At 67.8% G+C, this 57348-nt stretch carries 52 protein-coding genes and 1 pseudogene (1 of these 53 only partly in view); 26 read left to right on the top strand and 27 right to left on the bottom strand.

Annotation, left to right across the window (positions count from 1 at the left end):
- Positions 1-468 carry the 5' portion of a nitroreductase gene (locus A5790_RS16620; protein ID WP_066846403.1) on the bottom strand. 198 nt of this gene lie to the left of the window's left edge, so only the first 468 of its 666 coding nucleotides appear in the window; it begins with the start codon at positions 466-468; its stop codon lies off the left edge, out of view.
- Positions 469-630: 162 nt separating this feature from the next.
- Here A5790_RS16620 and A5790_RS16615 point away from each other — a divergent pair, with 162 nt between their 5' ends.
- On the top strand, positions 631-2361 hold the full coding sequence (locus A5790_RS16615) for an FAD-dependent oxidoreductase (protein WP_066846401.1): 1731 nt from the start codon (positions 631-633) through the stop codon (positions 2359-2361).
- Here the strand turns inward: A5790_RS16615 and A5790_RS16610 are convergent, their stop codons facing one another.
- The 6 genes and pseudogenes from A5790_RS16610 to A5790_RS16585 all read right to left on the bottom strand — a co-directional run bounded on the left by A5790_RS16610 (position 2362) and on the right by A5790_RS16585 (position 10807).
- Positions 2362-5160 (bottom strand): LuxR family transcriptional regulator, encoded by a 2799-nt coding sequence (locus A5790_RS16610; protein WP_066846398.1) that lies wholly within the window; start codon positions 5158-5160, stop codon positions 2362-2364.
- A gap of 162 nt (positions 5161-5322) precedes the next feature.
- A complete protein-coding gene (locus tag A5790_RS16605; RefSeq protein ID WP_066846395.1) occupies positions 5323-6078 on the bottom strand; it encodes an SDR family oxidoreductase in 756 nt (251 codons plus the stop codon).
- Positions 6079-6247: 169 nt separating this feature from the next.
- Positions 6248-7360, bottom strand: coding sequence for a spore photoproduct lyase family protein (locus A5790_RS16600; protein ID WP_066846392.1), 1113 nt, complete (start codon positions 7358-7360; stop codon positions 6248-6250).
- On the bottom strand, positions 7357-8565 hold the full coding sequence (locus tag A5790_RS16595; protein WP_082961758.1) for an NAD(P)/FAD-dependent oxidoreductase: 1209 nt from the start codon (positions 8563-8565) through the stop codon (positions 7357-7359). The genes A5790_RS16600 and A5790_RS16595 overlap by 4 nt, the downstream gene beginning before the upstream one ends.
- Positions 8566-9641: pseudogene (locus A5790_RS16590) on the bottom strand (NAD-dependent epimerase/dehydratase family protein).
- Positions 9642-9679: 38 nt separating this feature from the next.
- Positions 9680-10807 carry an alpha/beta hydrolase gene (locus A5790_RS16585; protein WP_082961757.1) on the bottom strand — a complete coding sequence of 376 codons (1128 nt, stop codon included), beginning with the start codon at positions 10805-10807 and terminating at the stop codon, positions 9680-9682.
- A 222-nt stretch (positions 10808-11029) separates the two neighbouring features.
- Here A5790_RS16585 and A5790_RS16580 point away from each other — a divergent pair, with 222 nt between their 5' ends.
- A complete protein-coding gene (locus A5790_RS16580; RefSeq protein WP_066846517.1) occupies positions 11030-12001 on the top strand; it encodes an aldo/keto reductase in 972 nt (323 codons plus the stop codon).
- Here A5790_RS16580 and A5790_RS16575 read toward each other — a convergent pair.
- The 5 genes from A5790_RS16575 to A5790_RS16555 all read right to left on the bottom strand — a co-directional run bounded on the left by A5790_RS16575 (position 11998) and on the right by A5790_RS16555 (position 18177).
- Positions 11998-13809 (bottom strand): fatty acyl-AMP ligase, encoded by a 1812-nt coding sequence (locus A5790_RS16575; RefSeq protein ID WP_066846390.1) that lies wholly within the window; start codon positions 13807-13809, stop codon positions 11998-12000. The genes A5790_RS16580 and A5790_RS16575 overlap by 4 nt on opposite strands.
- Before the next feature lie 55 nt (positions 13810-13864).
- Positions 13865-15022 carry a metallophosphoesterase gene (locus A5790_RS16570; protein ID WP_066846384.1) on the bottom strand — a complete coding sequence of 386 codons (1158 nt, stop codon included), beginning with the start codon at positions 15020-15022 and terminating at the stop codon, positions 13865-13867.
- Positions 15023-15091: 69 nt separating this feature from the next.
- Positions 15092-16183, bottom strand: coding sequence for an acyl-CoA dehydrogenase family protein (locus A5790_RS16565; protein WP_066846379.1), 1092 nt, complete (start codon positions 16181-16183; stop codon positions 15092-15094).
- A 7-nt stretch (positions 16184-16190) separates the two neighbouring features.
- Positions 16191-17363: an acyl-CoA dehydrogenase family protein gene (locus A5790_RS16560; protein ID WP_066846376.1), complete on the bottom strand. Its 1173-nt coding sequence runs from the start codon at positions 17361-17363 to the stop codon at positions 16191-16193.
- Positions 17364-17457: 94 nt separating this feature from the next.
- Positions 17458-18177: a CoA pyrophosphatase gene (locus A5790_RS16555; RefSeq protein ID WP_066846373.1), complete on the bottom strand. Its 720-nt coding sequence runs from the start codon at positions 18175-18177 to the stop codon at positions 17458-17460.
- 84 nt (positions 18178-18261) lie between these two features.
- Here A5790_RS16555 and A5790_RS16550 point away from each other — a divergent pair, with 84 nt between their 5' ends.
- The 4 genes from A5790_RS16550 to A5790_RS16535 are packed head-to-tail and all read left to right on the top strand — an operon-like array spanning position 18262 to position 21176.
- Positions 18262-18510: a BatC protein gene (locus A5790_RS16550; protein WP_066846371.1), complete on the top strand. Its 249-nt coding sequence runs from the start codon at positions 18262-18264 to the stop codon at positions 18508-18510.
- A gap of 13 nt (positions 18511-18523) precedes the next feature.
- Positions 18524-19768 (top strand): cupin domain-containing protein, encoded by a 1245-nt coding sequence (locus A5790_RS16545; RefSeq protein WP_066846514.1) that lies wholly within the window; start codon positions 18524-18526, stop codon positions 19766-19768.
- Positions 19765-20658, top strand: a complete 894-nt coding sequence (locus tag A5790_RS16540; RefSeq protein ID WP_066846368.1) for a sucrase ferredoxin — start codon at positions 19765-19767, stop codon at positions 20656-20658. The genes A5790_RS16545 and A5790_RS16540 overlap by 4 nt, the downstream gene beginning before the upstream one ends.
- A gap of 32 nt (positions 20659-20690) precedes the next feature.
- Positions 20691-21176, top strand: a complete 486-nt coding sequence (locus A5790_RS16535; RefSeq protein WP_066846365.1) for a DinB family protein — start codon at positions 20691-20693, stop codon at positions 21174-21176.
- A 3-nt stretch (positions 21177-21179) separates the two neighbouring features.
- Here A5790_RS16535 and A5790_RS16530 read toward each other — a convergent pair whose 3' ends face one another.
- Both A5790_RS16530 and A5790_RS16525 read right to left on the bottom strand, forming a co-directional pair.
- Positions 21180-22037: an acyl-CoA thioesterase II gene (locus tag A5790_RS16530; RefSeq protein WP_066846362.1), complete on the bottom strand. Its 858-nt coding sequence runs from the start codon at positions 22035-22037 to the stop codon at positions 21180-21182.
- Between the two features lie 66 nt (positions 22038-22103).
- Positions 22104-23168 carry a low specificity L-threonine aldolase gene (locus A5790_RS16525; RefSeq protein WP_066846359.1) on the bottom strand — a complete coding sequence of 355 codons (1065 nt, stop codon included), beginning with the start codon at positions 23166-23168 and terminating at the stop codon, positions 22104-22106.
- 104 nt (positions 23169-23272) lie between these two features.
- Between A5790_RS16525 and A5790_RS16520 the strand changes: the two genes are divergently transcribed.
- Both A5790_RS16520 and A5790_RS16515 read left to right on the top strand, forming a co-directional pair.
- Positions 23273-23755 carry a MarR family winged helix-turn-helix transcriptional regulator gene (locus tag A5790_RS16520; protein ID WP_066846356.1) on the top strand — a complete coding sequence of 161 codons (483 nt, stop codon included), beginning with the start codon at positions 23273-23275 and terminating at the stop codon, positions 23753-23755.
- Complete coding sequence (locus A5790_RS16515; RefSeq protein ID WP_066846353.1) at positions 23752-25002, top strand: MFS transporter; 1251 nt, start codon at positions 23752-23754, stop codon at positions 25000-25002. The genes A5790_RS16520 and A5790_RS16515 overlap by 4 nt, the downstream gene beginning before the upstream one ends.
- A gap of 9 nt (positions 25003-25011) precedes the next feature.
- Here A5790_RS16515 and A5790_RS16510 read toward each other — a convergent pair whose 3' ends face one another.
- The 5 genes from A5790_RS16510 to A5790_RS16490 all read right to left on the bottom strand — a co-directional run bounded on the left by A5790_RS16510 (position 25012) and on the right by A5790_RS16490 (position 30724).
- Positions 25012-25851: an SDR family oxidoreductase gene (locus A5790_RS16510; RefSeq protein ID WP_066846352.1), complete on the bottom strand. Its 840-nt coding sequence runs from the start codon at positions 25849-25851 to the stop codon at positions 25012-25014.
- 54 nt (positions 25852-25905) lie between these two features.
- Entirely contained in the window at positions 25906-27264 is a 1359-nt protein-coding gene (locus A5790_RS16505; protein WP_066846349.1) for a wax ester/triacylglycerol synthase family O-acyltransferase, read from the bottom strand.
- 137 nt (positions 27265-27401) lie between these two features.
- Positions 27402-28979, bottom strand: a complete 1578-nt coding sequence (locus A5790_RS16500) for an FMN-binding glutamate synthase family protein (protein ID WP_066846345.1) — start codon at positions 28977-28979, stop codon at positions 27402-27404.
- Between the two features lie 42 nt (positions 28980-29021).
- Positions 29022-29780, bottom strand: a complete 759-nt coding sequence (locus A5790_RS16495) for a class I SAM-dependent methyltransferase (protein WP_231987817.1) — start codon at positions 29778-29780, stop codon at positions 29022-29024.
- A complete protein-coding gene (locus A5790_RS16490; RefSeq protein ID WP_066846342.1) occupies positions 29777-30724 on the bottom strand; it encodes a methylenetetrahydrofolate reductase in 948 nt (315 codons plus the stop codon). The genes A5790_RS16495 and A5790_RS16490 overlap by 4 nt, the downstream gene beginning before the upstream one ends.
- Before the next feature lie 73 nt (positions 30725-30797).
- On the opposite strand from A5790_RS16490, the gene A5790_RS16485 reads away from it, so the two are divergent.
- The 4 genes from A5790_RS16485 (at position 30798) to A5790_RS16470 (ending at position 34651) form a co-directional block, all read left to right on the top strand.
- Complete coding sequence (locus A5790_RS16485) at positions 30798-31598, top strand: ZIP family metal transporter (RefSeq protein WP_231987816.1); 801 nt, start codon at positions 30798-30800, stop codon at positions 31596-31598.
- A gap of 37 nt (positions 31599-31635) precedes the next feature.
- Positions 31636-32475: a class I SAM-dependent methyltransferase gene (locus A5790_RS16480; RefSeq protein ID WP_369829789.1), complete on the top strand. Its 840-nt coding sequence runs from the start codon at positions 31636-31638 to the stop codon at positions 32473-32475.
- A gap of 187 nt (positions 32476-32662) precedes the next feature.
- The gene (locus A5790_RS16475) at positions 32663-33127 is read left to right on the top strand and encodes a hypothetical protein (RefSeq protein ID WP_066846501.1); all 465 of its coding nucleotides are present in this window, start codon (positions 32663-32665) and stop codon (positions 33125-33127) included.
- 54 nt (positions 33128-33181) lie between these two features.
- Positions 33182-34651, top strand: a complete 1470-nt coding sequence (locus A5790_RS16470; protein ID WP_066846339.1) for an amidase — start codon at positions 33182-33184, stop codon at positions 34649-34651.
- Here A5790_RS16470 and A5790_RS16465 read toward each other — a convergent pair.
- A complete protein-coding gene (locus A5790_RS16465; RefSeq protein ID WP_066846336.1) occupies positions 34648-35796 on the bottom strand; it encodes an RNA polymerase sigma factor in 1149 nt (382 codons plus the stop codon). The two genes, A5790_RS16470 and A5790_RS16465, sit on opposite strands and share 4 nt — an antisense overlap.
- Positions 35797-35807: 11 nt before the next feature.
- A complete protein-coding gene (locus A5790_RS16460) occupies positions 35808-36215 on the bottom strand; it encodes a YciI family protein (RefSeq protein ID WP_066846334.1) in 408 nt (135 codons plus the stop codon).
- Positions 36216-36337: 122 nt separating this feature from the next.
- On the opposite strand from A5790_RS16460, the gene A5790_RS16455 reads away from it, so the two are divergent.
- A complete protein-coding gene (locus tag A5790_RS16455; protein ID WP_066846332.1) occupies positions 36338-37111 on the top strand; it encodes an enoyl-CoA hydratase/isomerase family protein in 774 nt (257 codons plus the stop codon).
- Between the two features lie 54 nt (positions 37112-37165).
- Here A5790_RS16455 and A5790_RS16450 read toward each other — a convergent pair whose 3' ends face one another.
- Together A5790_RS16450 and A5790_RS16445 are read right to left on the bottom strand one after the other, a co-directional pair.
- Complete coding sequence (locus A5790_RS16450; RefSeq protein WP_066846329.1) at positions 37166-38353, bottom strand: metallophosphoesterase; 1188 nt, start codon at positions 38351-38353, stop codon at positions 37166-37168.
- 64 nt (positions 38354-38417) lie between these two features.
- Positions 38418-39245: a formate/nitrite transporter family protein gene (locus A5790_RS16445; RefSeq protein WP_066846326.1), complete on the bottom strand. Its 828-nt coding sequence runs from the start codon at positions 39243-39245 to the stop codon at positions 38418-38420.
- A gap of 201 nt (positions 39246-39446) precedes the next feature.
- On the opposite strand from A5790_RS16445, the gene A5790_RS16440 reads away from it, so the two are divergent.
- The 8 genes from A5790_RS16440 (at position 39447) to A5790_RS16405 (ending at position 49560) form a co-directional block, all read left to right on the top strand.
- Positions 39447-39881, top strand: a complete 435-nt coding sequence (locus A5790_RS16440) for a hypothetical protein (RefSeq protein WP_231987815.1) — start codon at positions 39447-39449, stop codon at positions 39879-39881.
- A 135-nt stretch (positions 39882-40016) separates the two neighbouring features.
- Positions 40017-41111, top strand: a complete 1095-nt coding sequence (locus tag A5790_RS16435; RefSeq protein WP_066846323.1) for an acyl-CoA dehydrogenase family protein — start codon at positions 40017-40019, stop codon at positions 41109-41111.
- A 1-nt stretch (position 41112) separates the two neighbouring features.
- The gene (locus A5790_RS16430) at positions 41113-42300 is read left to right on the top strand and encodes an acyl-CoA dehydrogenase family protein (protein ID WP_066846320.1); all 1188 of its coding nucleotides are present in this window, start codon (positions 41113-41115) and stop codon (positions 42298-42300) included.
- 33 nt (positions 42301-42333) lie between these two features.
- Entirely contained in the window at positions 42334-44646 is a 2313-nt protein-coding gene (locus A5790_RS16425) for a CoA transferase (protein WP_255361628.1), read from the top strand.
- Positions 44647-44711: 65 nt separating this feature from the next.
- Positions 44712-45644 carry a LysR family transcriptional regulator gene (locus A5790_RS16420; RefSeq protein WP_066846316.1) on the top strand — a complete coding sequence of 311 codons (933 nt, stop codon included), beginning with the start codon at positions 44712-44714 and terminating at the stop codon, positions 45642-45644.
- Complete coding sequence (locus A5790_RS16415) at positions 45637-48156, top strand: RNA helicase (RefSeq protein WP_197696810.1); 2520 nt, start codon at positions 45637-45639, stop codon at positions 48154-48156. Before A5790_RS16420 ends, A5790_RS16415 begins: the two co-directional genes overlap by 8 nt.
- A 118-nt stretch (positions 48157-48274) precedes the next feature.
- A complete protein-coding gene (locus A5790_RS26400; RefSeq protein ID WP_255361627.1) occupies positions 48275-48406 on the top strand; it encodes a hypothetical protein in 132 nt (43 codons plus the stop codon).
- A 59-nt stretch (positions 48407-48465) separates the two neighbouring features.
- Entirely contained in the window at positions 48466-49560 is a 1095-nt protein-coding gene (locus tag A5790_RS16405) for an NADH:flavin oxidoreductase (protein ID WP_066846307.1), read from the top strand.
- 19 nt (positions 49561-49579) lie between these two features.
- Here the strand turns inward: A5790_RS16405 and A5790_RS16400 are convergent, their stop codons facing one another.
- Entirely contained in the window at positions 49580-49978 is a 399-nt protein-coding gene (locus tag A5790_RS16400; protein ID WP_066846303.1) for a DUF302 domain-containing protein, read from the bottom strand.
- 28 nt (positions 49979-50006) lie between these two features.
- Positions 50007-50276, bottom strand: a complete 270-nt coding sequence (locus tag A5790_RS16395) for a metal-sensitive transcriptional regulator (protein ID WP_064396248.1) — start codon at positions 50274-50276, stop codon at positions 50007-50009.
- A 131-nt stretch (positions 50277-50407) separates the two neighbouring features.
- On the opposite strand from A5790_RS16395, the gene A5790_RS16390 reads away from it, so the two are divergent.
- The 5 genes from A5790_RS16390 (at position 50408) to A5790_RS16370 (ending at position 56316) form a co-directional block, all read left to right on the top strand.
- Positions 50408-51787 (top strand): rhodanese-like domain-containing protein, encoded by a 1380-nt coding sequence (locus A5790_RS16390; protein WP_066846301.1) that lies wholly within the window; start codon positions 50408-50410, stop codon positions 51785-51787.
- Positions 51788-52001: 214 nt separating this feature from the next.
- Positions 52002-52775: a sulfite exporter TauE/SafE family protein gene (locus A5790_RS16385; RefSeq protein ID WP_066846299.1), complete on the top strand. Its 774-nt coding sequence runs from the start codon at positions 52002-52004 to the stop codon at positions 52773-52775.
- Between the two features lie 19 nt (positions 52776-52794).
- Positions 52795-54153, top strand: coding sequence for a rhodanese-like domain-containing protein (locus tag A5790_RS16380; protein ID WP_066846297.1), 1359 nt, complete (start codon positions 52795-52797; stop codon positions 54151-54153).
- Between the two features lie 61 nt (positions 54154-54214).
- Positions 54215-55039, top strand: coding sequence for a tryptophan-rich sensory protein (locus A5790_RS16375; RefSeq protein ID WP_066846295.1), 825 nt, complete (start codon positions 54215-54217; stop codon positions 55037-55039).
- 17 nt (positions 55040-55056) lie between these two features.
- Entirely contained in the window at positions 55057-56316 is a 1260-nt protein-coding gene (locus A5790_RS16370; RefSeq protein ID WP_066846293.1) for an oxygenase MpaB family protein, read from the top strand.
- Positions 56317-56361: 45 nt separating this feature from the next.
- On the opposite strand, the gene A5790_RS16365 is transcribed toward A5790_RS16370, so the two are convergent.
- Together A5790_RS16365 and A5790_RS26260 are read right to left on the bottom strand one after the other, a co-directional pair.
- The gene (locus A5790_RS16365; RefSeq protein WP_156656430.1) at positions 56362-57033 is read right to left on the bottom strand and encodes a L,D-transpeptidase family protein; all 672 of its coding nucleotides are present in this window, start codon (positions 57031-57033) and stop codon (positions 56362-56364) included.
- A 225-nt stretch (positions 57034-57258) separates the two neighbouring features.
- A partial coding sequence (locus A5790_RS26260) for a hypothetical protein (RefSeq protein ID WP_231987819.1) occupies positions 57259-57348 on the bottom strand: 90 nt, incomplete at its 5' end.

Here is a 57348-nt window from a genome sequence, read left to right as displayed (position 1 = left end):
CAGCAGCATGACGGTCTGCAGGTACATCCCCAGATCGGCCCATTGCGGGCGACCGAGATCCCGGTCGATGTAGCAGAACAGGGCCGCGGGGGCGCCGAAGCAATCCCAGTTCGCGATCGCCGCCCGCTGCCGGGCCTCCCAGTCCTCGCGCTCGATGCCCAACGCGCTGTAGCGCTCCCTGCCGAACTCCGATCGGCGTTCGCCGTATGGCGATTTCAGCTCGCGCGGATACAGCTGGTACTCCCGCTCATCCCACGGGTCTCCCGCCGCCACCCGCTCCGTTGCGAGCTTCTTGAGCCGCTCCAGCGGTTCGCCGGTCACGACGTAGATCCGCCACGGCTGCAGGTTGGATCCCGACGGCGCCCACCTGGCGGCGTCGAGCACCCGCTCGAGCACCTCCACGGGGACGGGTTCGTCGGTGAATCCCCGCACCGCCCGTCTGCTCTTGACTGCGTCGTAGACGTCCATAGCTCCTCCGCTTTTTGACGATCACGCCTTTCGTGACCAGCCTTTTCGGCTGTGCTTTCAGCCTCGTCCGATCCGCGATCGGGCGAACCCTTGAACACCCGTGGTCGCCGGGATCTACGAACTCCGCGGATGATTCGTCACCGGCCATCCGTTCTTATTGACATGACCGGTGCAGAGCGGCAGATCGCGACCTCAGTCCTGGTGATCGGAACCGGTGGTGCTGGTCTGCGTGCCGCGATCGAATTGGCAGAGCAAGGTCGAGACGTTCTCCTTGTCGGCAAGCGGCCCATGGGCGACGCCCACACCACGTTGGCCGCGGGAGGCATCAACGCGGCGTTGGGCACCATGGATCCCGAGGACAGCTGGCAGCAGCACGCGGCCGACACACTGACCGAGAGCTATCTGCTCGCCGATCCGGCCACCGTGCAGATCGTGACCGAGGGTGCCGCCGAGTCGATTCGGGACCTGGAGCGCTTCGGGATGACGTTCGCCCGCGAGCAGGACGGCCGGATCTCCCAGCGGTTCTTCGGCGCCCACACGTTCCGCCGCACCGCGTTCGCCGGTGACTACACCGGGCTGGAACTGCAACGCACACTGGTCAAAAGGGCGACGCAGCTGGCGATTCCGATCCTCGACTCCGCCTACATCACCCGCCTCCTCGTCCAGGACAACACAATCTTCGGCGCATACGGCTTCGACCTTCGAGACGGCACCCGCTACACCATCCACTGCGACGCGGTCATCCTCGCCGCAGGCGGTCACACCCGGATCTGGCGGCGAACCTCATCGCGACGGGACGAGAACACCGGGGACTCTTTCCGATTGGCGCTCGAAGCCGGTGGGCGGATCCGCGACCCCGAACTCTTGCAGTTCCATCCGTCCGGGCTGATCGAACCCGAAGACTCGGCCGGGACGCTGGTGTCGGAGGCCGCTCGCGGAGAGGGTGGGATTCTGCGCAACGACCTCGGCGAGCGCTTCATGAAGCGCTACGACCCCGACCGCATGGAGCTGTCCACCCGCGACCGCGTCGCGCTCGCCGCCTACACGGAGATCAAGCAGGGGCGCGGTACGCCCCGCGGCGGGGTGTGGCTGGATGTCTCGCACTTGCCGCGGACACAGATCATGGAGCGACTCCCGCGGGTCTACCAGACTCTGATGGATCTGCAGTTGCTCGACATCACCACCACACCGATAGAAATCGCCCCGACCGCACACTATTCGATGGGCGGGGTGTGGGTTCGCCCCGACGACCACAGCACCGACGTCGCGGGGCTGTACGCCATCGGTGAGGCGTCCAGCGGCCTGCACGGAGCCAACCGCCTCGGCGGCAACTCGCTCATCGAACTCCTGGTCTACGGCAGAATCGTCGGACGGGCCGCCGCCGCCTACTCATCCGGACTGGACGCCCAGATCCGCTCCAAGGCAGCCACTTCCGCGGCCCGCGACGAGGTCGACGAGGTGCTGTTCTGCAACGGTAAGGAGAACGTCCGGTCCCTGCAGCGCGCGCTGCGCAACGCGATGACCGAGCATGCCGGCGTGGTGCGGGACGAAACCGGGCTGCGCACAGGTTTGACCGAACTCGACGACATCGAGCGGCGGCTTTCCGATGTCGGCGTACACCCCGACATCGCGGGCTTCCACGACCTCGCCCACGCCTTCGACCTCAAGGCGAGCGTCATCGCGGCGCGCGCCACGCTCGAGACCGCACTGGAACGACGTGAGACCCGCGGCTGCCACAACCGCTCGGACTATCCGGATTTGGACGATCGACTCACCGTCAACCTGGTGTGGTCCGGGCCCGGACAGATCGAACACGAAGCTATCGCGGGCATTCCCGCCGAGATCGCCAGCAGGATGCGTGCGGTGTCGGCGGACGGCAAGCTGGTCGAGTGACTAGCTCGCCCACGACACGGTGCGAAGTTGTCTGCGCGAGGTGATCCCGAGCTTGACGAACACCTTGCGCAGATGCCACTCGACGGTGTGCGTGCTGATGAACAGCTGGGCGCCGATCTCCTGATTCGTCAGGCCGTCAGCGGCGAGCCGGGCGATCTGGGCCTCCTGGGCGGTCAGCTCACTGCCGCCCGCCCGCGACTGCTGTTTGCGGACCTTCTCCCCGGTGGCCACCAGTTCGCGGCGCGCACGTTCGGCGAAGGCCTGTGCGCCGATTCGCGTGAATGTCTCGTGGGCTTCGGTGAGTTCGCGGCGCGCGTCGATCCGCCGGTTGGCCCGCCGCAGCCATTCGCCGTAGAGCAGCCGGGCGCGCGCGACGTGTACGACGATGCCTGCGCGGTCCAGACGTTCGATGGACTCGCCGAACAGTCGATCCGCGTCGTCGTCGTCGGCCAACAGGGCCTGCGCGTTGGCCACCGCGCCGAGTCCCCAGTCGGTGCCGCTGGCGCCCGCCCGCTCCTCGAGCCGGCCAAGGGCCCACCTGGCCGCGTCGTCGGCTCCGGCGCGCGTCGCCGCCTCGACCAGTTCGAAAAGACACCACCCGTGGATTCCGAAGTCGTCGTAGTCACAAGCCTCCCGCGCAACGGCGAGCGCCTCCTCGTAGCGGCCGAGGCCGTTGTACAACAACGCGGTCGCATAGCCGGTCAACCCGAGCACACGGCCTTCGCCCCTGGCGATCCCGTCGGCCGCGGCGCCTTCAAGCAGCGATCCCGCCTGCTCCACGTCACCGCGCCATGCCATCAGCAACAGCCAGTGATACCGAACAGCGGAGTTGTGGTCGGTGGCCGCGGTGATCGAGGCCGCCTCTTCGAGAAGCTGTTCGGCCGCGGCGAATTCACCGGCCAAGGTGTGAACTCCGGCCCGGTAGATGAGGGCGCGCGGCAGTCCGGCGAGCGCCCCGGACGAACGGGCGTAGCGCACCGCGGCGGTCGACAACTTACGAAGGATCTGTTCATCCCACAGTTCGTGGGCCGAAGACTCCTGCAGGATCGGGAATCCGGGAACCTTCAGCCAGCGCCCGACCGCGGTCTCGTCGGACTCTGCTTGATCGCACATCGCGTCCAGCCCCGCCCGCAACGCCGCCCAGCCCTGTCCGACCCCGCCGGTGATCCGTTCGGCCACCCCCTTGAGCAGGTGGTCGATCGCGCGGGGCAGTTCCGAGACGTCCTGCAGCGCGACTCGTGCATCCTCGGCGGCTCGTACCAGCGCACCGGGCTCCCCGAGGCGGCCCGCGTACATCAACGCCGCGATCGCCTCGAGATAACTCTCTCGAGACGAATACCCGTCGACACCATGGAGGCGGCGAGCAGCGTCCAGAAGTGGTGGTGTGGTCTCTGACAGTCGCGGTGCACCGGCTTCACCGGCGCGGCTTCGGACGAAGTCCATCTGCGCCCGTAGCCGCGCTACCTGAGCCCGCTGCAGGTCGGTCAGCGGGCCGAGTTCGGCGATCGCCAGGAGTTCGTGCGCAGCTCCCGACGCCGCGGCATCCCGTTTGGCGTAAGCGGCGGCCAGCGCTCTGGCCCCGCGCAGAAGCGGGTCGGAGGTCAACGCGGTGGCGCGCTCCAAAAACGTTGCCGCCGCCGCCATCCCGCCCCTGCTCTGCGCGCGGGCAGCGGAGTGCTCCAACTCGGCGGCAATCGCCTCGTCGGGGCCGGCCGCGGCGTTGGCCGCATGCCACGCGCGACGGTCCGGATCGACGGCGGGGTCGGTGGCGTCGGCGAGGGCGCGGTGGACGGCACGGCGGTCTGCCAACTCCGCGGCACGGTAGGCGGCCGAGCGGATCAACGGGTGGTGGAACCGCATCCGTGGGCCGAACTCGATGAGGCCGTCGGCCTCCGCCGGTGCGAGATCGTCGACGGGGATGCCCAATTGTGCTGCGGCGCCGAGAAACAACGCGGCGTCGCCGATCGGTTCGGCGGCGGCGATGAGCAGTAGCTGCCGGGTAGGCGGCGGCAGCGCCTCGATGCGGCGGATGAAACCCTGTTCGACCGCTGCCGCCGACGAGCGTTTACCCGAGATCCAGAAACCGCCGGACAGTTCGGTCGCCGACACGCTGCGCGGCACCTCGAGGATGGCAAGCGGAATGCCGCGGGTCTCGGCGACGATGCGGTCGCGCACCCGGGGGTCGATGCCGCCGAACATGACCGACTCCAGCAGTTCTCGCGCATCGGTGTCGGACAGCCCGTGGATCGGCAGCTCGGGCAGGCCGGCCAGCAGTTCGGGCTGGTCCCGGATGGCGAACACCAACGCGACGGGTTCGGCGAGCAGGCGGCGTGCGATGAAGCCGAGCGTCTGCACCGAAACCTGGTCCAGCCATTGCGCATCGTCGATGACGCAGAGAACCGGTTGTTCGTCGGCGGCGGCGGCCAGCATGCTCAACACGGCGAGGCCGACGAGGAACCGGTCCGGTGTCTCCCCGATGCCGCGGCCGAACGCGACGTTGAGGGCTTCGCGCTGCGGTTCGGGCATCGCGTCGAGGTGCGTCATCAGTGGAGCGCACAGCTGCTGTAGGCCCGCGAAGGCGAGTTCCATATCGGACTCCACACCGGCGACGTGCACGATCTGGAATCCCGATGCGGTTTGGCAGACGTAGTCGAGCAGGGCCGTCTTACCGACGCCCGCCTCGCCGCGCAGGACAAGCACCTGGCAGCTGCCCGATCGCACGGTCGCGACGAGGTTCTTCAGCGTTTCGCATTCGTGGGTACGGCCACGGAGGGCTTGTGCTCCACCCTGGCCAGACATAGACACCACCCGCGCTCTGGGTGGACCCGCGACGGTCGCCGGCTTACCCGATCTGATCTTGGATCGTACGAGGCACGCCCCGACGGGTCCACACCGCGGTTTGTGCACATCCAGGAGCGGTCAGCGCTCCCGTACGTGCACAAATCGCCGCAGGGGTGGGGGTCAGGCCCTGGCGGCGGCCGCCAGAATCCAGTCCTCGAAGCGCGTGCCGAACAACGTCGCGCGCTCACCGGGCACCAGGGTGCGTTCGGCCAGGTCGATGCCCCAGTACTTCGCCGAGGGATCGGCGACAACCTGGCGGGTGTCGCCGCGGGCGGTCAGCGCGGTCCGGGTCAGGTCGGGCAGCAGGAACTCCACCGGTCCACCGATCTCGACGATGCGGTTCACCGGCTCGTTCACCGCGGCGATGGCGAGGCCTTCGGCGACGTCGGCGGCGGCCATCGGCTGAAAGTACACCGGTGGCATCCGCACCGTGTCTCCCTCGGTCGCCGAGTCGGCGAGCGTCTGCAGGAACTCGAAGAACTGCGTGGCGTGCACGATCGTGAACGGGATCGGGCCGTCGCTGATCAGCCGTTCCTGGTCGAGTTTGGCCTGGAAGTAGCCGCTCTGCGGGGCCATCTGGTCGGTGCCCACCACCGACAACGCGACGTGGTGGCCGACGTCGGCGGCTTCTTCGGCGTCGAGCAGGTTCTTCGTCGCGGTCCGGAAGAACTCTTGGGCCGAGTCGTCGAGCTGCGGCGAGTTCGACACGTCGACAACCACGTCGGCGCCTTCGAGCACATCGCGCAGGCCCTCGCCGGTGAACGTGTTGACGCCGGTCGACGGCGCCGCGGCCACCGTGTCGTGGCCCTGCCGGTCCAGTATCTGCACCAGTTTCGAACCGATGAGGCCGGTTCCGCCGATGACCACGATCTTCATGATGAGCCTTCCGTTTGTTCGACAGCTTCCTGTCCGCCAGAACGGATGACGGCTCACGAACTCATCCCCTGCCCCCGACCAAATCCCCCCGCGAGCGACCGTGTCTGTACGCGACATGCCGCGCACATCTGGCAGCGCGCGGTCGCTCGCGGCAGTTGAGGAACCAAAATCAGAACGCGTAGCGCACCCGGCACGCCGGCAGCTTGGCGGCGATCAGGTCGGTCAGCTCGGCGACCCAGCGGCCCTTCCACGGCGACTTGTATCGCACGTTCCACTGCCCGCTCTGGCTGCGCTTGACCTGTTGAAGATCTGGACGCCACAGCAGGTCCTCCCCTTTGGGATGCCAGCCGAGGTTGACGTCGTGAAGGCCCTCGTTGTGGGTCAGGAAGATGATCTCGGCGGCCAGCTGCTGCTTTGCACGATCCGACGTCCCGTCGGCGACCTGCTCGAGCAGCTCCGCCCAGTCGGCGAGCCAATTCTCGTGGACGACAACGGGACTGAAGTTCAAGTGAACTTCGTAACCGGCGTCGACGAAGGCGTCGATCGCGGCGATCCGCTCAGCGCTCTTCGACGTGCGCACATCGAGCACCCGCGACGTCTCAGCCGGCATCAAGCTGAACCGCACGCGGGTTCCGCCACGCGGGTCGTAGTCGAGCAGGTCGCGGTTGACGAATTTGGTCGCGAAGCTGGCCTTGGCGTTGGGGATTCGCGCGAACAACTCGACGAGATCGCGCACGTTGTCGGAGACCATCGCGTCTACCGAACAGTCGCTGTTCTCGCCGATGTCGTAGACCCAGTCGACGGGATCGCATTGGTTCGGTTGCGGCTTCACACCTTGCCGCGCGGCGTGACGTTCGAGGTATCGGGTGATTTTCTCGATGTTGGTGAACACCGTGATCGGGTTGGCGTAGCCCTTACGGCGCGGGACGTAGCAGTAGGAGCACGCCATCGCGCAGCCGTTCGCGGTCGACGGTGCGATCCAGTCGCTGGACCGCTCGTTACGCCGCGCACTCAAGCTCTTCTTCTCGCCCAGCACCAGGATTTCCCGCTTGTTGCGGACCCAGTCCTCGACGTTGCCCTCGTTTCCGTACAGACCCGGTATCGCCTGATGTGACAGCACCTCGATGCGCTCGGCATCCGGGTAGCGCTCGAGCACCTGACGTGCGCGGGGGAACTGTTCGATGTCGGGCTCGTGATAGATCCGCTTGATGTCGAGCAGCCTGTCGGCGAGGGCGGTCGGTGTGCATCGCTGCACGACGTCGGAGTTCTCCGTCGAGGTCATGGTTCGTTCAACGAACGACGGACACACTCCGATGCAGTTGATCTTGTTGACGGGCAATGATGTTCGTCACTTCCCGAGAGATGGCCCGCGATGTCGCGCGCGATCGGCGAGGCCTGCATCCGGAAGGACCGCAGCGGCCCGATCAGCGGCTCGTCGTATCCGGCGAACCACAGCCCCGGCACGGCACAAGGAAGCCCGTTGACCTTCGGCCGGCCCGCCTCGTCCAGCACGCCGTGGTGGCCGACGAGCGGTTCCAGTCCTCGCCGATAGCCGGTCGCGGCGATCACCACGTCGGGAGCCAGCGCGCTGCCGTCGGACAGCATCACACTGTCACCGTCGAACGAGTCCACTGCTGCGACGATCTCGATGTGCCCGGCTTTGACATGCGGGACGAGCTCGTCGCCGATCGTCGGGATCTGCTCGTCGGTCAACAGCGCCGTGTAGATGCCGCTGCGGGGTGCCGGGAGGCCCTGGCGGCGAAGGTCTCCGAACCACACCCTGCGCATCAATGCGGCCGCCTGATCCAACACCGGCACCGGCAGGCGCTCGAACGCCGCACTGAACGCGTCGACCGGTATCCCGGCGGCCGACCGCGGGACGAGATGCGGGGGCGTGCGCACCGCCATCCACACGCGGCGGGCCACTCCGTCGCTGAGCTGCAGCGCGATGTCGGTCGCCGAGTTCCCCGCGCCGGCCACCAGGACGTCGCGGCCGGCGAACGGCGCGGCGTTGCGGTAGTGCTCGGAGTGCAGCACCTCACCGGTGAACCCCTCGATTCCCGTCCACTCGGGCAGCGCAGGCGTGTGGTAGTTGCCGGTCGCGACGACGACGGCGGCCGCGGTGATTGGCGTACCGTCGGTATCCAGCCGCCAACCGTGCGGCTCGCGGTCGACCCGAACCACGTTGCGGCCCAAGGACACTCGGATGTGCTGCCGGCGCACATAGTCGTCGAAGTAGTCGACCATGTCGTCGCGGGTCGGCCAGCGCCCGTAGCGCAGTGGGATCCGCTGCCCGGGCAGATGCGACCACCACCCGCAGGTGTTGAGCCGGAACCCGTCGTAGCGGTTGCGCCACGCCGATGCGACGGCGTCGGCGCGGTCGACGACGAGCGCATCAACATCGCACTCGTGGCGGAGCTGACGTGCGATCGCCAGCCCGCAGGGACCCGCGCCGACGATGACGACGGACTCGTGGTGCTCGGCCATCTAGGGCAGGTGTCTTGTCGTCAGCAAGCCCTTGGTGAGGTCGCGTTGGAACTGTTCGATCAGCGACCGGCGCCGCAGGGGCGGGCTCTCGGTGTGCGCCTCCTGAGACACCCCGCCGATGACGTCGGCGAGCGCGTCGACCGCATTCCACCGTGGGGTCCACTCGAGTTCGGCCTGGGCGCGGCCGCAGTCCAGCAGCGGAACGCTGAACGCCATGTCGATCCAGCCCCGGTCGATGGGCTGCAGCCGCGCCCGCCAGCTGACGTCGACTAGAGCCCCGAGCACCCCCGACGGCACGTGGACCGGTTTGGCGTTCAGCACCTCGGCGACCTGCTCGCGGCCCACCGGCGGTTCGGCCGCCAGGTTGAACGGCCCGCTGGCACCACGCTCAACCACCCTGGCCAGCGCGTCGGCGACATCGTCTGCATGGACCAGCGGGATGCACAAGCGGCGGTCGAGCGGCAACACGGGCAGCAGCGGAACCGCGAGCATCGGCACGTAGCCAGGCAGCGCGTAACGCATCAGGCCGCTGGCCGCGGCGCGCTGCACGATGAAGCCGGGGCGCGTCCGCGCGATCGGGACGCCCGCCTCGCCGTTCTCGCGTTCGTAGTCGTCGAGCAGTGCTTCCGCGTCCGACTTGTCGCGGCTGTAGGGCGATGTCCGGATGCCGGTGGTCGGCCATGACTCGTCGACGTACTGGCCGTAGCGCCCCGGCGCGTACGCGCCCACCGACGACTGGTGCACAAGCCGGCCGACCCGCGCGTCATGGGCCGCCTCGAGGACGGACGTGGTGCCGCCGACGCCGACGCTGTTCAGGTATTCGGTGTTGCGGGTCGGCTGAAACCCCCACGCGAGGTGGACGACGGCATCAGAGCCGTCGAAGACCCCGCGCAGCTGGGTCGCCGCATCCGGGTCGGCGAGGTCGAGTTTGTGCCAGCGGATGCGCCCGTAGACGCCGGTCGGCTCGGGCGGCCTCCGCACCACCCCGACGATGTCGTGCCCGGTGTCGCTTTCGGTCAGCCGCCCAGCAGCGCGGTCCCGACGTTGCCGGAGGCCCCGGTGATGACGATGCGCATGCCGAAAGACTTCCCGCATCGCGCCCGATCAGCACGGGTTAGACGGCCGCGGCGGTCTCGCCCTCGAGTTGGCGGGCGCGGGCGTCGTTGAGGAATCTGCCGACCTCGACCGCCAGCCGTCGCGCGTGAGACGAGTCGACGAGGTCGAATGCGTGCCCTGCACGCCGAATCTCGCTGTACTCCACCCGGTTTCGTGACACCGCGCTCAGCTTGTCCGCGAACACGCGGGCCTCACCGACCGGGATGATGGTGTCCTGCTCCCCGTGGATGAGGAAGAACGGCGGCGCGTCCGCGTGGATGCGGGCCAGCGGTGAGGCGGCCTCGAACACGTCGGGGTGCCTGGCCTGCGAGCGGCCGACGACAACGCGCTCCAGGAAGTTCTGGAAGTTCTTGCGGGTGGGCGTCGACCGGTCCTGCCAGTCGTAGCGCCCGTAGATCCCGACCACCGCGTCCACGGTGGTGTCGGCGTCCTCGGTGAGCTCGCCGCGGAACCTCGGGTCGCCGGGAGTGAGGGCCGCCAGGGAGGCCAGGTGCCCGCCCGCGGAGCAGCCGGCGACCGCGACGAAGTTCCGGTCGCCGCCGAACTTGTCGACGTTGGCCCGCGCCCACGCGATCGCGGCGTTGACGTCGGCGATATGGCGGGGCCAGCGGTTCACCGGGGACACCCGGTAGTCCATGGTCAGACAGACCCAGCCCTGCTTGACCAGGTGGTGCAACATCGTGTGGCCCTGCATGACGCGGGAGCCATGCACCCACGCGCCGCCGGGGACGAACAGCAGCACCGGCGCATCGGGCGGCAGGTCGGGCAGCCGCCAGACGTCGAGCAGCTGTGCGGGATGGTCGCCGTAGCGCACCGAGCTGCGGTAGAGGCACCGCTGGCGCTGAGCGCGGAACCGCAAGTAGGGCGGCGTCCGCCTCCCGCGCGAAGGCGAGATGGCCTCACCGGGCAAATCGGCGGGCGCGGCCTCCGCGGCGTCGGAGCTCAGTCGGCGCGAGGCCATGCCGCGTAGCGCTGCCGGAGCGTAGTGGTGGCCGTACATCATCATCGCGGTCAGGCCGGCAAACGGCTCGAGGTGCTTGCCGACTACGGGCAGCGACGCGTACATCCGCGTCGAGGCCATGACGAGATCGAGCGGATGCAGCGAGCGGTAAAGAGACATGGTCATCCGGCCATCGCCAGGTCGGGCTCACCGGCCCAGCCGCTGCAGGACTCGCAAACGACCTCTTCGAGGCTGAAATGCCCGCATGTGGGGCAGATGAACTCGAGCATGCGCTACGCCTTTCGAGACTTGTGTCATGCCGACTTTCTGCAGCGCGCCTCACATACCCCGGCCCCGGAGCGCCAAAACCCATCGTTATCGATTTGCAGCGTCAGTACTGTGGCCTCCGTGAAGTACTTGGAGGTCGAGGGAGTGGGCCGGGTAAGCCGCATTGGGCTTGGGACCTGGCAGTTCGGGTCTCGGGAGTGGGGCTACGGCGACAGTTACGCCGCCGGTCCGGCGCGAGAAATCGTGCAGCGTTCGCTGGCGCTGGGCGTCACGTTGTTCGACACGGCCGAGATCTATGGTTTCGGCAAGAGCGAGCGGATCCTCGGCGAGGCGCTGGGCGACCAGCGCTCCGACGTGGCGGTGGCCAGCAAGGTCTTCCCGGTCGCCCCGTTCCCGGCGGTGGTCAAGCAGCGCGCGCACGCCAGCGCGCGGCGGCTGGGGCTGCAAAAGATCCCGCTGTATCAGATCCACCAGTCCAACCCGGTGGTGCCCGATTCGGTGATCATGCCGGGGATGCGCGACCTGATCGACGACGGCGTGATCGGTGCGGCGGGTGTGTCGAACTACTCGCTGTCGCGCTGGCAGAGGGCCGACACCGCGCTCGGACGACCGGTGATCAGCAATCAGGTGCACTTCTCGCTGGCGCATCCCCAGGCGCTCGAGCGTCTGGTGCCGTTCGCCGAGCGTGAGAACCGCATCGTGATCGCCTACAGTCCGCTGGCCCAGGGCCTGCTCGGCGGCAAGTACGGCCCCGACAACCGGCCCGGCGGCGTGCGCGCGACGAACCCGCTGTTCGGCACCGAGAACCTGCGGCGGGCCGAACCGCTGCTGCAGACGCTGCGCGACGTCGCCGCCGATGTCGGCGCGAAACCCGCGCAGGTGGCGCTGGCGTGGCTGATTCACCTGCCGAGCGTCGTCGCGATCCCCGGCGCGTCCAGCGTCGAACAACTCGAGTTCAACGTGGCAGCCGCCGACATCGAGCTCAGCGCCGAGGCACAGGAGGCGCTCACCGCGGCCGCCCGCGCTTTCCGCCCGGTGTCCGCGGCCCGCTCCCTGGCGGACATGGTGCGTGAGAAGCTCGGCGTTCGCTAGTCTTTCAGCTTGCCATCGAGGTACTCGCGGCGGCAGGCACCGCGGGCCAGCTTGCCGCTGGTCGTGCGCGGAATGACGCCGGCCGCGACGAACCGGATGTCGGCGACCGGGATACCGTGCCGCGCAAGCACATCGGAGCGGATCGCGTCGATCTCCCGTGCGGGATCGTTGCGAGCGGTTCCTGTCGCGCGTTCGGCGACGATCACGAGGGCTGCACCGTGGGGTGCGGGGACGGTGAACGCGGTGACGTGTCCGGCTCGTGTCATCGCCGAGGCGCCTTCGGCGGTCGACTCGATGTCCTGCGGATAGTGGTGTCTGCCGTCGATGACGATCAGATCGGCGCGCCGTCCAGTGACGAACAGCTCACCGTCGTGGTAGACGCCGAGATCGCCGGTACGCAGCCAGTTCGCTTCCTCGGCAACGCCTTCCGCGTGGCTGGCGGGTATGATCCGGGACGCGAGCCGGGCCTCGAAGGCGTGGCGCGACTCGTCCGGTCGACCCCAGTAGCCGCGCCCGAGGTTGGCCCCGTGCAGCCAGATCTCACCGACACTTCCGTCGGGCAGTTCGGCGCCGGTGTCGGGATCGACGATGACGGCCCACTGACTGCGCGCCACCTTCCCGCACGACACATGGGCCACCGCGTCGGGCGAGTCGGCGGCGACGGGCACCGCGCGGCCCGCGCTGAGCTGCGCACGGTCGAGGTGTACCGCGGCGGCGTGGGCGTCGGGTTCGATGGTCGCGACGAACAGTGTGGCCTCGGCGATTCCGTAGGACGGCCGGAACGCGTTCGGCGGCAACCCGTATGGCGTGAACGCGTCGTTGAAGGCGGTGATCGCGTCGATGCTGACGGGCTCCGAGCCGATGATCAGCACCGCCTTGCTCAGGTCGAGGGCGTCGCCTTCTGCGGGTCGGCCGCGTTGGGCGGCGTATTCGTAAGCGAAATTCGGTGCCGCCGTGACCACGCGGCCTTCGCGCGACCCGTCCGACAATGCCCTGAGCCAGCGTTGCGGGCGTCGGATGAAGGCGGTGGGCGACATCAGCGTCGAATGTCCGCCGTACACGGCGGGGAACCCGATCATCGAAAGACCCATGTCGTGAAACAGCGGTAACCAGCTGACCCCGTGAACTTTTCGGTCGAGGAGGTCGATGGACAGGATCATCTGGATCAGGTTCGTGCCGACCGCCCGGTGCGTGATCTCGACTCCGGCCGGGGATCGCGTCGCGCCCGAGGTGTACTGCAGATGGGATACGGCGTCGAGCGGCAGCTCCACCGGCTCGAAATCGCCTGTCACGCCGATGTCGTCGAGAACGACGACGCGCGGAGTCGGCACGCCGTCGAGACCGGACAGGAAGCTGCGCACGTTCGCGGCCGCGGCCGCCGTAGTCACCACGACCGACGGTTCGCAATCGCGCAGCGCGGTCTCCAGTCGTTGTGCGTGGCCCTGTAGTTCGGGCGCGAACAGCGGGACCGCGATCGCGCCCGCTTTGATCGCACCGAAGAAGGCGACGACGTAGTCGAGTCCCTGCGGCGCCAGGATTGCGACGCGGTCACCCCTCTGGGTCACGCGTTGCAGGCTCGCGGCGACGGCTCGCAGGCGTACGCCGAGTTGTTTCCAGGTGAGCTCGACGACCCGCCCGTCTCCGGTGTGGTCGAGGTAGCGGTAGGCAGGTGCCTCGCCGACGTTGGCGATGTTGCGGTCGATCAGCGAGATCAGGTTCACCCCGGCGGGCACCGCAACCTGGTCGTCGGCGTCCAGGCAGTCCTCGATCCGCAGCAGTCCGTCGTGCGGTACGGGACGCGACGTCATGGGAGCAGTCTAGGTACCTGCCGCGCTGCTTCCTGGTACGGCCGTACCAGAGGGGTTACTGCTCCAGCGTCAGCACCGTGATGTCCGGCGGGGCTCCGATGCGCACTGGCGGACCCCAGTAGCCGGCGCCGCGGGTCACGTACAACTGGGTGTCCTCGACGGTCGACAGGCCCGCGAGCGCGGGTTGCACGGCGCGCACGACGTAGTGGAACGGCCACATCTGCCCGCCGTGGGTGTGCCCGGACAGCTGAAGGTCGACCCCGCGCGCGGCGGCCTCCTCGACGAGCACCGGCTGGTGCGCAAGCAGCATCGTCGGCCCGTCAGCGGATACCCCTGCCAACGCGCGGTCGAAATCCGGTCCGTCCGAGACTCGTTCGCCGGCAACGTCGTTGACCCCCGCCAGGTTGAGAACCGCACCGCCACGGCGGATCGGGGTGTTCTCGTTGCGCAGCGGTTGAATGCCCAATCGCTCCATCTCGCGGAGCCATTCCAATGTGTCGTCGACGAAGTATTCGTGGTTCCCGGTGACGAAGAAGGAGCCCTCGCGGGCGGTCAGATCGCCCAAAGGAGCTGCGGCCGGGCCGAGTTCGGCGACGGAACCATCGACGACGTCACCGACGATCGCGACGAGGTCGGGGGCGGTCTCGTTGATCATGTCGACGATCCGCGCGGTGTGCGCCCTGCCTGCCAGGGGTCCGAGGTGGATGTCGGACACCACCGCGACGCGAAACCCACGAAACGCCGGGTCCAGGTTGCGCAGCCGCACCGGCACCCGCAGCACGTCCGGCGGTCCCAGCGCGGTGGCCGTACCGACGCCGACCAGACCCACCGACGCGGCACCCGCGGCCACGGCGCTCGCGCGGGCCAGGAACAACCGGCGGCTCAACCCGTTCGGGTCCTCGGGTGTCGCCGCCGGCGCCTGGCGGACCCACCGCCGCAGCGCGAGCCGCACGGGTTCAAGCACCAGCAGCATCAGCAGCAGGTATGCGGCCAGCCCGAACCACACATAGCCGGGCCAGGTGTACCAGCCCGCGTCGACCGGACCGGTCAGCCGGGGTAGGAACAGCGCCGCGAGCAGCAGCCCCGCCAACCCGGCGAAGACGGCGCTCAGTATCCAGCGGACCCTGCCCGGCCGGGTGGTGTCCTTGATCAGGCGCTTCCACAAGTAGGCGTGCATGAGAGCGAGCACCGTGCCCAAGATGACGATGAACATGGCGCCTTTCAGTGGCTTTCGTGCGCTACCGATCGATTCGCGACTGGTAGCGCACCGTAATCGCAGGTGTTACAGCGAGACCGTTCCGTAGTCGCCGACGTGCTCGATCAGCGTGCGGAGCTGGTCGTCGGTGGTACCGAACGTGTTGTCGATGGCCGTGAGTCGCGCCGCGTAATGGCCTACGGGATACTCCGCGGTCATCCCGATACCGCCGTGCAGCTGGATCGCCTCCTGCGCGATATGCCGGCCCGAGCGCCCGATCTGGAACTTGGCCCGTGCGGCGATCACCGGGTCGAACCTGCCGTCGGCGATCGTCATCGCGGCGTAGTAGTTCATGCTGCGCGCGAGTTCGAGCGAGACGTACATGTCTGCCGCACGTTGCGTCAGCGTCTGGAACTTGCTCAACGGAACGCCGAATTGCTTTCGGCTGGTGAGGTATTCGGTGGTGAGCCGCAGCGCTTCCTCCATCGCTCCGACCGCCTCCGAGCACAGCGCCGACTGATAGCGGATGACCGTTCGCGCGACGTGTTCGGTCGCATCCCCGCCCCCGCCAAGAGGTTCGGCGGGTGTGGAGTCGAACTCGAGCTGTGCACCACCGCGGCCGTCGAACGTCCGATACGGCGCCCGATCCACCGCCGCGCCGTCAACGACGAACAGCCCCACGCCGCCGCCTGGCAGCGCCGCGGTGACAACGATCGTGTCGGCGGTGTCGCCGGCCAGTACGGGATTTTTACGCCCGGTGAGCGTCCACGCATCGCCGCTCTGCTCCGCGCGCGTGGCGGGTTCGGCGGACGGCAGCCGCGATCCGGGCTCCGCATGGGCAAAGGCCAGCAGCGTCTCACCGCTCGCCACCGCGTCCAGGATCTCCTTCTGCTGGTCGCTGCCCACCTCGGCGATCAGGGCGCCGGGGACCATCGCGGCCTGCGCGACCGGTTCGGGCGCAAGCCGTTTGCCGATCTCGGTCAGCACCACCATCACCTCGATCTGGCCGGCCTCCGTCGGGTCGAAGCCGAGCCCGAGGATGCCCACCTCGGCCAGTTGGCCCCACACCTCGCGGCTCCAGCCGGGTTCCCCCTCGGGCCGGACGCTTTCGCGGCCCGTCAGCACGTCGCGGGTGACGTCGCGCAGTAGTTGCTGTTCCTCGGTCAGGTCGAAATCCACGGCAGGCTCACAATCCCAGGATGGTCGAAGCGATGATGTTGCGTTGAACCTCGTTGGTACCGCCGTAGATCGACGTCTTCCGATAGTTCAAGTAGCGGGGCGCGGCGTCCTTCGCCCAGGTCGGCACGTCGATATCACCGGCATCGAACGGCAGCGCCGCCGGCCCGGCCACCTCGACGAACAGCTCGGTGGCGGCCTGCTGCAACTGGCTGCCGCGCAGCTTGAGGATCGACGACGCGGGGTTGGGCTTACCGTCGGCCTCGGATCCGCTGACCCGCATCTGCGTGAGCTCCAGCGCGAGCAGCCCGGTTTCGATCTCGGCCACCCGAGCCGCGAACAGCGGGTCCTCCAGCAGCGGTGTGCCGTTGACCTCGAGCTTGGCGGCGTGTTCCTTCACCTGTGCCATCCACAGTTTGGTCAGCCCGATTCGGGCGATGCCGGTGCGCTCGTTGCCGAGCAGGAACTTGGCGTAGGTCCAGCCCTGGTTCTCCTCGCCGACGAGTTGATCGGCCGGGATTCGCACGTCCTCGAAGAAGACCTCGTTGACCTCGTAGCTGCCGTCGATCAACTCGATCGGGCGCAGCGTGATGCCCGGCGTCGACATCTCGGCCAACAGGAACGAGATGCCGGCCTGGCGCTTGGGCGCATCCGGGTTGGTGCGAGCCAGCAGGAAGATCCAGTCGGCGTACTGACCGAGCGTCGTCCAGGTCTTCTGGCCGTTGACGACGTAGGTGTCCCCGTCGCGGACGGCCGTGGTCCGCAGCGACGCGAGGTCGGAGCCGGCCTCCGGTTCGGAGAAGCCCTGACACCACCAGATGTCGATGTTGGCCGTCGGCGGCAGGAAGCGTTCTTTCATGGCCTGTGAGCCGAACTGGGCGATCACCGGGCCCACCATCTTGGTGTTGAACGCCAGCGGTTCGGGGACACCGGCCAGCTGCATCTCGTCGAGCCAGATCTGTCGCTGCAGCGGCGTCCAGTCCTTGCCACCCCACTCGACCGGCCAGTTCGGTACGGCCAGGCCGTTGGCATGCAGGATTCGCTGGCTGGTGACCATGTCCTCGGGGAACTTCGAGTGCCCGGTTTTGCCCCGCTCGCGGATGTCCTCGGGAATCTCGGAGGTATAGAACCGTCGCAGCTCCTCGCGGAATGCCGCGTCCTCGTCACTCAGCGCCAATTTCACGGTCTACCCCGTTCCTCTCGTGCGGTTGCCGGCCGGGTACCCGCCTTCGGCCCGGCTTGCCCATCCATGTGGCTCCATCCGCATTGTGCTCGTCCTACTTCCATGCGAAGACCGGTTGCTCGAGTTCGTCGACCGGATCGTGACGGCCCTCCAGACACAGCCAGCGCAATTGCAGAAGCACGGCGCCGGTCGGCGCGTGGATCAGGTCGTTGCCCAGCGGGACCTGCACGACCGGCCGTGGGCTCTCCGGGATGTCGATGAACCGCGGAGAGTCGGGGCGCTGCAGCTGATGCAGGCCGACCCGGTACACCGCGACGACCTCCTCGGGCGCAGGCCGCGGGTCGAGCCGTCCCCCGCCCCAGATCACCACCGGGGTGATGACGTATCCGGACCGCGTCGGGTAGTCGTCGAGCAGACCCAACACCGCCGAATCCGGCAGCCTGACACCGACCTCCTCGTCGAGCTCGCGCAACGCGGCGTCGACCACGGTCTCGCCCGGGTCCAGCCGACCGCCGGGCAGCGCCCACTGCGCGGCGTGCGACGTCAACCTGGATGCCCTGCGGCACAGGAAGAAAGCGGCGCCACCGGAGACGTCGACCATCCGGCCGTCGAGCCGAGCGTCGGGCATTCCTCGCCCGTCGTTCCAGCCGTCGACGTCGACAGGATCCACTCTGTCCTCGCCGACCTCGGAGTCGACGAGCACGACGGCGACCGCGGCGTGGCGTTTCGTCGGATCGCTCACGGCGCGACGGTCGTGTCCGGACAGGTTCGCTTCGATCCGCTCGCGCAGCGACTCGTCGTAGGAGATCGTCACCGCTCGACCATAGTTTCGCGGGGTTTCGTCGGCACCGTCCGGGGCAACTCCCTCCAGACCACAGCCCCTACGGAAGGGATCGACATGGCACTCGACGATGACGACATGACCACCTCGGGCGCAGGCGGCGAAGGGACCGCTGACGGCGGTTCGAACCCTGAAGGTCACGACGGCGGCGCCGACGGCACAGCCGGTGGAGAGGGCCCAGCCGACGGCGGCTCCAATCCCGAAGGACACGACGGCGGCGCCGACGGCACAGCCGGTGGAGAGGGCCCAGCCGACGGCGGCTCCAACCCCGAAGGACACGACGGCGGCGCCGACGGGACCGCGTGACCCCTGACCGATGATGCTTCGGCGCTGCGCTGCGGTTGACGCCCGACGGTTCGCCGACGAGTACTGGGGCCGTCAACCGTTGCTCACCCGGGCCGACGCGCTACCCCGCGACTTCAGCGATCTGCTCTCGCCCGAAACGGTCGACGAACTGATCGCCGAGCGCGGGGTGCGCGCGCCGTTCATCCGGCTGGCCAAAGAGGGCGACGTCCTGCCCAAGGACTGCTATCTGGGGCCCGCCGGCTTTGGCGCGGAGATTGCCGACCAGATCGACTCGGCCAAGCTGCTGAGTCAGTTCGCCTCAGGCGCAACGATAGTGCTGCAGGGCCTGCACCGGCTGTGGCCTCCGCTCATCGACTTCGTCCGGCAGGCGGTCGACGAGTTCGGCCACCCGGTGCAGGCCAACGCCTACATCACCCCGCCGGTGAACCGGGGTTTCGATCCGCACTACGACGTGCACGACGTCTTCGTCCTGCAGGTGTCGGGTCAGAAGCGCTGGATCGTGCACGAGCCGGTGTACGAGCACCCGCTGCCCTCGCAGCCGTGGACGGGGCATCGCGCGGCGATCGAGAAGCGGGTGGCGCAGGATCTACCGGTCATCAACACGGTGCTCGAGGAGGGCGACGCCCTCTACCTGCCGCGCGGGTGGGTGCATTCGGCACAGGCGTTGCAGATGACGTCGATCCACCTCACCATCGGGATCTCCTCGGTGACGGCGGTCGACGTGGCGCGCGCCGTCGTCGACCAGTTGGCCGCCGACGCGGCCTTCCGTGGGTCTCTGCCCATGGGTGTCGCCGATGCGGATGAGACGATGGCGACGGTGTCGAAGGTCATGGCGGAAATGGTCGGGTCGCTGCGAGACGACGCGGCGGCCCTGAGCGCGGGCGCTGCCGCGCACTTGGCACGGCGTCACGCCGACCGGACCCGACCCGTGGCCGTGCGGCCGCTGGCCTCCCTTGCAGCATCCGAGCGAGCCGGGGAGACGGCCGTCCGGTGGCGACACGGGCTGAGCGCAACCGTCGACCAGTCCGGTGACCGGATCGTGTTGCGCCTGCCGGACCGGACCATCGCGTTCCCGCAGACCTGTGGTGCGGCCGTTCGTGCGCTGCACGAAGGAGCCGTCGTCGACGCGGCCGACACGCCCGGCTTGGACGTCGCCGACGCAACGGTCCTCATCCGGCGATTGTTGCGGGAGGGCGTCCTCGTTCCCGTCAGCAGCGTCGTTCCCGTTCAACGGAACTCGCCGGCAGACGCCGGATGACGGTCGCCAGGAGAATCCCGTGCAGCGATCAATCGCTGGCCCGCGACGACCCGATGTACGGCACCGCGTCGGCGGGCTCGGCGTGGCTGCTGCTCGAGTTGAGCGGCGCCTGGGGACCGTCGGCGTTCCTGCAGTCGCCGACCAGCATTGACCCGCAACTCGGCCGCGCGATCGTGCGTCGGGCCGAGAAGGCGGGTATGCGCATCGCCGCGATCCGCAAGCACGGCCGTCGACCCGACACACCGCGGTGGCGCTGGTATGTGGCGCACTGCGGCGTCGGCGAGGAGGCACTGCACCACGGAGAGGTCGACGACCCTCGTGACCTTCTCGAGCTCGCACTCGACGGCAGCGACGGGAGCATCACGACCGATCCGCTGATCGCGATCTGCTCACACGGCAAGCATGACCAGTGTTGTGCGGTGCGCGGCCGCAGCGCATGCCGCGCGATCGCTGCGGAGTACCCGGAATTCACTTGGGAGTGTTCGCATCTCGGTGGCGACCGGTTCGCCGCGACCATGCTCATCCTGCCGGAAGGGCTGTGTTACGGGAGGGTGGACTCCGCGGACGCCGCGGGACTGGTACGCCTGTACCTTGAGGGCCGGTTGGACAACCGTTTCCTGCGCGGACGCACATCGCTTCCGCACGCCGTGCAGGCCGCCCAGTACTTCGCCCGTGAGCGCTACGGCGACGACCGGATCGACGCGCTGCATCCGTTGCACGTCGAACGCGGTGAGCACCTGATCCGGGTCCTGCTCGACGGCGAAGCCGGACCCATCGAGGTCATCCTGCACGAGGAGTTGTCCGAACCCCTTCTGTCGCAATGCCATGCGCGCGTGGAAGGCCAGGTACGCATCTTCACGCTCGGCTCCATGGGCCCCCACGAGGGCTAGTCCGCCGCCGGCTCAGATGAGATAGTTCAACGGTGCCGCAACGACGCCGAGACCACCGGCCACCGTCTACCGGTTCGACGGAGAAGGAGGTACTGGTCGGGTTTCTCGACTACCTGCGGACCTGCGTCGTCGACAAGGTGCATGGTGCACCCGAACCCGCGGTGCGCACCGCGGGTGTGCCGTCGGGCACGAACGTGCTCGGGTTGCTCAAACACCTTGCGCACGTGGAGCGCTACACGTTCCTCGGCGAACACGTCGACGACTGGCCGGCGACCTTTCAGGCGGGGCCTGCCGAAACCATCGAGGGTCTGATCGACGCCTACCGGGATGCGATCAGGCGGGCCAACGCGGTCATCGCCGCTTGTGAGGACCTGGAGTCGCGCGCGCCACGACCGGCCAAGGGCGGGTCCGAGCCCTCGATGCGGTGGGCGCTGGTCCACATGATCGAGGAGACCGGTCGGCACGCGGGCCATATGGACATCCTGCGCGAACAGATCGACGGTGCGACAGGACGGTGAGGTTCAGGCGGCGGCCCGGCCGAAATACAGTTCCTGGGTCGCCAGGCACACCAGCTGTCCGGCCCGGTTGTACATCGTCGACGTGGTCAGCCCGCGACCGGCGACACCGCTGGGCGAAAACTGGTCGGACAGCACCCAATCCGACATGTCGACCGGCCGGTGGAACCACAGCGCGTGGTCGATCAGCGCGTTGAACGTGCCGATCGGGGTGGCGCCGCGCATGGCGAGCGCCGTCTCGACCATCGTCGTGCCCGACAGGTAGGCCAGCAGGCAGCTGTGCAGCACCTCGTCGTCGGCCACCGGCTCACCTGGCCGCCACCACATCCGCATCCGCGGCGACGGTTCGCCGAGCTCGAGCGCCAAGCGCGGTGGCGCATCGATGTAGCGCAGGTCGAACGGCTGCGGCCGCACCCAGAAGCCGTTGTGCTCATCGGCGAAGTCCGCCAGTTGCTGCTGCACCGGCGCAAGCGAATCCGGTTGTGGTACATCGGGAATCGGCTGGTGATAGTCGAGTGAATCGACGGGCGCGCTCAGCGACACCAGCGCCTCGAGCAGAATCTGGTCGTCCTGGACCGCGGTGACCTGACGTGTCGACAGCGTTCCGCCGTCGCGTGCCACGTCAACGTGCAGGTCGACCGGATAGCGGGCATCGCCTGCGCGCACGTAGTAGACGTGCGCGCTGTGCGGCGTGCGGCCGGGAGCGGTCCTGCTGGCCGCCATCAGAGCCTGGCCGGCGATGTGTCCGCCGACGATGTGGTGTGCCGGGTTGTCTAGTTGCGTCGCGACGAAGTGCCGGTCGCCGCGTCGGTCCACCTCGAGCGTGGCGACGATCTCGGCGAGGGTTGGGACGCGGTAAGTCACCCCGGCATCATGCCAGTGCGACTTCGGTGCAGTTCGTTGCGCTCAGCGCGACAAACCGCACCCAAATCACATCTCGGCGAGGATCGCCGTCACGAACTCGTCGACGTCCGCCTCGGTGGTGTCCCACGCCGTCATCCAGCGCACCTCGCCGCGCGAGCGGTCCCAGTCGTAGAACCGCACCCGCTCGCGAATGCGGTCGGCCGCATCGGTCGGCAGCGACGCGAAGATCGCGTTCGCCGGGCTCTCCTGGGTGAATGCGAGCCCGGTCAGCCGTCTCTCGGCGATGTGGGCCTCGAGGGCCGAGCGCAGCCGCGCCGTCATCGCGTTCGCGTGCGCGGCGCTGCGCAGGCCGAGGTCGTTCTCGAACAGCGTCAGCAGCTGCACCGAAGTGAAGCGCATCTTGCTCGCCAGCTGCATCGTCAGTTTCCGCAGATACTTCAGCCCGTGAGCACGGGCTGTATCGAGCACGACCACCGCCTCGGCGCCGAGCAGGCCGTTCTTCGTGCCGCCCAAGCTGAGGACGTCGACCCCCGCATCCGTGGTGAACGCCCGGAACGGCACGCCGAGCGCCGCTGCCGCATTCCACAGCCGCGCCCCGTCCATGTGCACCGCCATCCCGTTGGCGTGGGCGAAGTCCGCCACCGCCTGCACCTCGTCCGGCGTGTACACGGTGCCCATCTCGGTCGTCTGCGTGATGCTCACCGCAAGCGGCTGGGCCCGATGCTCGTCACCCCAACCCCACGCCTCGCGGGCGACGAGTTGGGGGGTCAGCTTGCCGTCGGTGGTAGGCACCGTCAGCAGCTTGATCCCGGTCATGCGCTCGGGAGCGCCCGCTTCGTCGGTGTGGATGTGGGCCGTCGACGCGCTGACGACGGCGCCCCAGCGCGGCAGAACACTGGTCAGCGCAACCACGTTCGCGCCGGTGCCGTTGAAGACCGGGTAGACCTCGGCGCCCGCGCCGAAGTGTTCGCCGATCACCTCCTGCAACCGCGCGGTGTACGCGTCCTGTCCGTATGCGGGTTGGTGGCCGCCGTTGGCGGCGGCCAGGGCGGCGAGCACCTCCGGATGTACACCGGCATTGTTGTCGCTGGCGAAGCCTCGCCAGTCGGGATCGTGCAGACGCGACGTCACGCCTCATCCTTTCACCGTCCTGAAGCGGCTCCCACACGCGGAGCGACCACTACCGGCCGCACGCGATGATCATCGCCGGCCTCGATTTCGTCCCAGATATATGTATGTGCTATGCATACTTAGTGGCGCCGTCACGATACGACCAACTCGACGAACTGCTGACCCGCATCGCGGTCGCGCGGCAGCGGCCCGGTTGGCGGGATCGTCTTCTCGACGGCGCAGGCCCCGTGACCAGCGCGTCGACCCTGCGGGTGCTGCGCGCGGTCGAGCAGTGCCAGCAGCTTTCCGGCGGCGCCTCCATCCGCGACGTCGCCGACTTCCTTGCCGTCGACCACTCCACCGCGAGCCGGTCGGTGGCCGCCGTCGTCGCCGCAGGCCTGGTGACGAAGACGTTCGCCGCCGACGATCAGCGCCGCTGCATGCTCGTGCTGACCGAGGCCGGGCACGAGGCCTCGCAGACGGTGACCGACCGCAGGCGTGAACTGGTCGCCGAGATGATCGAGGACTGGCCCGACGCCAGCGTCGACACCCTGGTCGATCTTCTCGACCGGTTGGCCGAACGGTTCGAAGGGGCGTCGGCCCGATGACCGCCGAAGCCACCGCCCCACCGCAGGAACGCGGTGCGCTCGGGTTGATGTTCGATCCGGTGTTCGGCGCGTTGTTCTGGGGAAAGATCTTCTCGGTCGTGGCGGTCTGGACGCACGGCATCGTCGCCGCGATCGTGATGTTCGACGCGACGCGGTCAGCCCTCATGGTGGGGTTGGTCGGCGTCGTCCAGTTCGCGCCCCAGCTGATCCTCAGCCCCATGAGCGGCAAGTGGGCCGACACCGGCAACCCCGCGCGGCAGATCCTGCTCGGCCGGGTGTTGTGTGTGGCCGGTTCCGGATTCACGGCGGTGTGGTTGTTCGCCGACCCCGCAGGACACGACATCTCCGATGCGGTTCCCGTACTCCTGGGCACCTTGCTGGTCGGGTTCGGCTTCGTGGTGGGCGGACCGGCGATGCAGTCGATCGTGCCGAACCTCATCCGCGACGGTGAACTGTCGACGGCCATGGCGCTCAACAGCTTCCCCATGACCATCGGGCGCATCGTCGGCCCCGCGGCGGGCGCGTACATCGCCGCGCATCTGGGGGCCGGAGCCGCGTTCGCGGTCAGCGCGGTTCTGCATCTCGTGTTCGCGTTCTTCCTTCTCGCCGTGCGGTTCCCCGCACCGCCGACGCGGCTCGCCGACACCGATTACCGCGTGCGCGTGGCGCTGCGATACGTGTGGCGCGATCGCCCGCTGTTGCTGGCGCTGCTCGCGGTGACCACCGTCGGCCTGGCGTCCGACTCGTCGATCACACTGACCCCGTCGTTGGCCGACGAACTCGGCGGCGGGGCCAGCCTGGTCGGAACGCTGTCCGCGGTGTTCGGTGTAGGCGCGGCGGTCGGCATGGCGACCTTGGCGTTGCTGCGCGGCCGGATCGCGTCGCAGAACGTGTCGGCGATCGGGCTGGCAGGGCTCGGGTTCGGGTGTGCGGTGCTCGCGGCCGCGCCGGTGACCGCGGTGGCCATCGCGGGGTTCGTCCTTGCCGGACTGGGTTTCGGTTGGGCGATGACCGGGCTGAGTACCGTCGTGCAGGAGCGGGCGCCCGAGCCGTTGCGCGGGCGCATCATGGCGCTCTGGCTGGTCGGCTTCCTCGGTTCACGTCCCATCGCCGCGGCCGTGCTCGGCGGCGCGGCCGACGTGTTCAACGTGCAGGTGGCCTTCGGGGTGGCGATGGTGTTCTGCGCGACGGCCGCCCTGTGGTGCCGCCCGGCCAAACTGGCCGGCCCGCTACCGTCACACGTTTAGCGTTGCGCCTCAGGCGCTTTCGGCGGCCTTGCGCGCCCGTTCCGTCATGGAGGCGACCACTCCGCCGTCGTTGAGGATGTCGGTGCCGGTGAGGTAGCCCGCCTTGGGACTGACGCAGAACGCGAACAGCTCGGCCATCTCCTGCGGTGTGCCCCACCGCGGGACGGCGGCGTCGGTGACCATCGCGCCTGCGCCTGCCTGCTCCTCCAGCCTGCCCATCTCGGTGTCGACGGATCCCGGGGAGACCGAGACGATGCGCAGGCCCTTGCCGTTGAACCGTTCGGCCTGTGACGAGCTGTACCACCGCACGAAGCTCTTGCTGACGGCGTAGGCAATGCCCGAACGCGCCTCCGGCCCGGCGATGTCGCACGCGGCAAGCATGTCGGCCATAAACGCGTCCTGATCGGCCATCGCTTGCGGGAACTTGTTTTTGGGGATCATCTCGTCGGGCAGCAGGTGCGCGGCCATGGATGCGACGTTGACGATCGCGGCGCCCTCGGAGGCCGCCTCGAAGAACGCCTCGTTGACGTTGACCGTGCCGATCGCGTTGGTGCGCATCACATATTCGGCGTCACCCATGCTGGGGCTCACGCCCGCGGTGTGAACCACCGAGGCGATCGTGCCCACGCCGGTCGCCGTCTCGAAGAGCCGATCGACCGCCGCCCGGTCGGTGACATCACAGTGCACGGCGGTGACGGTGATGCCCGCGTCGGCCAACTCCGCGGCCGCGGTGTCGAGCCGGTCCTTCCTGACGTCGCACAGGACCAGGGCATGGTCATGTCCGAGGATGCGGGCAGTCGCCTGGCCCATGCCACCGGCGCCACCGGTGATGATCGACACTCGACTCATAGCGGGAACGCTATACCGAAAGCGCGACGGGATGCCCGACGGGTGGCGCGTCCGTTAGACGCCGACCGCGCGCTCCAGATCCTTCAGCGACGTCTCGAGGTGGCCGAGCAGCCGCTGAAGCGACGGCACGCTCCGCCGGTCGCCGACCAACCCGAAGTCGAGGTTGTCGGCGTTGTTGGCCAACGTGATGTTGAGCGCCTGCCCGTCGAGCGGAATCGAGAACGGGTAGTTGCCGTCGAGTCGGGCGCCGTTCCAGTACATCGGCTGCCTGGCGCCGGGCACGTTGGAGATCACGATGTTGAACGGCGGTGGCGAAGTGGAGACGAAGCCCGGCAGCAATCCGAGCGCCAGCCCGCCCACCAACAACGCCGACAAAGCCAACTGCTGAACCCGCGGCAGTTCGGAGAAGACTTTCTTGTTGTCGCGCATCGACGTGGCGATCGCTTCCAGCCGCTGCACGGGATCCTCGAGATCGGTGGCGAGATTGCACAGGATTGCGCCCACCAGGTTCCCACCGCCCTCGGCGTCCTTCTCGGTGCGCAGATTCACCGGAACCATCGCGACCAGCGGCGTGTCCGGCAACGCGCGTTCGTCGGCCAGATACTCCCGCAGCGCCCCCGCACACATGGCCAGCACGACGTCGTTGACGGTCACGCCCGCAGCGCTTTTGACCTTCTGGATGCGCTCCAACGCCCACGACTGGGCCGCGACCCGCCGCGCCCCGCCGATGCGGACGTTGAGCATCGTCTTCGGTGCGCGGAACGGAAGGGTGAGCTCCTGCTCGATGAGCGCGGCTCGCGCCAGCGACAACGTGGTCGGTGCGAGACCGGCGACCGAGCTCGCGGCCTCGCTCACCGTCTGCAGCAGTGACGGACCGGATTTCGGGCCCGACCTGCGCCGTGGCGGCAAGCTCCACGGTGCCTGAATCGACGTGTCACCCGGATCGGTGGAAAGCGTCCGCTGCACCAGCTTCATTGCCGATACGCCGTCGATCAGCGAGTGGTGAAACTTCGTGTAAACCGCGAAGCGTCCGTCGGCCAGCCCCTCGATCAGGTGCGCCTCCCACAACGGGCGGTGGCGGTCGAGCAGCGTGCCGTGCAATCTCGAGACCAGCTCGAGTAGCTCACGCACCCGGCCCGGCGCCGGGAGCGCCGAGCGGCGCAGATGGTATTCGAGATCGATGTCCTTGTCGGAGGACCACACCAGGTTCGTGAGCCCGCCGAAGAACGCCGGATGTTTGCGGAAGGTCGGCTGCACATCGGTCTGCTCCACCAGGGTGTCGTAAAGGTCCCGTAGGAAGTCGGGGCCGGCCCCGTCCGGTGGCACGTACAGCGTCAGACCGCCGACATGCATTGGGTGTTCCCGGGATTCGCCGAGCAGAAAGATCAGGTCCGTGGGTGATATCGGTTGCATGCGGCCTCCGGCTTCGATGCTTGAGAATGCTCAAGGCTTGTCTGTACATCCCCCACGCGGTCATTGCACAAACGTGTATCGCGGCCGGTGACCAGGACGCTGCTTCAGCCTCCCACTCACGGGACGACCGCGCCAGGTCATCCGACGGCGGACGACGAAGGTGGCGCGGAATGCCCCTCGGGCCCGACGTGCGTCATCAACCGGACGATCTCTTTGCGGTCGGCTTCCGACGGCATACCCATGTCCGGTGTGTAGCCGTACACCTCGTGCAGCGGCGTGGAATCGGTGCGGGTGTCGAGGATGTCGACGTCTTCGGTGGTGATCAATCCGGGATGTTCGACGCCGCACGCCTCGGCCACCTTGACCAGGTCGCGGCGCAGCGTCCTGACGTAGTTGGCGACCCGCTCGGCCTTGACGTCGGGCACCAGGCCACGGGCCAACCATGCGTTCTGGGTCGCGACTCCGGTCGGACAGGTGTCGGTGTGGCATTTCAGCGCCTGGATGCACCCGATCGCGAGCATCGCCTCGCGCGCGACGTAGACCAGATCGCAGCCGAGCGCGAAGCCGACGATGGCGTTGTCCGGCAGGCCGAGCTTGCCCGCGCCGATGAAGACCACATCCTCGTGCAGGCCCCGCTCGGCGAAGATCCGGTACGTCCGCGCGAAGCCGAGTTGGAAGGGCAGCGACACGGTGTCGGTGAAGATCAGCGGTGCCGCGCCGGTGCCACCCTCGCCGCCATCGATGGATATGAAGTCGACGCCGCGGCCGGTGTCTCGCATGAGATCGGCCAGATCGCACCAGAACTCGAGATCACCGACGGCCGACTTGATCCCCACCGGCAGGCCCGTCTCGGCGGCCAGCAGTTCCACCCAGTCCAGAAGGCTGTCGACGTCGGAGAACTCTGCGTGCCGCGATGGGCTCACGCAGTCGCGACCCTCGGGGATTCCACGAGCGGCGGCGATCTCGGCGGAGACCTTCGGTGCGGGCAGCAGCCCTCCCAGAGTCGGCTTGGCCCCTTGGCTGAGTTTGATCTCCAGCGCCCGCACCGGCGCACGCGCCACCACGTCTTTGAGCTTGGCCAGATCGAAGCGACCGTCGGCGTCCCGGCACCCGAAGTAGGCGGTGCCGATCTGGAAGATCAGTTCCCCGCCGTGGCGGTGGTAGCGCGAGATGCCGCCCTCGCCGGTGTTGTGGAGACAGTCGGCCAGTGCGGCCCCCTTGTTGAGCGCCTCGACGGCATTGGCCGACAGCGATCCGAAGCTCATCGCGGAGATGTTGACCACCGAGTTCGGCCGGAACGCGCCGGGTCGGTCGCGGGCCGCCCCGATCACCTTGGCGCACGGCACCTGTATCTCGCGGCTGGTGCCCGGTGACGACGGTGGGACGGTCTTGGCGAACGTGCGATGTTTGATCACCGGATAGCCGGAGGTGTACTCCAGGTCGTTGTCGGTGCCGAAGCCGAAGTAGTTGTTCTGTTTCTTGGCCGACGCGTACACCCACCGTCGCTGGTCCCGGGTGAAGGGCCGTTCCTCGTCGTTGGCCGCGACGATGTACTGCCGCAACTCCGGGCCGATGGCTTCGAGTAAGTACCTCGCATGCCCGACGACGGGAAAGTTTCGCAGGAGTGCGTGCCTGCGCTGAAACAGATCACGCACGGCCACGGCGCCCATCGTCGAGGCGGCCGCGGCGGCGAGACCACGTACGGTGCGGCCCATGGGGTCAGGGTTTCCGGACAGCCACGGACCGAAACCCGCCCGTCACCGCGCGTGACGCAGGATCAGGAGTTCGCCGGTCAGCGTTCCGTTTTCGAGTAGCCGCCCGATGTCGCCGCTCTGCTCTTCGGCCAGCCGCCACGCCCGCTTGCGGCCGTGCCTTTCGGACAGCGTGGTCTCCGCCTTGTCGGCGCGTTCGGTCCACACCGCTGGAATGTCGGGTAGATCGGCGGTGCACAGCCGTTCCTCCACGACGAAGGACGCTTGGCCGATGAGCTCGTCGAGACGCTCCGGTGTGGGGAAGTGATTGTCCGGAAGTCGATCGCCAGGGATTGCGCGATGCGCCACGAACGCCAGCAGCCCGACGCTCCCGCCGGGTCGCACCGTGCGGCGTAACTCGTTCAGAAGCGTGAGCTGATCCGGTGTGGTGCACAGGACGCCCAGCGACCACGCGGCGTCGAAACGCGAGTCGGCGATCGGCAGCGCAGAGCCGAGCCCACAGAGCACCGGGTGGTCGAACAACCTGCTCGCCGCCCGGCATGCCCCGGTTTCGGGCTCGACGAGCACCGGTCGCACCGAGCGCGCCTGCGCCGCGTACGCGGCCGGGCCGCCGACACCCGCGCCGCAGTCCAGCAGCGTGTCACCCGCCGCCAGCCCCATCCGCTCGATCAGCCAGTCCAGTGCGGCCGGGCTTCCGCTTCCCCGGCACGCCGCGGGGATGTGGTAATCCGGTCCCAGATCCGCGGCCACCTGCGCCGTCCACTCGGCGACCGTGTCGAACTCGGCCTCCATCGCCTCACTCACGCTGCCACCTCCTGGATGCGGCGTCCCACCTCGGCCTTGATCTCGGCGCCGAAGCGGGCACCGGATGCCGACGCCAGCCCGGAGACGTTCACGCCTTCGACTCCGTCGATCGACAACAACGCTTCCGCCTCGGCGACCGCCGCCTCGATTCCCGCCGCCACCGGGTCTGCGGCGCCCAGGACGTGTTCGGTCACCGACGGGTCGAGCTCGAGCCCGGGCAGCCCCTGCAGGACGGCCGCGGACACGCTGTCGGTGAATACCGCGACCGCCGCGATCACCGGGATGGACAGGCCCGCGGCGCGAGCGGACTGCATGAAGTCGGCGATCATGGCCGGGAATGGCACATGGTTGAGAACCGCCAAACTGGCTCCGGCGCGCTGCTTTTCCACCAGACGGGCGGGCCGTCCATGTACCGGCGGCGCCGTCGGCGTTTCGGGTACCGCGGCGACCATGCCGATCGACGCCGCGAGCTCGACCAGGCGCGGCCCGTCCAGGTCGAAGGTCTGCGTCACGTCGGGGCGGACGTCATAGCCCCGACCGTCACCCGTCACGCACAACGCGGTGTCGACGCCGATACTGAGTAACCCCCGCAGTTCCTGCTCGAGAACCACCCGGTTGCGGTCGCGGCACGACAGCGTGATCCACGGCGCCACACCGGCGTCGAGCAGCAGGCTGCCCATCAGCGTGGGCGGGAAGTCCGGTTTGTTCTGATGCTCGCCGACCAGAACGGCGTCACACGACGGTGCAAGAAGACCGGCGGTTGCCGCGACGTCCTGCGCATCGAATGCGGCGTTGCTGAAGTCGGTGAGCACGAGGGGTGGATTGACCGGCCGGGGTTCGTGTCGCGGCCTCGACCACGGCACCACGTCGGCGAATGTGCACGGACCCGGGCGCATCTCGCACTGGCCGTCGGGGCGCACACCACCACACGGACCGAACTCCATCCGTTTGGGACAGCCCAGCTCTGGTGGCGATGTCACGTGTTCCCCTTCGACGCTGAGCTCAGATACCCATCGCGTGCCCGCGGCAATCGCCACGGTGGTGCGCGCCGGTTTGAGAAGCGACAGGTCGGGGCATCAACCCGCCGTGCTGACCGCAGTGTGGTTCGGCCTGGCCGCATCCAGCTCCCTCGTCATCGGCTCACTGGTGGGAGCGAAATGGAGCCCGCCGAAACGGGTGACGGGAGTGCTGCTCGCCTTCGCGAGCGGGGCGCTCATCTCGGCGCTGGCGTTCGAACTGTTCGAAGAGGCCTTCCACATGGGCGGTGCGGTGCGTTCGGGTCTCGGCCTGCTCGCAGGCGCGGCCACGTTCGTCGCCGTCGACACCGCGCTGGACAGATACATCAGCGGGAAGTCCGGGCCCGACACGCGCGAAGTCGCCAACTCGGGAGCGCGCGGCGGGGTCGGGTTCGCGTTGTTGGCCGCGGTGACGTTGGACGGTGTGCCGGAGAACCTCGCGCTCGGTGTCTCGCTCGTGGGCGGTGTGTCGCTGTCGCTGCTGGTGGCGATCTTCTTCTCGAACCTGCCGGAGTCCCTCGTCGGCGCGGTCGCGATGCGCGAGTCGGGGACCAGCGCCCGCGCCGTAGTTCTGACGTGGTCGCTGTGCGCGTTGTTGCTGGCCGCCGCCGTGGTGCTGGGTCGTACGGTCGCTTCGGGATTGGACGACACCCTGCTGGCGGTCGCGTTGTCCTTCGCCGGCGGCGCGGTCCTGGCGTCACTCGCCGACACCCTCATGCCGGAGGCGTTCGAACACGGCCGCCCGCTCAACGCGTTTGCGACCGCCGGCGGATTCTTCCTGTCCTTCGTGCTCGCCGGCTGAGGAATTCTCGCGCCTTTGCGCACCGGGTACGTTCGTTGTGGTGGATGACGCAGAGGACCGGAAAGCCGACGACATCGCCCTCACCGGGGTCTCGGAGACCGCGCTGCTGACGCTGAACGGAAGGGCGCATCAGGCCCGTCATCCGAACGCGATCATCGACGATCCAATGGCGATCCGCCTCGTCGACGCGATCGACTTCGACTTCGACAAGTTCGGCCGCAAAGGCCAGGAGATGGGCCTGCGCTCGCTGGCGTTCGACCGGGCGGCGAGCCACTACCTGTCGGAGCATCCGCGCGCCACTGTCGTCGCGCTGGCCGAGGGTCTGCAGACCAGCTTCTGGCGCCTGAACACTTTCCTGCCTCACGCCGAATTCCGCTGGCTGACAGTCGATCTACCGCCAGTCATCGAGCTGCGCGAGTGCCTGCTGCCCGCATCGCCGCGGATCACCACGCTGGCCCAGTCGGCGCTCGACTACTCGTGGATGGACAAGGTCGACGACAGCAACGGCGTCTTCATCACCGCGGAGGGGTTGCTGATGTATCTGCAGCCCGACGAGGCCATGGGGCTGATCGCCGCGTGCGCGGCGCGCTTCCCGGGTGGCCAGATGGTCTTCGACCTCCCGCCGGTCCTGGTGAAGAAGCTCGCCCCCAAGGGGATGCGGTCATCGCGCCGGTACCGCGTTCCGCCGATGCCCTTCAGCCTGTCGGCGGAGCAGTTAGCCGCGCTCCCGGACACCATCCCCGGGATCCGCGCCGTGCACGATCTGCCGATGCCGTCGGGGCGCGGTTGGTTCTTCGAGAAGGCGTTTCCGGCCTTCTGGCGGTTCAAGCCGACGCGCAACTTTCGCGGCGCTTACACCTTGCTCGAGTTCGGCTGACGGCGATCTCGCGCTGCCGAACAATCTCTCAACGCTGTGAACCGCCTCTGACGTGCGGTTCGACGCATTTTCGATGTGATTAGATCGTTACCGAGGTTTGTCACTTTCGTCACTCGGGTAACTTTGATAACAGACCGGTCACATGGCCGGGGATCACACCGAAGAAAGAGACGAATGGGAATCCACCATGAACACCGTCCTGTACTTCAGCACCAACGGCACCGTTTATGAGACCCGCGCGTACACGACCGCGGATATCGACCAGCTCGTAGAGGATCAGGGTCTGCAATCCCTGACCAGCGCCGACCGGCAGTTCGACTTCTGGTTCAGCCCGTCGACGCAGCGCTGCCAGCGGCGCCCCAACCGAAAAGCCACCGAGCTGTTCCTGGCGACCAGCACTTTCACCGCCAAGACCGTTCCCCTGCTGCGGGGAGGCGTCGTCGTGGCCACCCATGACGAGGACGGCGAGCTCGACGGGCTCAGCTGGCAGCAACTCGACCTCCTGGTTCACCGCCGGCGCGCCTTGAAAAAGCGTGACGAGCGAGCACTGCTCAGGCGGATCACGCGCGAGGAGCGCAAGCAGCAACCGAAAGTCCCCAACCTGGCGCCCGTCTCCGTCGGTTGCGCCAGGCCGCGCTCGGCCGTGCACTGACCCGTCGGCCGAGGAGGCGCCCACCGCTCAGGAGGCGCCACGTACGGTCGAACGGTGAACTTCGAGGAATACCGCCGTCACGACGCCACCGGGTTGGCCAAGCTCGTCGCCGACAAAGAGTTGAGCGCCGCGGAGTTGCTGGACCTGGCGAGAAACCGTGCCGCTGCGGTCAACCCGCGAATCAACGCGATTGTCCGCGACGTCCCGGCCTCACCGGCGGATGCGGCGTCAGGCCCGTTCTCGGGGGTTCCGTTCCTGATCAAGGACCTCGCCCAGGACTACGCCGGGCTGCCGACGTCGCGGGGATCGCGCGCCCTGATGTCGAAACCGGTGGCCGAGCACTCAGAGATCGTGCGGCGGTGGCAGGACGCCGGATTGGTCATCTTCGGTAAGACCAACACCCCCGAGTTCGGGGCGAAGGGGATCACCGAACCGGACGCGTGGGGCCCTGCCCGCAATCCGTGGGACCTGACCCGGACGCCGGGCGGCTCGTCGGGCGGCTCGGCTGCCGCGGTCGCGGCAGGGATCGTGCCGTGCGCCGGGGCGAACGACGGCGGCGGTTCTATTCGGATACCCGCGGCGTGCTGTGGACTGGTCGGCCTCAAACCGGGCCGTGGGCTGACGCCGTCGGGACCCGCGACGGGTGAGTCCATGCACGGCGCGGCCGTACAAGGCGTGGTGTCGCGGACCGTGCGGGACACGGCGGCGATGCTCGACGTCATTCGCGGGGGCGAACCGTGGGGCCCGTATGTGCCCGGTGTTCCGTCCACGACATTCGCGTCCAGTGTGGGGGCCGATCCCGGCACCCTTCGTATCGGCGTGCGGGTCCCGTCGGCGATCAACCCGTCCCCGCATCCGGAAGCCGCCGCCGCGGTCGAGGCGACCATACGGGCGCTGACCGAGCTCGGCCATCACGTCGAGGAACTTCCGAGCGCCCCCTTCGACGAAGCGGCCCTGGCGCGCGACTTCCTGCTCACGTGGTTCGTCTACACGGCGTGGGAACTCGATGAGGCCAAACGCATCTCGGGCGCCGGCGACGATTCGTTCGAACGCGACACCCTCATCCTCGCCGCGCTCGGCAGAACCACGAGCGGCGTCGACTACGTGGACGCCGTGCAGCGGCGTCACGAGCACACGCGCAGGCTCACCACGTTCTTCGAGTCGTACGACCTGTTGTTGACGCCCGGGCTGGCGACCCCGCCGCCGACCATCGGCGAGTTCGACCTGCCGGTCGTGCTGCAGCGCGCCGCCGACGTGCTGATCAGGACGCGCACGGCAAAGGTGTTGCGCTTCACCAAGATCGTCGACGACATGGTGGACAAGAATCTCGGCTGGGTGCCGTACACCCAGCTCGCCAATCTGACGGGGCGCCCGGCAATTTCGCTACCGCTGCACTGGACCGCGGACGGGCTGCCGCTGGGGGTCCAGTTCGTCGCACCGCTGGCGGGCGAGTCGCTGCTGATCCGGTTGGCCGCCCAGCTGGAGCAGGCGATGCCCTGGTCCGATCGCGCGGCCCCGATCTAGCGCCCCGAGCGCCGTTGGCGCAGCTTCGCCGCTTGCATGGTGAGGTGGTTGCGCTCCGCGAGGTTCTGTGCTTTTGCAGCGGCCTCCACGTAAAGCTCTGCAGCCATGGCAAATTCGCCGGCCCGCTCGTGGAGGTATGCGGCAGAGGCGGTGTAGCGCGGAAGCGCCGGATCGAGCTCGGACAGCGCCGCAAGCCCCGCTTGCGCTCCGTCGGCCTCGCCGACCGCGACGGCGCGATTGAGTCGCACCACCGGGCTGTCCGTGAGGCCGACCAACTCGTCGTACCACTCGACGATCTGCACCCAGTCGGTTTGCTCGGCGGTCTGCGCGTCGGCGTGCAGTGCGGCGATCGCGGCCTGCGCCTGGTACTCCCCCAGGCGGTCCCTGGCCAACGCGGCCTGCAGCAGGCCCACGCCCTCGGTGATCAGGTCGCGCCGCCACAGCCGCCGGTCCTGTTCGGCGAGCGGCACGAGGCTGCCGTTGGCGCGTGTGCGGGCCGGGCGCCGCGCATGGTGCAGCAGGAACAGCGCAAGCAGGCCCGCGACCTCGGGATCGTCGGTGGCCGAAGCGAGTTGGCGGGCGAGCCGGATCGCCTCGGCGGCGAGGTCGACTTCGCCGGTGTAGCCCTCGTTGAACACCAGGTACAGCACGCGCAGGACGGTGTGGAGGTCGCCGGGGCGGTCGAGGCGGACCTCGCTGACGGTGCGTTTGGCCCTGCTGATCCGTTGTGCCATCGTCGATTCCGGTACGAGGTAGGCCTGGGCGATCTGGCGGGTCGTGAGGCCACCCACAGCCCTCAGAGTCAGCGCGACGGCCGACGCGGAGGTGAGGCTGGGATGCGCGCACAGGAAGTACAGCTGCAGCGTGTCGTCGACCGGCGCTGCCGGACCCGGCGCCGGTTCGCCGGCGACCTGCAGCTCGCGGCGGTGCCGGGCGACGTCGGACCGGGTGAGGTCGACGAACCGGCGCCAAGCGGTGGTGATCAGCCACCCCTTCGGGTCATCCGGGCGCCGGTCCGGCCAGGTGTCGAGCGCGCGCAGAAGCGCCTCCTGAACCGCGTCCTCGGCGGTCGCGAAATCCGCCCCGCGGCGGACGAGGATTGCCAGCACCGCGGGGATCAGGTCCCGCAGCTGGGCCTCGCCCACCGCGCCGGGCCTCACTCGGTGACCGTCGGTGGTGCGGTCAGAAACGGCCGGACCTCCAGCCACTCGTGGATCGGGCGACCGCCCGCGCCCGGCGCCGCCGACAGTTCCCCGGCCAGTTCGACGGCGCGTTCGTAGGAATCGACGTCGATGACCATCCATCCGGCGACCAGATCCTTGGTTTCGGCGAACGGGCCGTCGACCACCGGCGGTTTGCCCTCACCGTCAGAGCGCACCCATGCCCCCTCCGGGGCCAGGGCCGCATGGGTGACGAACTCGCCGGTGTTCTCCAGGCGTGCCGCGAAGTCGTTCATATACCGAATGTGCGCCTCGATCTCCTCGGGCGTCCACCGGTCCATCGGCACGTCGTTGACGCTGGCCGGCGCGCCCCGGTAGTGCTTGAGCAGCAGATACTTGGCCATGACTTCGTCCTCCGTTCTTCGGGTCGCGACCCTAGTTGGTCGCTCACCTGTGGGACGGATCCGTCGGGCATTTCTCGACATGGTCATCCATCGGCACGACGTCACCTGGCTATCGTGCAGCCATGAGCCTGGTGACCTACGAGTTGGACGATCACATCGCCACCATCACCTTCAACCGTCCCGACGCTCGCAACGCGATCAATGGCGAGATGCGGCGCGACCTGAACGCGGCCTGGGAGCGGTTCCGCGACGACGAGGATGCGTGGGTTGGGATCCTCACCGCAAACGGCGACGTGTTCTGCGCCGGCGGTGACCTCAAGGACGGCGAGGGTTCGGTCGGCACCTTCGGGGGCACGTTCTGGGAGAAGCCGACGATCAACTCGTTCGAGAGCGGCATGGAACTGTTCAAGCCGACGATCGCGGCGGTCAACGGGCCCTGCATCGGCTACGGTCTGACCGGCGTCCTGTTTTGTGACTTCGTGATCGCCTCGACCACAGCGACTTTCGCGTTCCCGGAGGTATCTCTCGGGGTGCCGACGATCGTCGGTGCGATCCGGCTGCCCGAACGCGTCCGGTGGGCCGACGCCATGGAGTTGTTGTTGACCGGTAAGACGATCGACGCCGAGCGCGCCAAGGAGACCGGCCTGGTGTGGCGACTGGTCGAACCCGGTGATCTGCAGGCCGAGGCGCGGTCCTGGGCGCGCACGCTCACCGAGGCGGCGCCGCTGGCGCAGCGCGCCACCAAGGAGGTGGCCTGGCGCACGGCCAACATGGGCTGGATCGAGTCGGTCCGGTTCGGTGAGACGATGCGCAAGGTGGCCGCCGCGACCGAGGATGTGCACGAGGGCATCAAAGCGTGGCGGGAGAAGCGCACACCGCGCTGGCGCGGTCGCTGAGTACATCTTCAGCTGCGCGCCGCCACTGCCGGGCCACGGTTCCCGACCGCATGCTCACGCGCGGCGAAGCGTCAGCAGGGTGATCTCACTGGGCGCGAACACCCGCAACGGCGGACCCCAGAAGCCTGTGCCGCGACTGGTATACAGCTGCGTGCGCTCACCATGGCGACTCAGGCCGTGCACCACCGGCTGCTCCAGTCGGACAAGGATATTGAACGGCCAGATCTGGCCGCCGTGTGTGTGCCCCGAGACTTGGAGATCGACACCGGCCCGCGCCGCGTGGGCGACCTGCTTGGGTTGGTGCGCCAACAGAAGGACGGGTAGTGCGCGGTCGGCACCGGCCAGCGCCGTGTCGAGATCTGCCCCTTGCCCCACCAGACCGGAGGACCGCGCGGTGGCGTCGTCGACGCCGGCGACGATCATTCGGTCACCGCCGCGCTCGACCACGACGTGCCGGTTGTGCAGTGCGTCCCAGCCGATGCGCTGCATATAGTCGAGCCAGCCCTGCGCCTCGCCGAAGTACTCGTGGTTGCCGGTGACGTACACCCGGGCCAACGTCGCCTGCACCGCGGCCAGCGGGCTTGCCTGGGCCTCCCGCTTCTCGACCGTTCCGTCGGCGATGTCACCGACGTGGCCGACCACATCCGCGTCGAGTTCGTTGACGCGCTTGACCACCGCGGCCGACCAGCGAGCGCGGTCGATCGGCCCGTAATGCGTGTCGGTGATCAGCGCGACGCGCAGCCCGTCCAGGCCGCGGCCCAGCCCGTCGATCGCGACGTCGACCTTCTTGACCCGGGGCAGGCGCATCGCTTCGACGAAGCCCCAGACCAGCAGTGCCACAGCGACCGCCAACACCACGCAGGCCACCACCCTCGCCCGCGTCGGATTGTCGACCCCCGCGGCGAACAGGACCAACCCCAACGCCTGACCCAGCACCGCCCAGGTGAACAGCACCCACGCGACCCCGAGCAGGGCATCCCCGACGGCGGCGGCCCAGTCGAGGTGGCGACCGTGACCGAGCGTCATCAACACCGGCATCGCGACAAAGGCCACCGCGAAGGCAAGCGTCCCGACAATGACGACGGCTCTCGGCCAGGCCGCACCCGAGGCCAGCAGCGTCCACCACGGCACACCGAACAGCAGCAGCGTGATGGCGAGCACGATGACCATCCGCCGCCAACGCCGCGGCGAGCGTCGTGGCGGCGCGGCCGAGTCCACCACTTCAGCCGGGGTGTCCGTCATCGCGCGTCGACCTTCCGTTCTCGGCTCCAAGGAACGCAATCGACGCTACCGACGCTCTCGCGACTCATGAGGCATCCGCATCCGCATCCTGTCGCTCATCCTGCAGACGGTCCTTGCTGCGCAGCAGACGAAGCAGCGTGACGAGCAGCAGACCGCCTACCACGTTGCCGACGACCGTGTAGGCGAACCACGTCGCCCAGTCGCCGTACCCGAACGGGGCGCCGGCGATGAGCGCACCGAAGATCAGCAGCGAGTCCAGGATCGAATGGAACATCTGCAGCCCGGCCAACAGAAAGCCGCCCGCGACCGCCGCGGCGATCTTGCCGAACGTCGACTCGGTGCCGTGCTGCATCCGTGTCATCAGGGTGATGACCATGCCGCCCAGCAGTGACAGCGCGACCGTCTCCGCCGAAAGCGGGGCGGTGGCGAAGTGGGTGCCCGACTCGATCGTCTGCGCATGCAGTTTCGGGAAGCCCGTCATGATCAGCCACATGATCGCCCACCCCCCAACGAGATTGGCGATCAGCGTTCCGATCCACAACTTCAGCAGCTGCCCGACGCTGGCGCGTTTGGCCACTACCGTGGTGACCGGCACCAGGAACCCCTCGGTGAACAGCTCGCTGCGGCCGAGTAGCAGCGCGAGAAATCCGATCGAGAACGCGATACCGGCCAGCAGGTGGTTGTGGGTGGCGGCCAACACCGACAGGTAGGCCAGGACGCCGACCGCAACCTCGGTGCCGCCGAAGAAGCCGGTGACCAGCACTTCGCGCCATGCCCGGTGCAGGCGCTGGGTGCCCTCGTCGACCATCCTCTGAAAGGCGCCCTCCAACTCGTCCTCGATCGGGCTGTCCGAATCGCCCACCTGCCGTCGCTGCGTCTCACTCTCACCCATGTGCGGGTCCTTCCCGATTCGATGACGGTCAGGGGTACCCGTCCCCCGCCGCGCCGAAGCCTCCGCCGATACCCGGCCCCGGCGCATTGTTGTCGGCCGGCCACAACGGAGGGCCTCAACGTTGTCGCTTCTCGGCAAACCCCGCAGGTCAGATGGGGTCCACGATGGGAGGAGTAGGACGTAGCCCCATAGTGAGAGGAGATGACGGTGCGCAGCCCGCATGGCGACGATCAATCCCACACGGCTGTCCGGTTGGGTGACGATCAGGAGTGGGCCACCTTCACCCTCCGCATACCCCGGTGGTCGACGCTGGCGCGCCTGAGGGGCGACAATCCGCTGGTCCGCTCCGTGGATCGGATCGAGGCGCTGATCATGACCTTGGTCGTCGCCCTGTCCGTGATCGCCGTACCGATCGCCGGCGCCGTCGGAACCGCGCTCTTCGACTCCAAGCGCGCGGCTCCCCATGCCGCGATGGAAGCGGTCACGGCCGGCGCACTCGTCCTGCTTGCGGTCCTCGGAACAGCCGCAGCCGTTCTCCTGATCACCCGCGCGGTGTGCAACCGGGTCCGCTCCGCCAGGTGGCAGCGCGGCCTCGACAGCCTGATCGACGGTCGGGGCCAGGCTCGTATGCAGTAGCGGCCCGGGGTGCGGCGACCGCCCTCGCATGTCCCAAATGTCCCAATGGGAAACCCGCCGGTGTCGAGATTCGTGATTTACACCCGGCCGCCGGGGCCCAACCATGGACCCAGCTAGCCAGGAGAGGCGGTTGGGATGACGATCAGTGTGGCCGAGCGCGCGGAACTGCGTTCGGCGGTCCGCGAGTTGCTCGGTGACAGGTGCACCGAGGACGACGTGCGCAGGGTGATGACCTCGCAGGATGGCTTCGACCGCGACCTGTGGCGCCAGCTCGCCGAGCAGGGCGTGCTCGGCATGATCGTCGACGACGAACTCGGCGGTCTGGGCTTCGGCGCACTCGAGCTCGAGGCCGTCGCCGAGGAGACGGGTGCGGCCCTTCTGCCCGCACCGTTCATCTCCAGCGCGGTGTTGACGGTCGCGCTCATCTCGGCCGCGGGCTCCGACGACGACAAGCGCCGACTCCTGCCGCGACTCGCCGACGGCACAGCCATCGGCACCGTCGCGATCTCCGGGCAGTCCGGCGCCTGGACCGCCGAGGGCGTCGACGTCCAAGCCGGCGCCGACGGCACCCTGACCGGCGCCGCGCACTACGTCACCTGGGGTCAGGCCGCCGATGTCCTGCTCGTGGTCGCGCGCACAGGCGACGGCGTCGGCGTTTTCGAGGTGGCACCGGACGCCACCGGTTTCACCCGCACCGCGGTGACGGTCTTCGACCCGACCGTGCGGCTGTCGACGTTCACCTTCGCGGCTACACCCGCGCGGCGGCTCGGCACCGCCGGATGGGACGCCGTGCAGGAGGCGCTGGATTACGCCGTGATCGCGTCGGCCGGTGAACAGGTGGGCGGCTCTCGCCGGCTCTTCGACATCACCGTCGACTACCTCAAGACGCGCGTCCAGTTCGGCCGCCAGATCGGCAGCTTCCAGGCGCTCAAGCACATGGCTGCCGACCTCCTGATCGAGGTGGAGAACGCGACGTCGGCCGCCCAGCACGCCGCCGCCGAGAAGGCCGCGCGAAGTGAAACCTCCGACGGTGCAGTCGCATTGGCCGGTTTCGCCTGCGCCGAGGCCTACGAGACCGTCGCCATGAACGCGATCCAGATGCACGGCGGCATCGGTTTCACCTGGGAGCACCCCGCCCACCTGTTCCTGCGCAGGGCGCGCACCGGCCTGCAGTTGTTCGGCGGCCCGCGCCTGCACCGCGAGCGCTACCTCGTCTCGAAAGGTGCCTGACATGACCAGCCTTCCCACCGCCGACGAGCTGCGCGCCGAGGTCCGGGAGTGGTTGCGCGACAACTGGGCTCCACTTCCCAAGTCCGACGACCCGTGGGCGTCTTCGCCCGAGCGGATCGCCTGGCTGGAGAAGGTGATCGACGCCGGCTACGCCGTGCCCACCTATCCCACCGAGTGGTTCGGCCGCGGATATCCGAGTGACCTCGCGGCCGTCATCGGCCAGGAGTTCTCGGCGATCAAGGCGCCGGGATCGCGGCAGGACAAGTACAACATCCCAGCCAACACCACGCTCAAACTCGGCACCGAGAGAATCAAACAGGACCTGCTGCGCGACTTCTTGGTCGAGCGGTCACGCACGTGCCTGCTCTACAGCGAACCGGGCGCCGGTTCCGACCTGGCCAGCGTGCGCACCACCGCGGTCCGCGACGGTGACCAGTGGGTGGTCAACGGTCAGAAGGTGTGGACGTCGGGCGCGCTCACCGCCGATTACGCCCTGCTTCTGGCCCGCACCGACTGGGATGTGCCCAAGCACAAGGGGCTGAGCCTGTTCATCATGCCGATGAAGCAGCCCGGCATCGAGGTGCGCCCGCTGGTGCAGATCACCGGCGAATCGCACTTCAACGAGGTGTTCATCAACGACGCGACCGTCTCCGACGACTACCTGCTGGGCGGCGAGGGCAACGGATGGCGGGCGCTGCAGACCGCGCTGGCCTACGAACGCTCCATCATGGGCGACAGTGGTCGCGGCTCGCGTAACCGCAAGGCAGACAGCCTGATCGAACTTGCTCGTGAGCACGGCGTCCTCGACGACCCCGCGGTGCGCTACCCGCTGGCGAAGGTGCTGGCGATGCGGGAGCTGAACCGGCTCAACAACGCACGCGCGAAAGCCGCGACGACACAAGGCACGTCCAGTTCGATCATGTCGCTGGGCAAGCTCGCGATGTCGAAGATCCTGCACACCGAGGCGGCGATGAAGACACAGATCATCGGCGCGCAGGCGTTGTTGGCCGGCCCCGAGAATCCGGTGGCCGACGACGTCAACTTCTTGACGCTCAACGCGTTCTTCACCTCGATCGGCGGTGGGACCGATCAGATTCAGCGCAACATCATCGGTGAGCGCGTGCTCGGGCTGCCCAAGGAGCCCGAGGCCGACCGCGACATCCCCTTCCGTCAGGCCCGCAGGAGCTGATCTGTGATCCGCGCCGCCGCATACGATCCGCCGTTGTCAGGGACGCGGATCCTCGACCTGAGCTCGGGCCCGATGAGCGCCGTCGGCCGACTGCTCGCCGACCTCGGGGCGCGCGTGACCGTGCTGCGCCTGCGGGGTGTGACCGACGACGACGTGGTGGGTCCGCGCGTCGCAGGGGTGCCGATGCAGACCGCCATCAACCGGCACGGCATGGAGACGGTCGAGCTGGATTCATCGACCGCGGCGGGCCGAGACGAGTTCGCGAAAATGCTTGCCGGAGCTGACATCCTGATCGAGAACACCCGACCGGGATCGCTCGCCGAGGCGACGCTGGCGGTGCGTGAGATCCGTAGGCAGCACCCGCAGCTGGTGATCCTGTCGCTCAGCGACTTCGGCCGCGACAACGACTACCGCACCTGGCAGGGCACCGGCCCGGTGTTCCACGCCTTGTCCAGCGAGCTGTCGCGCTCCGGCATACCGGGCCGCGAGCCGTTGGTACCGCCTGCCGACTTGCCCTACCACGTAGCCGCCGCGCAGGCCGCGGTGATGACCATCGCCGTCCACCTGGACCGCCTGCGAACCGGCGAGGGCGACCTGATCGACTTCTCGATCCTCGACGGGGCTATGCAGACGCTCGACCCGCCGTTCGGCTCGGCGGGCAGCGCATCGGCGGGTGTCGCGGTCAAGATGCAGCAACGCGACTGGGATGCCGAACGCCAGCGCTATCCGATCATCCCCTGCAAGGACGGCCATATCCGCATCTGCATCCTGGCCAAACGGCAGTGGCGCGGAATGTTCACGTGGATGGGCAGCCCCGAGGAGTTCGCCGACCCCTCTTACGACAAACTCGGAAAGCGTTTCCGCTCACCGCATCTGCTCGACGCCATCGCCCGCTTCTGCGCCGACAAAACCCGTGCCGAGCTGGAGTCCCAGGGCCAGGCCCACGGTGTTCCCACGGCAGCGGTGCTGCCCCTCTCGGAGGCGTTGACCGCCGAACACTTCAGCGCGCGCGGCGTTTTCCGCGACGTGGAGCTTGCGCCCGGCGTGGTGGCCCCGATCCCGGTCGGCGTCAGTGAGATCGACGGACACCGCGCCAGCACACTCGGCTCGAACTCCGAGGGGTCCGAACGTCTCACCGCCGCTCCACTGTTGGCAGGCCGGCAGCGAAGAGGCGAGGGGCGGCCGCTGGAAGGGATACGCGTCCTCGACCTCGGGGTCATCGTCGTCGGCGCCGATACCGGCCGGCTCTTCGGTGATCTGGGCGCCGACGTCGTCAAGATCGAACACTCCGCCCATCCCGACGGGCTGCGCGTCGGCAAGCTCACCACGATGACCCAGCCGTTCGCCGCTGGGCACCGCAACAAGCGCTCGATCGGACTCGACCTGCGCACACAGGAGGGCCTCGGGCTCGCGCACCGCCTGGTGCGGGACGCCGATGTGGTGCTGACGAATTTCAAGCCCGGCGTCGCCGAAGCGCTGGGCATGGATTACGCAACGCTGCGACGCATCAACCCGGGCATCGTGGTGGTGGACAGTTCTGCGTTCGGTCCCGACGGCCCGTGGGCCAAACGCCTGGGCTACGGGCCGCTGGTCCGCGCCGCGGTCGGGTTCACGAGCCAGTGGGTGTACCCGGGTGAGCCCGAGACCTTCTGCGACACCGTGACGGTCTACCCCGACCACGTGGCGGCCAGGATCGGCGCCCTGTCCGCGATCGCGTTGCTGCTGCGCCGGGAACGCACCGGCGAGGGCGGGTCGGCGAGCATCGCGCAGGCCGAGGTGATGCTGAGCCACGTCGCCGCCGACATCGCCGCCGATGCGCTCGAGCGTGCCGGCCATCCCCGCTCCTGCGCGGAACGCGGGGCGCCGTGGGGACTGTTCCCGGCCGCGGGCGAGCACAAGTGGATCGCGATCACCGTGCGTGACGCCGCCGAGTTGCAGGCACTGCGCTGGGTCATCGGCCTGCCCGGCGACGGTGAGATCGACCTCGACGCGGTGCGCGCCTGGACATCCCGGCATTCGCGTACCGAGGCGATGGAACGGCTGCAGGCCGCGGGTGTGCCCGCCGGCGCTGTGATGCACGCCGACGAGCTCCCGTCCTGGGGGTACTACGAGCAACGGCGGTCGTTCCGCGAGGAGCTTCATCCGCACGCAGACGTCCCGTTCACGATGGAGAACGTGCAGATCCACTGCGATCACGTCGCCGATCCGCCGTTACGCCAAGCCCCCCTCATCGGGGAGCAGACCGCCGAGATCGCCACGGAACTTCTCGGACTGAGCCCCACGGAGATCGAGGCGCTGCACCGGCGCGGAGTGCTCGAGACCACCAACGGCGACGTGCACGCCTGACGGGCCCACACCGGTGATCTCGTAGCATTCGGGGTGCACGGCCACCCGTTCGAGACACCGCAGGAATCGACATCGACTTCACCAGGCTCAGGTATTTCGTCGCCGTCGCCGACGAACTGCACTTCAAGCGGGCCGCTGACAAGTTGATGATCACACCGCCCCCGCTGAGCAAGCAGATCAAACTCCTCGAGAAGGAGCTCGGCGGGCCGTTGTTCGAACGCGGCTACCACGACGTGCGGCTGAGCCCGCTCGGTGAACGGCTGATTGGCCCGGCCCGCGAAATCCTGCGACAGATCGAGGAGTTCAAAGCCACTGCGAAGCAGAGTGTGCAGGGTTCGGCGCCGCTTCGGCTGAGCGCCACCGCCTACGCTCCGTCCGACCTGCTCGCCCAACTGGAGACGGTGCTGGCCGGCCTGCCCGGGCCGACGGAGTTCCGCGTTCCGGGTTCGGGCACCGAGGTCACCGCCACGCTGATCGCCGGACAGGCCGAACTAGGTTTGATCCACCTGCCCGCCGGTGACAAACGCCTGCGCCACAAGGTGGTGGCCAGCTACCAGGGTGCGGTCGCGGTGCGGTTCGACGACCCCCTGGCCGCCAAAGACCTTGTGACGATCGACGAGTTGCGTGATCGGGAGGTCGTGATCGACTTCGCCCGGCCCAACCCGGTAGTGCTGGCCGGATTGACCCGACAACTCAACAGCCGCGGCATCCACCGTGTGGTGCGCACGACGAACCAGCGCGGTGGCGAACTCGAGATGGCCACCCAGGTATTCAACCGGCATCTCGTTGCGCTGGTGAGTTACGCACCCGACTCGTTCATCGGCAAGATGTTCTCCCCGCCGGAATTCAAGCTGATCCCGATCGACGAAACCAATTGGCCCCCAGCGCGTATCGCGCTCGCTTGGGCGCCTGAACGGCTGCGGAGCAGGCTCGCCGAAGTCGAGTTGGCCGCCGAGCAGATCGCCGACCGGCTGGGGCCGGTGCATCGCGGTGCCTGAGGGTTCGCTCACCGACATCGCCAAAGAGCTCGGCGCCGACCCCGACGAGCTGTTTGCGTCGTTTGCCGCCTGGGCCGAGGAGAACGGCACCGTTCTGTATCCGGCGCAGGAGGAGGCGCTGATCGAGTTGGTCAGCGGCGCCAACGTCATCCTGGCGACGCCGACCGGTTCGGGCAAGTCGCTGGTGGCCACGGGCGCGCTGTTCGCAGCGCTGGCGGGAAACCGGCGCAGCTACTACACCGCCCCGATCAAGGCGCTGGTCAGCGAGAAGTTCTTCGCGCTGTGCGAGGTTTTCGGCGCGGCCAACGTCGGCATGCTGACCGGTGACGCCGCGGTCAACGCCGAGGCGCCGATCATCACCTGCACGGCCGAGGTACTCGCCAACATCGCGCTGCGCGAGGGCTCCGACGCGGACATCGAGCTGGTGGTGATGGACGAGTTCCATTTCTACGGCGATCCGGACCGCGGATGGGCGTGGCAGGTTCCGCTGCTGGAGCTGCCGAAGGCACAGTTCCTGCTGATGTCAGCGACACTGGGCGACGTCTCCTTCCTGCGCGAGGACCTCACCCGGCGCACCGGCCGGCCAACGGCACTCGTCGCCAACGCCGAACGCCCGGTGCCGCTCTACTTTTCGTATGCGACCACCCCGATGCACGAGACGATCGGCGATCTACTCGAGACCGGGCAGGCCCCGATCTACGTCGTGCACTTCACCCAGGCCTCCGCGCTGGAGCGCGCGCAGGCGCTGATGAGCGTCAACGTCAGCACCAAGGAGGAGAAGGCCGAAATTCGCGAGATGATCGGCGCGTTCCAATTCTCGACGGCCTTCGGCACGACGTTGTCGCGACTGGTGCGACACGGCATCGGTGTGCACCACGCCGGGATGCTGCCGAAATACCGGCGGCTGGTCGAACAATTGGCGCAGGCCGGTCTTCTCAAGGTGATCTGTGGCACCGACACACTGGGCGTCGGCATCAATGTGCCGATCCGCACGGTGGTGTTCTCCGCGCTGTCGAAGTACGACGGGGTGCGCACCAGGTTGCTCAACGCGCGCGAGTTCCATCAGATCGCCGGCCGGGCCGGGCGCGCCGGTTACGACACCGCGGGCACCGTCGTCGTGCAGGCACCCGACCACGAGGTGGAGAACCTCAAGCAGTTCGCCAAGGTCGCCGACGACCCCAAGAAGCGCCGAAAGCTGGTGCGCCGCAAAGTGCCCGAGGGCATGGTGCCGTGGGGCGAGTCGACGATGAAGCGGCTGATCGAGGCCACCCCTGAACCGTTGACCAGCAACATGCGGGTGTCGACGGCGATGCTGCTGGACGTCGTCGACCGTCCCGGGGATCCGTTCGAGGCAATGCGTCGGCTGCTGACCGACAACCACGAGCCACGCAAACGGCAGCTGCGGCACATTCGCGAAGCCGTCGGTATCGCGCGGTCGCTGCTGCAGGCCGGTGTGGTGGAGCGCCTCGACAAGCCCGGCCCCGACGGGCGCCGATACCGGCTGACCGTCGACCTGCCGCCGAACTTCGCGCTGTATCAACCGTTGTCGACCTTCGCACTGGCCGCCGTCGATGTGCTCGATCCGGATGCGGATACCTTTGCACTGGATGTGGTCTCGGTGATCGAGGCGACCCTGGACGATCCACGCCAGATCCTGGCCGCGCAGCTGAACAAGGCCCGAGGCGAAGCCGTCGCGGCGATGAAGGCCGAGGGTATCGAGTACGACGAACGCATCGAACTGCTCGACGACGTCACCTACCCCAAGCCGCTCGAGGAGATGCTCAAGCACACCTTCGAGGTGTACCTGCAGAGCAACCCGTGGGCCGCCGACGCGCGGCTGTCCCCGAAGTCGGTGGTGCGCGAGATGTGGGAACGTGCCATGACGTTCCGCGAGTACGTCAGCGAGTACGGCCTGACCCGCGCTGAGGGTGCGGTGCTGCGCTACCTGTCCGACGCGTACAAGGCGCTGCGGTCGGGGGTACCCGCCACGGCCAGGACCGAAGAACTCACCGATATCGTCGAGTGGCTCGGTGAGCTTGTCCGCCAGGTGGATTCGAGCCTGCTCGACGAGTGGGAGCAGCTGACCAGCCCCGACCAACCGCACGACACGCCGGTGGCGGTGCCGGCACCGCCGCGCCCGCTGACCGGCAACCAGCGTGCGTTCACGGCGATGGTGCGCAACGCGTTGTTCCGGCGCGTGCAGTTGTTCGCCCGGCAGCGCTGGGACGAACTCGGCGCGCTGGACGGCGCTTCGGGTTGGACGACGCAGCGCTGGGAGCAGGTCGGCGACGACTACTTCGGCGAGCACGACGACGTCGGCACCGGCGCCGACGCTCGCGGTCCGGCGCTGCTGATCATTGACCGCGCACCCGAGGTGTGGCGAGTGCGACAGATCTTCGACGACCCTGCGGGCGACCACGACTGGGGCTTCACCGCCGAGGTCGACCTTGCGGCCTCCGACGAGGCCGGCGCGGTGGTGCTGCGGGTCATCGACGCAGGCCGGTTCGACTAAGCGGCGCGCTGTGCTTGACGGAGCCATCGGGGCACGCAGCCACCCCGGCCACGCGGCCGCGAGCGCCGTTCGGCGTGGCGGCGATTACCGCCGGCCCCTCGGGGGTACCAAGACGGGCATGACATCTCCGAACGAGAATGTAACGCCCGAACCGACCGAAAAGGCGGAGGACGTGCTGTCTCCCGCCACTCCAGGCGCCGAAGGGCTGCCGCTGCCCGATGAGGCCGTGGACAAGCCGTCGGAGGGCTGACCGGGCGCCTCGGTCAACCGCATGGAATCAGTGCCGGCACCGCCGCGTTGTGTCGGTTCATGGCCGTTGACGATCTTTTCCAGCCGTTCACCGTCCGCTCGCTGACCGTTCCCAACCGGTTCGCGATGGCGCCGATGACTCGACAGGCGTCGCCCCATGGAGTTCCGGGCCCCGACGTGGTCGAGTACTACCGTCGGCGAGCGGCGGGCGGAGTCGGGCTGATCATCACCGAGGGGATCCGGTTGCCGGACCCGGCCGCCGGATATCCGTCCAGCATCCCCACGATCGCGGGCGACGAGGTGCTCGCCGGCTGGCGGCGTGTCGTCGGCGCGGTCCACCGGGAGGGCGGCACGGTCGCCGCGCAGTTGTGGCACCAGGGCGTGCAGCGCGACGACACCGACGGTGTGGTGCCCGTCGGCCCCTCGGGTGTCGACGGGCACGGTCGCCCGCGAGGCCGGGCGCTTGAGAGCCGTGAACTTGGACGTCTCGCCGACCTGTACGCACAAAGCGCGGCGAATGCCCGGGAAGTGGGATTCGACGCGATCGAGCTCCATGGCGCCCACGGGTACCTGCTCGACGAATTCCTCTGGACCCGAACCAATTTGCGCACTGACGAATACGGCGGTTCGCTGGGCGCGCGGACGCGGTTCCCCGCCGAGGTGGTGGCCGCTGTGCGCGAGGCGGTCGGCCCGGATTTCCCGATCATCTTCCGCTTCTCGCAGTGGAAGGGCACCGACTACACCGCCTCCATCGCCGACGACCCCACCGAGCTCCAGGAGCTGCTGAGCCCCTTGGTCGACGCCGGCGTCGATGTGCTGCATCCGTCTACCCGCCGGCACTACGTGCCCGCCTTCGGTGATTACGACCGCGAGTTGAGTCTCGCCGGGTGGACGAAGAAGGTCACCGGCCTGCCTGTGATTGCGGTCGGCTCGGTCGGCTTGGAGACCCAGTTCCGCAGTGAGAAACGGGGCGAGGTGATCCAGCCGGCCCCCGTCGACCGCCTTGTCGAGCAGTTCGACGCCGACGAGTTCGACATCGTCGCGATCGGGCGGGCGCTTCTTGCCGACCCCGGCTGGGTGAATCGGTTGCGGCACGGCGAACTCGACGGGTTCTCTGGATACGACCCCGAGACCGCGCTGGCGAAGCTCGCCTGAGCTGTGCCGCACGCCAATGTCACCGAGAAAGCGCGCTGATCGCCGCTTGGAGCTTGCTTCCGACTTCCTCGGCGATCGGTTTGAGCGAGGGCTCCTCGGTGACGTCCACGAGCAACTGCGGATTCATCGCCTCGACGAGGGTGGTTTCCGGGTCCTCTGGATCACTGCGCACCACGACGTTGCACGGCAGCAGTAGACCGATCTGACGTTGCGCATTGATCGCCCGGTGCGCCAGCGGCGGGTTACATGCGCCGAGGATGAGGTAGCTTTCCATGTCCTCACCGAGCTTGTTCTTCAGCGTCGCTTTCACGTCGATCTCGGTGAGAACGCCGAATCCCTGATCGGCCAGCGCCTCACGCGTTCGGGCGACGGCATCGTCGAACGAGGTCTTCAGGCTGGTGGCCAAAGCGATGCTCATGATGACTCCTTTCGTCGATCGTGAATTGTCAGGCCAAGGCCAGGAAGAGCTTCTCGAGTTCCTCCTCGGTCATTGGCCTCTCATTGCCCTCTTGGTCGCCGGTCATGCATTCGCGCAGACCCGTCGCGACGATCTTGAAGCCGGCGCGATCGAGCGCTCGCGATACCGCCGCGAGTTGCGTGACGACGTCCTTACATTCTCGGCCCTGCTCGATCATTGCGATCACACCGGCAAGTTGTCCCTGCGCACGCCGCAACCGGTTGAGCACAGCGGCAATCGCTTCCTGGTCACCAACCATGGTTCTCCCTTCCACCTCCATCTGAATGGTACCCCCGGGGGTATTTGCGCTATAGGTACCCCCAGGGGTATCTTTGTCGTATACCCCTGGGGGTATATGGCCAGTTTTCCGCGGCCCGGGAGGAGAGAAGGATGATTCTCGAGCAGTACTACATCGAATGCCTGTCACACGCGTCGTACCTGATCGGCGATGAGTCGACCGGACGCGCGATCGTCGTCGACCCGCGCCGAGACATCACCGAATACCTCGCCGATGCGCGTAAGCACGGGCTGACGATCGAGGGCGTGATCAACACCCATTTCCACGCGGATTTCGTGTCCGGTCACCTCGAACTCGTCGACGCGACCGGCGCCTGGATCGGCTTCGGTGAGATCGCCGAAACCGAGTATCCGATCCGCAGGCTGGCCGATGGAGAGCGCCTGTCACTGGGTCAGGTCGACTTGGAAATCCTGTCGACGCCTGGCCACACTTGGGAGTCGATCAGTGTGCTGGTTCGCGAGCGTGCCGATTCCGAGCCTTCGGCCGTGCTGACAGGCGACTCGCTGTTCATCGGCGACGTCGGCAGACCGGATCTGGTCAATATCGGTGACAGCTCGACGGATGACTTGGCCCGAGCGATGTTCCACACGATCCATGACAAGCTGATGAAACTGCCCGACCACGTACTGGTGATGCCGGCCCACGGCGCCGGTTCGTCGTGCGGCAAGAATCTATCCGCGGAACTAACCTCGACAATCGGCGAGCAGCGGGTGAGTAACCCCTCGGTACAGCCGATGAGCGAAGAGGCCTTCGTTTCTTTGATCACCCACGGTCAGCCCGCCGCGCCGGCATATTTCGCGTCGGATGCCACGATGAACAAGCGGGTCCACCCGCTGCTGGAGCAGGGGCGCACGGTCCCCGAGATGAGTCCGGAGCACATCCGGGCCGCGCTCGAAACGGGCGTGCGTGTGGTGGATGCGCGCGGCGTCGATGATTTCGCCGCAGGACACCTACGAGGGTCGGTCAACGTCGGCTTCGACGGCCGATTCGCCGAAACCGTTGGGATGGTCACCGCAGTGGGTGACAAGATCGTCCTGATCACCTACCCCGGAGAAGAGCAGCAGGCCGCGCTGAGGCTGGCCCGTATCGGCTCGGACAATGCCATCGGATATTTCAATGTCGGTCGCGACGGACAATTCCCTGCAGAGCTGATGGATCTGGTCCAGTCTGCACCTCGGACCACGGTTGCCGAGCTCGACGAGATGTTGGCCGTGAAGGACGTGACGCTGATGGACATTCGTAACCCCGGCGAGCGCGAAGCCGGAGCCATTCCCGGCTCGATCCCAATTCCCCTGGCGCAGTTGGGGAACCGAATGAGTGAAGTGCCAACTGACAAACCGGTCGTTGTGCACTGTGCGGGTGGCTGGCGTTCGAGTGTGGCAGCGTCCTTGCTGCGCGCCAACGGATTTCGACAGGTATCCGACCTGATGGGCGGATACAACGCTTGGCTCGATGCCCGCGCCACCCTCTGAGACGTCTCGTCCGAAAGGAGATATGCGCATGTGTTACGCCGTTCGTTGCCCGTCCTGCGGTAAGACGACGTGGGACGGCTGCGGTCAGCACGTCGACGACGTGATGCGGTCGGTGCCGGTTGCGCAGCAATGCCGCTGTCGACGGACGACCGAACCGCCGTCCCGCCGCGCCGGCGGGTTGTGGCGTCGCCGGTAGCCGGGTACTGCACAGCTCATGGCATTGGTAATAGGCCTGGCTCTCGGCGCGCTGATCGGCGTGCTGTTGGGACTGCTCGGCGGCGGCGGGTCGATCCTCGCCGTCCCAGCGCTGGTCTACGGGGTGGGTCTCGGTATCGAAGAGGCCATCCCGATCTCGCTGGTCGTCGTCGCCTCGGCTTCGGCCGTCGGCGTGCTGCCGAAGATTCGCGCCCGACAGGTTCGGTGGCGCATGGCCGGCATCTTTGCGGCGGCCGGCATCCCGGCAACTGTTCTCGGCAGTGCCGTCAGCAGACACCTGCCCGAATCGGCGCTGCTAATCGGGTTCGCCGTCGTGATGGTGGTCGCCGGTGTCCGCATGCTGGCAGATCAGGAAAACACCGGCACAGCATGTGAGGTTCGCGCCGGCCAGGTCAATTGGCGTCGATGCGCGCCGCGATCGATCGGGGCCGGCCTAGTCGTCGGTCTGTTAACCGGACTGTTCGGCGTGGGTGGCGGCTTCCTCATCATTCCGGCACTAGTAGTGGTGCTCGGCGTCGAAATGTCCACGGCCATCGGCACTTCGTTGCTGATAATCGTGGCCAACTCGCTAGCCGGTATCTTCTCGCACCTCCACGGCACGAGTGTCGACTGGTCGCTGACTGCTGCATTCGTCGCCGCCGCGATGGCCGCCTCACTGCTCGCCGGATACTTCGGCACCAAGGTCGACACCGACCGCCTGCAGCGCTGGTTCGCCTACCTCGTCTTCGTCGTCGCCGCGTTCGTACTCGTCGACACGATTTTCTTACGTTGACTCCACAAGGAGATTCCCCATGGACATTTCAATAATCGAAACCTCCGGCCTCGGTGACCGCAGTTACCTGGTCAGCCACGGCGATGTCGCCGTGGCGATCGATCCGCAGCGCGATATCGACCGGATGCTCACTCTCGCGGATGACCGCAAGGTCCGCATCACCCACGTGTTGGAAACGCACCTGCATAACGACTATCTGACCGGCGGACTCGAACTGTCGCGCACCGTCGGCGCCGAGTACGTCGTGCCCGCAGGAGACGAAGTGAAGTACTCCCGCCGCGCCGTCAGCGATGGTGAGGTGATCGACGCCGGACCGATCCGGTTGGAGGCGATGCACACCCCGGGGCACACTCACCATCACGTGAGCTATGTGCTTCGTGACGAAACCGATGCGGTTCGCGGCGTCTTCACCGGAGGATCGATGCTGTTCGGCACGACCGGTCGCACCGACCTGATCGGTGCGGAGGACACCGAGGAGCTCACCCGCGCGCAGTATCACTCGGTGCGCAAGATCGCCGCACGCCTCCCCGCCGACACGCCGGTGTACCCCACCCACGGATTCGGCAGCTTCTGTTCGGCCACACCGGCTTCCGGTGACGAATCGACTGTCGGCGAGCAACGACGGACCAATCCTGCGCTCACACAGGACGAGCAGAACTTCGTCGACGAACTGCTGGCCGGGCTCTCGGCCTACCCCGCGTACTACGCGCACATGGGCGTTATCAACAGCGAGGGCCCGGCCCCGGTGGATCTGACGCCACCCGAACCTGTCGACCCCGACGAACTGCGTTGCCGCCTGGAGACGGGCGAGTGGGTGGTCGACTTGCGTAGCCGGACCGCGTTCGCAGCCGGGCATCTGCAGGGGGCGTTCGGTTTCGAGCTGTCGGGCTCCTTTGTCAGCTACTTCGGGTGGCTGTACGACTGGGGCGCACCGGTGACCCTCATCGGTGACTCTCCCGAGCAGATTGCCGACGCCAGACGCGAACTGGTGCGTATCGGGGTAGACCGACTGACGGGCGCCGCCACCGGGGACATCGACCAGTTGCGCGACGGAAGTCCGCTCCGCTCATACCCGGTCTCCGATTTTCGCCGCCTGGCCGAGCATCGCCGGACGGAGGCTGTGGCGGTGCTCGATGTACGGCAGAGCCACGAATACGAGTCCGAGCACATCCCAGGAGCCGTCAACATACCGCTGCACGAATTACCGAAGCGTCTCGACGAGGTTCCTTCCTCGACCGTATGGGTGCACTGCGCGTCCGGCTATCGGTCCTCGATCGCGACGTCGATCCTCGACCGCGCCGGTCATGACGTCGTCCTCATCGATGACGACTTCGACAACGCCGCAGATCTTGGCCTCACCGCTCCGCCGCAGCCATAGGGTTCGATCCTGACCCGAACGGGCATGTACGGCTTACCGATCGAAGACGAAGGAGCCCTACATGGTCAGCCAGACTGCCGACCGCCGATCCACCTCGACAGTTCTGTTGGCGCTTGCTGTGGCCCTGGCCACTGCGGCCACGCTCGTCGTCAACTACCTCGCCAACGGCCTGCCGATCAACGGCCAGACCACCGGCGACGTCACCCGTCGCTTCGAGGTGTACTTCGTCCCCGCCGGATACGTCTTCTCCATCTGGAGCTTGATCTACCTCGGGCTGATCGCCTACACCGTGTACCTCGGCGTGACGCTCGCCCAGCGACGCGACGACAGCGGCGCCGCACGCGCCATCGCTCCCTGGTACCTGCTGACCGCCGCGGCCAACTGCTGCTGGCTGTTCGCGTGGCACCACAACCAGTTCCCGCTGAGCATGCTGGTGATGGTCGTGCTGCTGGTCGCTTTGATCGTCATCTACCGTCTGCAAGCCTCCCGGCCACCCACCTCGACGCTGGAGCGGTGGACGGTGCACATCCCGTTCCGGGTGTACCTGGGCTGGATATCGGTCGCGACGATCGCCAACGCGACGATCACCCTCGACGACGCCGGATGGTCCGGGTTTGGGCTCTCCGAACCGACCTGGGGCGCCATCATGGTCGTGGTGGCGGCCGCGCTCGGAGTGGTGATGAACCTGCGCCACCGCGATATCGCCTACGGGCTGGTGATCATCTGGGCGTTGATCGGCATCGCGGTGCGGCTGAGCGAAACCGCGCCGGTCCTGATCGCCTCGCTGGCGGGCGCGGCAGCGGTGGGGATCGCCGTCGCGATGAGCGCGCGCTACCTTACGCAGTCACCGAGGGGATCCGCGAAAAGCCGCACGATCGAAGGCTAGTCGGCTGAGACTGAGATATGCCGGATCTGAGCCCACGACCACCGAACGCGCCCACCGCGTTTCGCTACCCAGGGCTCACCGGTCGCCGCGCGCGCCTGCGAAATGTGGTGAAGCGAGTCGCCGGTGTCGATCTGCTTCCCTCCAACGACATCGCACGGGCATTCATCGCCGGCCTCAGCGAGGGCGACCCCGTCGCCGAACGTTTCGTCGCCGAGACCTACCACGGTGAACTCGGCGCGAGAAAAGCCCGCGATCTGGTCGAGAAGGCGCAGCGGGAAGGTATCGACAACGTCCCCGAGGCGCCCGAGTCGATGCGTGCGCTGTTCGAGGAATTCGAGCAACTCCCCGCGTGGGTCGACCCGGACCTCGTCGAGGAAGGCGCGGCGGTCTGGCGCCGGTGGGCCTACGCACTGGGCGCGCTCGGCAACGCCGGTACCAACGACACCTACACCGAGGGCTGGCTGGCGGTGCCACTGTCTCTCTCCGGCGGTTACGCGGGCCAGCGCGCCCTGCACCGGTATCTGGAAACATCGCGCTGGTGGATCGAGGTCTGCCGTCCCGGCGCCATCCTGACGCCAGGGTCGTTGGGGCGCAACATTTCTCTGCATGTGCGCATCATGCATGTCAGCGTCCGCGACCGCGTCAGGCAGCACCCGGAGTGGGACGCCGAACGCTGGGGTCTGCCGATCAGCCAGTCCGCCATGCTTCTCACGCTGTTGGGTGGAAGTGTGGCTCCGGCGTTGGGCCTTTTCCTTCTCGGTCACCTCACCTCTGCGCGAGAGATGCGCGCCGTTCTGCATTTCAACCGCTACTGCGGCTACCTCGTCGGTGTGCGATGCGACGGCTACTTCCCTGAGACCGTCGCCGATGCGTGGCGCATCCTGTTCATGTGTGACGCGGCGCGCAGTTACGACAGCGCGGAGAGCGGTACCGAACTGGTTCAGTCCTTCGTTCCCGCGTTCGCACCCGCCGCGACGCACCGCGGCCTGCAGCGGCTTCGCGCCGAGTACCACTACCGCCTACAAGCGGGATACCTCGGGCTGTACATGTTGCCGTGGAATCGGCGCCGCTACCGCCTACCGTCGGCGCTGCCGGGAATGCTGCTGTTACTGAGCCGCTTTCCGCTGATCCTCGCGCTGGAGATCGCGCGGCGATTGTCGTCGAAGGTGGACCGTTGGTGGCAGCGGAGCAATCTCCAGCGGTGGGAAAACTGGCTGCAGTGGAAATCCGACGGCAAGGCAGCGGCTTTCGAGGCTGCGGTACCCCTGCGCCGCTGATCACGCCCGCTGATCACGCCCGCGACGCTGATCCTTCGTCCACGATCATGCCCGCGACGAAACCAACGACGGACTGCCCACACCGATGGTGATCAGTGGCGCCGCGGCGGGGTCGAGCCACGTCAGCAGCGTGCGCATCTCGTCGCGCCCGATGGCCACACACCCCCACGTCGGGTTTCCATCGGTCACATGGAGGAAGATGCCCGAGACCCGTCCGGGTATGCGTTGCGGGTTCACCGTGATGTTGACCGCATAGTCGTAGACGGGCCCGGAATCGTAGAGGTTCTCCGCGATCGATGACGGTTTGTTCGGACCCCGCACATGGGTGTTGTACGTAGGTGACGAGGCGTCCTCGTCCCACCAGTCCTGGTTCGTGGTCTGGAAGTACGGCATCTTGGTGCCCGGATTGGCCTGGCGGCCGAAGGCCTGGTCGAACGTGAATGTCCCCACCGGCGTGCGGTGGACACCGTCAGCGGGTTCACCGACACCGACCGCGCCGACTTTCGCGGGTGTCGGTCCGAGGACGGGCTTCCATTGCTGTCCGGTCCGTTGAAAGGCGGTGAGAGTGCCCGAGGTGGCGTCCGCGGTGGGCACGCCGACGACAATCCACTGCGTCGTCCGCGCGGTGGCGGCTGCGGGTTGTGCCGACGCGGGCCCTGCAAGCGGTACGCACAGGAGCGCAGCACCAAGGTACGCCAGTGCTTTTCGCAGTTTCACGGGATACCTCGGAACCGGACTCGAACGTCGAATGCAGAATCCGGACAGCGTATCCGTGTCAAGCTGTCCAGTACGGTGTGCGAAACCTGTTCGCGGCCAATATGAGACCGTGTCGCGATCCACTCGACCGGTGAGGCGGTGATCCGGTGATCCGGTGATGGCGCGATGCCGCGCCCATACGTAAGCCCAGGTACGAATCGCGTTGTGGGCCGGCCTGTTCGACGGTTAGTTGGTGGGCGGTGGTGGTTGGGGTTGGAAGGGTTCGTACCAGCGCCATTGGGCGGGTTCGCCGAGGGGTCCGGGGCAGGGCGCGAC

It is taken from the genome of Mycobacterium sp. 852002-51152_SCH6134967, from assembly GCF_001667105.1.
In the GTDB taxonomy this organism is placed as follows: domain Bacteria; phylum Actinomycetota; class Actinomycetes; order Mycobacteriales; family Mycobacteriaceae; genus Mycobacterium; species Mycobacterium neumannii_A.
Note: the sequence above shows the minus strand (reverse complement) of the source record. Positions and strands in the feature narration are given on the sequence as shown.

Excerpts from the sequence above, each read along its gene's own strand:
- A5790_RS16395 (WP_064396248.1), bottom strand. The coding sequence starts at position 50,276 with ATGGTTGGTGACCAGGAAGCGATTGCCGCTGTGCTCAACCGGTTGCGG.
- A5790_RS16615 (WP_066846401.1), top strand. The coding sequence starts at position 631 with ATGACCGGTGCAGAGCGGCAGATCGCGACCTCAGTCCTGGTGATCGGA.
- A5790_RS16455 (WP_066846332.1), top strand. The coding sequence starts at position 36,338 with ATGAGCCTGGTGACCTACGAGTTGGACGATCACATCGCCACCATCACC.
- A5790_RS16475 (WP_066846501.1), top strand. The coding sequence starts at position 32,663 with ATGAACACCGTCCTGTACTTCAGCACCAACGGCACCGTTTATGAGACC.
- A5790_RS16520 (WP_066846356.1), top strand. The coding sequence starts at position 23,273 with ATGTGCTATGCATACTTAGTGGCGCCGTCACGATACGACCAACTCGAC.
- A5790_RS16575 (WP_066846390.1), bottom strand. The coding sequence starts at position 13,809 with ATGACGTCGCGTCCCGTACCGCACGACGGACTGCTGCGGATCGAGGAC.
- A5790_RS16375 (WP_066846295.1), top strand. The coding sequence starts at position 54,215 with ATGGTCAGCCAGACTGCCGACCGCCGATCCACCTCGACAGTTCTGTTG.
- A5790_RS16585 (WP_082961757.1), bottom strand. The coding sequence starts at position 10,807 with ATGACCATGTCTCTTTACCGCTCGCTGCATCCGCTCGATCTCGTCATG.
- A5790_RS16435 (WP_066846323.1), top strand. The coding sequence starts at position 40,017 with ATGACGATCAGTGTGGCCGAGCGCGCGGAACTGCGTTCGGCGGTCCGC.
- A5790_RS16460 (WP_066846334.1), bottom strand. The coding sequence starts at position 36,215 with ATGGCCAAGTATCTGCTGCTCAAGCACTACCGGGGCGCGCCGGCCAGC.
- A5790_RS16505 (WP_066846349.1), bottom strand. The coding sequence starts at position 27,264 with ATGCAACCGATATCACCCACGGACCTGATCTTTCTGCTCGGCGAATCC.
- A5790_RS16550 (WP_066846371.1), top strand. The coding sequence starts at position 18,262 with ATGGCACTCGACGATGACGACATGACCACCTCGGGCGCAGGCGGCGAA.
- A5790_RS16450 (WP_066846329.1), bottom strand. The coding sequence starts at position 38,353 with ATGACGGACACCCCGGCTGAAGTGGTGGACTCGGCCGCGCCGCCACGA.
- A5790_RS16515 (WP_066846353.1), top strand. The coding sequence starts at position 23,752 with ATGACCGCCGAAGCCACCGCCCCACCGCAGGAACGCGGTGCGCTCGGG.
- A5790_RS16510 (WP_066846352.1), bottom strand. The coding sequence starts at position 25,851 with ATGAGTCGAGTGTCGATCATCACCGGTGGCGCCGGTGGCATGGGCCAG.
- A5790_RS16545 (WP_066846514.1), top strand. The coding sequence starts at position 18,524 with ATGCTTCGGCGCTGCGCTGCGGTTGACGCCCGACGGTTCGCCGACGAG.
- A5790_RS16405 (WP_066846307.1), top strand. The coding sequence starts at position 48,466 with ATGGCCGTTGACGATCTTTTCCAGCCGTTCACCGTCCGCTCGCTGACC.
- A5790_RS16595 (WP_082961758.1), bottom strand. The coding sequence starts at position 8,565 with ATGGCCGAGCACCACGAGTCCGTCGTCATCGTCGGCGCGGGTCCCTGC.
- A5790_RS16610 (WP_066846398.1), bottom strand. The coding sequence starts at position 5,160 with ATGTCTGGCCAGGGTGGAGCACAAGCCCTCCGTGGCCGTACCCACGAA.
- A5790_RS16490 (WP_066846342.1), bottom strand. The coding sequence starts at position 30,724 with ATGGAGTTCGGTCCGTGTGGTGGTGTGCGCCCCGACGGCCAGTGCGAG.
- A5790_RS16400 (WP_066846303.1), bottom strand. The coding sequence starts at position 49,978 with ATGAGCATCGCTTTGGCCACCAGCCTGAAGACCTCGTTCGACGATGCC.
- A5790_RS16385 (WP_066846299.1), top strand. The coding sequence starts at position 52,002 with ATGGCATTGGTAATAGGCCTGGCTCTCGGCGCGCTGATCGGCGTGCTG.
- A5790_RS26400 (WP_255361627.1), top strand. The coding sequence starts at position 48,275 with ATGACATCTCCGAACGAGAATGTAACGCCCGAACCGACCGAAAAGGCG.
- A5790_RS16430 (WP_066846320.1), top strand. The coding sequence starts at position 41,113 with ATGACCAGCCTTCCCACCGCCGACGAGCTGCGCGCCGAGGTCCGGGAG.
- A5790_RS16600 (WP_066846392.1), bottom strand. The coding sequence starts at position 7,360 with ATGACCTCGACGGAGAACTCCGACGTCGTGCAGCGATGCACACCGACC.
- A5790_RS16445 (WP_066846326.1), bottom strand. The coding sequence starts at position 39,245 with ATGGGTGAGAGTGAGACGCAGCGACGGCAGGTGGGCGATTCGGACAGC.
- A5790_RS16390 (WP_066846301.1), top strand. The coding sequence starts at position 50,408 with ATGATTCTCGAGCAGTACTACATCGAATGCCTGTCACACGCGTCGTAC.
- A5790_RS16570 (WP_066846384.1), bottom strand. The coding sequence starts at position 15,022 with ATGTTCATCGTCATCTTGGGCACGGTGCTCGCTCTCATGCACGCCTAC.
- A5790_RS16540 (WP_066846368.1), top strand. The coding sequence starts at position 19,765 with ATGACGGTCGCCAGGAGAATCCCGTGCAGCGATCAATCGCTGGCCCGC.
- A5790_RS16440 (WP_231987815.1), top strand. The coding sequence starts at position 39,447 with ATGACGGTGCGCAGCCCGCATGGCGACGATCAATCCCACACGGCTGTC.
- A5790_RS16500 (WP_066846345.1), bottom strand. The coding sequence starts at position 28,979 with ATGGGCCGCACCGTACGTGGTCTCGCCGCCGCGGCCGCCTCGACGATG.
- A5790_RS16380 (WP_066846297.1), top strand. The coding sequence starts at position 52,795 with ATGGACATTTCAATAATCGAAACCTCCGGCCTCGGTGACCGCAGTTAC.
- A5790_RS16605 (WP_066846395.1), bottom strand. The coding sequence starts at position 6,078 with ATGAAGATCGTGGTCATCGGCGGAACCGGCCTCATCGGTTCGAAACTG.
- A5790_RS16370 (WP_066846293.1), top strand. The coding sequence starts at position 55,057 with ATGCCGGATCTGAGCCCACGACCACCGAACGCGCCCACCGCGTTTCGC.